The organism is Aquimonas sp., from assembly GCF_044377145.1.
Lineage (GTDB): Bacteria > Pseudomonadota > Gammaproteobacteria > Xanthomonadales > Xanthomonadaceae > Aquimonas.
The window spans coordinates 1-57,671 of record NZ_JBILJQ010000021.1; the positions used below are offsets into that span (position 1 = coordinate 1).

At 66.2% G+C, this 57,671-nt stretch carries 40 protein-coding genes and 2 pseudogenes (1 of these 42 running past the window's edge); 27 read left to right on the top strand and 15 right to left on the bottom strand.

Annotation, left to right across the window (positions count from 1 at the left end; translation table 11 throughout):
- Positions 1-367, top strand: a 367-nt coding sequence (locus ACIQ7H_RS08580) for a glutaredoxin domain-containing protein (RefSeq protein ID WP_395790397.1), incomplete at its 5' end; no start/stop codon positions are given.
- A 354-nt stretch (positions 368-721) separates the two neighbouring features.
- Here the strand turns inward: ACIQ7H_RS08580 and ACIQ7H_RS08585 are convergent.
- From ACIQ7H_RS08585 to ACIQ7H_RS08605, 5 genes are all read right to left on the bottom strand, one after another.
- The gene (locus ACIQ7H_RS08585) at positions 722-1,066 is read right to left on the bottom strand and encodes a DP-EP family protein (RefSeq protein WP_395790399.1); all 345 of its coding nucleotides are present in this window, start codon (positions 1,064-1,066) and stop codon (positions 722-724) included.
- On the bottom strand, positions 1,063-3,618 hold the full coding sequence (locus tag ACIQ7H_RS08590; protein WP_395790401.1) for a protein kinase: 2,556 nt from the start codon (positions 3,616-3,618) through the stop codon (positions 1,063-1,065). Before ACIQ7H_RS08590 ends, ACIQ7H_RS08585 begins: the two co-directional genes overlap by 4 nt.
- 90 nt (positions 3,619-3,708) lie before the next feature.
- Complete coding sequence (locus tag ACIQ7H_RS08595; protein ID WP_395790403.1) at positions 3,709-6,765, bottom strand: hypothetical protein; 3,057 nt, start codon at positions 6,763-6,765, stop codon at positions 3,709-3,711.
- Between the two features lie 106 nt (positions 6,766-6,871).
- A complete protein-coding gene (locus ACIQ7H_RS08600; protein WP_395790405.1) occupies positions 6,872-8,428 on the bottom strand; it encodes an SDR family NAD(P)-dependent oxidoreductase in 1,557 nt (518 codons plus the stop codon).
- A gap of 321 nt (positions 8,429-8,749) precedes the next feature.
- A complete protein-coding gene (locus tag ACIQ7H_RS08605; protein ID WP_395790407.1) occupies positions 8,750-9,481 on the bottom strand; it encodes an AAA family ATPase in 732 nt (243 codons plus the stop codon).
- Between the two features lie 298 nt (positions 9,482-9,779).
- Here ACIQ7H_RS08605 and ACIQ7H_RS08610 point away from each other — a divergent pair, with 298 nt between their 5' ends.
- Entirely contained in the window at positions 9,780-10,448 is a 669-nt protein-coding gene (locus ACIQ7H_RS08610; protein WP_395790409.1) for a hypothetical protein, read from the top strand.
- Between the two features lie 425 nt (positions 10,449-10,873).
- Positions 10,874-11,278 carry a heavy metal-responsive transcriptional regulator gene (locus ACIQ7H_RS08615; protein ID WP_395790411.1) on the top strand — a complete coding sequence of 135 codons (405 nt, stop codon included), beginning with the start codon at positions 10,874-10,876 and terminating at the stop codon, positions 11,276-11,278.
- On the opposite strand, the gene ACIQ7H_RS08620 is transcribed toward ACIQ7H_RS08615, so the two are convergent.
- The gene (locus tag ACIQ7H_RS08620) at positions 11,256-11,456 is read right to left on the bottom strand and encodes a hypothetical protein (protein ID WP_395790413.1); all 201 of its coding nucleotides are present in this window, start codon (positions 11,454-11,456) and stop codon (positions 11,256-11,258) included. The genes ACIQ7H_RS08615 and ACIQ7H_RS08620 overlap by 23 nt on opposite strands.
- Between ACIQ7H_RS08620 and ACIQ7H_RS08625 the strand changes: the two genes are divergently transcribed.
- A complete protein-coding gene (locus ACIQ7H_RS08625) occupies positions 11,440-13,734 on the top strand; it encodes a heavy metal translocating P-type ATPase (protein ID WP_395790415.1) in 2,295 nt (764 codons plus the stop codon). The two genes, ACIQ7H_RS08620 and ACIQ7H_RS08625, sit on opposite strands and share 17 nt — an antisense overlap.
- Positions 13,735-13,752: 18 nt before the next feature.
- On the opposite strand, the gene metH is transcribed toward ACIQ7H_RS08625, so the two are convergent.
- The 3 genes and pseudogenes from metH to ACIQ7H_RS08640 form a co-directional block, all read right to left on the bottom strand.
- A complete protein-coding gene (metH, locus tag ACIQ7H_RS08630; RefSeq protein ID WP_395790417.1) occupies positions 13,753-16,455 on the bottom strand; it encodes a methionine synthase in 2,703 nt (900 codons plus the stop codon).
- Positions 16,452-17,582 carry a homocysteine S-methyltransferase family protein gene (locus tag ACIQ7H_RS08635; protein ID WP_395790419.1) on the bottom strand — a complete coding sequence of 377 codons (1,131 nt, stop codon included), beginning with the start codon at positions 17,580-17,582 and terminating at the stop codon, positions 16,452-16,454. Before ACIQ7H_RS08635 ends, metH begins: the two co-directional genes overlap by 4 nt.
- Before the next feature lie 136 nt (positions 17,583-17,718).
- A pseudogene (locus tag ACIQ7H_RS08640) lies at positions 17,719-18,639 on the bottom strand (metalloregulator ArsR/SmtB family transcription factor); the annotation flags it as partial.
- Positions 18,640-18,943: 304 nt separating this feature from the next.
- On the opposite strand from ACIQ7H_RS08640, the gene ACIQ7H_RS08645 reads away from it, so the two are divergent.
- The 5 genes and pseudogenes from ACIQ7H_RS08645 to ACIQ7H_RS08665 all read left to right on the top strand — a co-directional run bounded on the left by ACIQ7H_RS08645 (position 18,944) and on the right by ACIQ7H_RS08665 (position 29,008).
- The gene (locus ACIQ7H_RS08645; protein WP_395790421.1) at positions 18,944-20,107 is read left to right on the top strand and encodes an acyl-CoA dehydrogenase family protein; all 1,164 of its coding nucleotides are present in this window, start codon (positions 18,944-18,946) and stop codon (positions 20,105-20,107) included.
- A 191-nt stretch (positions 20,108-20,298) separates the two neighbouring features.
- A pseudogene (locus ACIQ7H_RS08650) lies at positions 20,299-20,385 on the top strand (acyl-CoA dehydrogenase family protein); the annotation flags it as partial.
- Positions 20,386-20,606: 221 nt separating this feature from the next.
- The gene (locus ACIQ7H_RS08655; RefSeq protein ID WP_395790423.1) at positions 20,607-21,224 is read left to right on the top strand and encodes a hypothetical protein; all 618 of its coding nucleotides are present in this window, start codon (positions 20,607-20,609) and stop codon (positions 21,222-21,224) included.
- Positions 21,225-21,312: 88 nt separating this feature from the next.
- Positions 21,313-23,400, top strand: coding sequence for a hypothetical protein (locus ACIQ7H_RS08660; protein ID WP_395790425.1), 2,088 nt, complete (start codon positions 21,313-21,315; stop codon positions 23,398-23,400).
- A 400-nt stretch (positions 23,401-23,800) separates the two neighbouring features.
- The gene (locus tag ACIQ7H_RS08665; protein ID WP_395790427.1) at positions 23,801-29,008 is read left to right on the top strand and encodes a DNA repair ATPase; all 5,208 of its coding nucleotides are present in this window, start codon (positions 23,801-23,803) and stop codon (positions 29,006-29,008) included.
- 120 nt (positions 29,009-29,128) lie between these two features.
- Here ACIQ7H_RS08665 and ACIQ7H_RS08670 read toward each other — a convergent pair whose 3' ends face one another.
- Entirely contained in the window at positions 29,129-29,527 is a 399-nt protein-coding gene (locus tag ACIQ7H_RS08670; protein ID WP_395790429.1) for an acyl-CoA thioesterase, read from the bottom strand.
- Positions 29,528-29,711: 184 nt separating this feature from the next.
- Here ACIQ7H_RS08670 and ACIQ7H_RS08675 point away from each other — a divergent pair, with 184 nt between their 5' ends.
- On the top strand, positions 29,712-32,648 hold the full coding sequence (locus ACIQ7H_RS08675) for a two-component regulator propeller domain-containing protein (RefSeq protein WP_395790431.1): 2,937 nt from the start codon (positions 29,712-29,714) through the stop codon (positions 32,646-32,648).
- 128 nt (positions 32,649-32,776) lie between these two features.
- Here ACIQ7H_RS08675 and ACIQ7H_RS08680 read toward each other — a convergent pair whose 3' ends face one another.
- The gene (locus ACIQ7H_RS08680; RefSeq protein WP_395790433.1) at positions 32,777-35,137 is read right to left on the bottom strand and encodes an ATP-binding protein; all 2,361 of its coding nucleotides are present in this window, start codon (positions 35,135-35,137) and stop codon (positions 32,777-32,779) included.
- A gap of 485 nt (positions 35,138-35,622) precedes the next feature.
- On the opposite strand from ACIQ7H_RS08680, the gene ACIQ7H_RS08685 reads away from it, so the two are divergent.
- From ACIQ7H_RS08685 to ACIQ7H_RS08710, 6 genes are all read left to right on the top strand, one after another.
- Positions 35,623-37,890 (top strand): thiamine pyrophosphate-dependent enzyme, encoded by a 2,268-nt coding sequence (locus ACIQ7H_RS08685; RefSeq protein WP_395790435.1) that lies wholly within the window; start codon positions 35,623-35,625, stop codon positions 37,888-37,890.
- 131 nt (positions 37,891-38,021) lie between these two features.
- On the top strand, positions 38,022-38,888 hold the full coding sequence (gene folD, locus ACIQ7H_RS08690; protein ID WP_395790437.1) for a bifunctional methylenetetrahydrofolate dehydrogenase/methenyltetrahydrofolate cyclohydrolase FolD: 867 nt from the start codon (positions 38,022-38,024) through the stop codon (positions 38,886-38,888).
- Positions 38,889-38,959: 71 nt separating this feature from the next.
- Entirely contained in the window at positions 38,960-39,853 is an 894-nt protein-coding gene (locus ACIQ7H_RS08695; RefSeq protein WP_395790439.1) for a TRAP transporter TatT component family protein, read from the top strand.
- Between the two features lie 13 nt (positions 39,854-39,866).
- Positions 39,867-40,850, top strand: a complete 984-nt coding sequence (dctP, locus tag ACIQ7H_RS08700; RefSeq protein WP_395790441.1) for a TRAP transporter substrate-binding protein DctP — start codon at positions 39,867-39,869, stop codon at positions 40,848-40,850.
- 12 nt (positions 40,851-40,862) lie between these two features.
- A complete protein-coding gene (locus ACIQ7H_RS08705) occupies positions 40,863-41,363 on the top strand; it encodes a TRAP transporter small permease (protein WP_395790443.1) in 501 nt (166 codons plus the stop codon).
- On the top strand, positions 41,360-42,634 hold the full coding sequence (locus ACIQ7H_RS08710; protein WP_395790445.1) for a TRAP transporter large permease: 1,275 nt from the start codon (positions 41,360-41,362) through the stop codon (positions 42,632-42,634). The genes ACIQ7H_RS08705 and ACIQ7H_RS08710 overlap by 4 nt, the downstream gene beginning before the upstream one ends.
- 143 nt (positions 42,635-42,777) lie before the next feature.
- On the opposite strand, the gene ACIQ7H_RS08715 is transcribed toward ACIQ7H_RS08710, so the two are convergent.
- On the bottom strand, positions 42,778-43,254 hold the full coding sequence (locus tag ACIQ7H_RS08715) for a peroxiredoxin (RefSeq protein ID WP_395790447.1): 477 nt from the start codon (positions 43,252-43,254) through the stop codon (positions 42,778-42,780).
- Between the two features lie 116 nt (positions 43,255-43,370).
- Here ACIQ7H_RS08715 and ACIQ7H_RS08720 point away from each other — a divergent pair, with 116 nt between their 5' ends.
- The 5 genes from ACIQ7H_RS08720 to epmA all read left to right on the top strand — a co-directional run bounded on the left by ACIQ7H_RS08720 (position 43,371) and on the right by epmA (position 48,546).
- Positions 43,371-44,039, top strand: coding sequence for a glutathione S-transferase family protein (locus ACIQ7H_RS08720; RefSeq protein WP_395790449.1), 669 nt, complete (start codon positions 43,371-43,373; stop codon positions 44,037-44,039).
- Positions 44,040-44,043: 4 nt separating this feature from the next.
- Positions 44,044-44,661, top strand: coding sequence for a rhomboid family intramembrane serine protease (locus ACIQ7H_RS08725; RefSeq protein WP_395790451.1), 618 nt, complete (start codon positions 44,044-44,046; stop codon positions 44,659-44,661).
- 273 nt (positions 44,662-44,934) lie between these two features.
- Positions 44,935-46,728: a translation elongation factor 4 gene (gene lepA, locus ACIQ7H_RS08730; protein ID WP_395790453.1), complete on the top strand. Its 1,794-nt coding sequence runs from the start codon at positions 44,935-44,937 to the stop codon at positions 46,726-46,728.
- Between the two features lie 18 nt (positions 46,729-46,746).
- Complete coding sequence (gene lepB, locus ACIQ7H_RS08735) at positions 46,747-47,547, top strand: signal peptidase I (RefSeq protein WP_395790455.1); 801 nt, start codon at positions 46,747-46,749, stop codon at positions 47,545-47,547.
- A 15-nt stretch (positions 47,548-47,562) separates the two neighbouring features.
- Positions 47,563-48,546, top strand: coding sequence for an EF-P lysine aminoacylase EpmA (gene epmA / locus ACIQ7H_RS08740; RefSeq protein ID WP_395790457.1), 984 nt, complete (start codon positions 47,563-47,565; stop codon positions 48,544-48,546).
- Positions 48,547-48,636: 90 nt separating this feature from the next.
- Here the strand turns inward: epmA and ACIQ7H_RS08745 are convergent, their stop codons facing one another.
- Entirely contained in the window at positions 48,637-49,038 is a 402-nt protein-coding gene (locus tag ACIQ7H_RS08745) for an outer membrane protein assembly factor BamE (protein ID WP_395790459.1), read from the bottom strand.
- A 146-nt stretch (positions 49,039-49,184) separates the two neighbouring features.
- On the opposite strand from ACIQ7H_RS08745, the gene fur reads away from it, so the two are divergent.
- On the top strand, positions 49,185-49,586 hold the full coding sequence (gene fur / locus ACIQ7H_RS08750; protein ID WP_395790461.1) for a ferric iron uptake transcriptional regulator: 402 nt from the start codon (positions 49,185-49,187) through the stop codon (positions 49,584-49,586).
- 344 nt (positions 49,587-49,930) lie between these two features.
- On the opposite strand, the gene recN is transcribed toward fur, so the two are convergent.
- The gene (recN, locus tag ACIQ7H_RS08755; RefSeq protein WP_395790463.1) at positions 49,931-51,625 is read right to left on the bottom strand and encodes a DNA repair protein RecN; all 1,695 of its coding nucleotides are present in this window, start codon (positions 51,623-51,625) and stop codon (positions 49,931-49,933) included.
- 237 nt (positions 51,626-51,862) lie between these two features.
- Here recN and hrcA point away from each other — a divergent pair, with 237 nt between their 5' ends.
- The 5 genes from hrcA (at position 51,863) to ACIQ7H_RS08780 (ending at position 57,328) form a co-directional block, all read left to right on the top strand.
- Positions 51,863-52,909 (top strand): heat-inducible transcriptional repressor HrcA, encoded by a 1,047-nt coding sequence (gene hrcA / locus ACIQ7H_RS08760; protein ID WP_395790465.1) that lies wholly within the window; start codon positions 51,863-51,865, stop codon positions 52,907-52,909.
- A gap of 109 nt (positions 52,910-53,018) precedes the next feature.
- Complete coding sequence (gene grpE, locus ACIQ7H_RS08765) at positions 53,019-53,570, top strand: nucleotide exchange factor GrpE (RefSeq protein WP_395790467.1); 552 nt, start codon at positions 53,019-53,021, stop codon at positions 53,568-53,570.
- A 109-nt stretch (positions 53,571-53,679) separates the two neighbouring features.
- The gene (dnaK, locus tag ACIQ7H_RS08770; protein WP_395790469.1) at positions 53,680-55,590 is read left to right on the top strand and encodes a molecular chaperone DnaK; all 1,911 of its coding nucleotides are present in this window, start codon (positions 53,680-53,682) and stop codon (positions 55,588-55,590) included.
- 167 nt (positions 55,591-55,757) lie between these two features.
- The gene (dnaJ, locus tag ACIQ7H_RS08775) at positions 55,758-56,885 is read left to right on the top strand and encodes a molecular chaperone DnaJ (protein ID WP_395790471.1); all 1,128 of its coding nucleotides are present in this window, start codon (positions 55,758-55,760) and stop codon (positions 56,883-56,885) included.
- On the top strand, positions 56,885-57,328 hold the full coding sequence (locus ACIQ7H_RS08780) for a GFA family protein (protein WP_395790473.1): 444 nt from the start codon (positions 56,885-56,887) through the stop codon (positions 57,326-57,328). Before dnaJ ends, ACIQ7H_RS08780 begins: the two co-directional genes overlap by 1 nt.
- Before the next feature lie 147 nt (positions 57,329-57,475).
- Here ACIQ7H_RS08780 and ACIQ7H_RS08785 read toward each other — a convergent pair whose 3' ends face one another.
- A protein-coding gene (locus tag ACIQ7H_RS08785; protein WP_395790475.1) for a TonB-dependent receptor crosses the window boundary here: on the bottom strand, positions 57,476-57,671 show its final stretch. 1,724 nt of this gene lie beyond the right edge of the window; the window shows 196 of its 1,920 coding nt (coding positions 1,725-1,920); its start codon lies off the right edge, out of view; it ends in the stop codon at positions 57,476-57,478.

Below are 57,671 nucleotides of genomic sequence, written 5' to 3' on the forward strand. Positions count from 1 at the left end.
GTCGCGCCCCATTCTTGACGAGCAGCAGCTTCACCCCGCCATCCGCCTCAAGATCTCCAGCCAGCACGCGGATCTCATCAGTGAGGTGCAGAAGGCGGCCGCGACCCATCCGCTGCTGGTGGTTGGCATGGCCGGCAACCCCTTTGTCGGCCGGGCGCGCAAGGCGCTGACCGAGTCCGGGCTCGCCTACGAGTACATCGGCATCGGCAGCTATTTCTCGCAGTGGCGCCCGAGGTTGGCGCTGAAGATGTGGACGGGCTGGCCGACCTTTCCGATGGTGTTTGTACGCGGCCAGCTGATTGGTGGCGCTGAGGACTTGCGCCGGTTGATCGCCGCTGGCGAACTGAAATCGCTACTGGCTGAGTAACGAGAGGGCAAGGCGCAAGCCGGCGACAGGCAACGCGCTGCATTCTCCGCAGTTGCTGCTGGACGCGATTGCAAACTCGTCGCGCGAGCATGGCCGGCGTCGGTCTTCGGCTCACTTTCACGTGCGCACTGCCGAGCAGGTGCTGAGCGGCCGTTGGAACGGCATGCAGTTGCGTCGTCATTGCCAGCGCCACCCGCAGCGAGCTGAAGTCGCAGGGGTGGGCTGCCTGCCCCGATCCGGCGCAGGGCCGCTAGGTTTGAACGCAGCCGGCGGAGGAGGCCGATGTCGCACTGGCGATGACTCAGGCTGTGGAGGTGCCGACCAGTCAGATCATCGATCTCGCCGCAGTCGGGATCAGTTCTTGCCTTCGTTTCGCACCTGGGGATCGGTGCTGGTGAAGGTGTTCCCAGCCAGGTCGGCGAACAGGATCTGGAAGCAGAAGATCGATTCGATCGGATCCGCATTGATGTCGGTCAGGATCAGCTGCGCTCCGCTGGCCGGAATCGCCCAGGTCAATTCGTCGTCGGTGTCGAACGGGTTGCGCTGCAGGCTGATGCCGGTGAAGCGGAACGCGTCCGAACTCAGGGTGTAGGTGATCGTCCGTTGCTGCTTGAAGGGCACCGGTATCGGGTCGGCACTGAAGACGATCGCGTAGTTCGGAAAGGTGCCGGTTATGGTGACGGTGATCGACTGGTTCATCGTGTCTCCTCGGTGGTGGTGGGGGCAGCAGTTTGCATCGCCAGGATTCGAGCGCCGACCGCCAGCAGCTCGGGGTCGGTCGGGGTGTGCAGCGCGAGCACATCACGGCGCCTGAGCAGATAGCGCAGCGTGTTCTGGTGTGATGCCGGCGCCGCCTGCAGCAGGGTCTGCATCTGCTCGATGCGCCCGGCAAGCTGCTCGCGCTGGCGAACGGCGGATGCGGTCACCAGTTCGGCGGTGCTGTCGAGCAGGGGGAAGTCAGCCTGGAACTTCGGGATCGCCGACAGGTTGCTGTCGAGCGCAGCGCCTACGCAGGCGGGAAGCCCATCGCGGGCATGCTGCAGCTCGGCCAGGCATTGGCGAGTCTCAAGGGTCAGTTGTTCCTCGGGCGAAAGCGTGCCCAGCGCTTCCGCGCTCAAGGCAGCCAGGCCCTGTTGGAGGGCAGCCACGCCAGCGCGGTCGCCCGGCGCGTGCAGGCGTGCGAGCGAGAACGCCGTGCGCGCCAGCACCAGTCGCCGGCGCGTCTGGGTCGGATCCGTGTTGACATCTTCGACGGCCAGCGCGAGTGCGGGCTCGAGTACGGACCGGGCCTCCGCAGTGCGCCCAAGGTCGATCGCCAGCCACGCAAGCAGCAGCCGCAGGTCGATCTCGCTGCGGCGTTGGCCTGCATCCTGCGTGGTTGTCCTGCCGTAGCTCAGGATCAGCTCCAGCGCCTGCTGCAAGCTGCCGTAGGCCGCCGCGGGATTGCCCAGGGCGTCCTGCGCCTCGGCCAGCCATGAGTACGTGTCCGCCAGTTCCAGACTGTCGGGATCATCTGCGGCGATGCCCTGGCCCAGCCGGATCGCCACGGCCTCAGAGAAATAGCGCAGGGCGTCGGCCGGCCGGCCGGCGCGCATCGCCAAGGTGCCGAGATTGTTCACGGCATAGGCAATTTCCTGTTGGCCGCGCGCGTGGTCATCGGTCGCCACGTCGAACGCTCGCGCATCGTGCAGATACTGCTGCCAGTGGCGATCCGCGAGTTCGTCCTCGCGCTGTCGGAACGCGATCAGGCCGCGCCAGAACGCGACCTGGCCGGACTCGAACAGCGTCTCTGTCGGGGCATCGACCACGTCGTCGGTGGTCCAGGGCGTCAGCAGCGCGGCGGCACGCTCAAGTGTCAGCTTGGCGGCATCGAACTGCTGCCGTGTCACCTGGACTTCGCCCAAGGTGCGCAGCGCGCGTGCGCGGGCGAGCGCGCTGGCGCCGTCGCTGCGGGTTGCGGATTCACCCAGATACTCGATCGCCTCATTGCTGATGCTGTCGAGCAGGTCTAGACGACCGATTGGCCGCAGTTTGTCGGCGAAGTCGCCGAGCATGAACTGGATCAGGCGTTCGGCATCGTTGCGCCGGCTCTCGGCCAGCTGCAGGGCCTGTTCGGCCTGGCTGCGGCCGGCGCGCGCCTCGGTCAGTCCGTACAGCGCGAGCGCGGTGCCGACCAGCAGGGCCAGGGTGATCAGCGCCGCGGCGCCGCTGGCGAGTGCGTTGCGGCGGATGAAGCAGCGCAGCGTGTACCCGCGGCTATCGCCCATCGCCCGCACCGGTTTGCGGTGCAGCCAATGGTTGAGGTCGTCCGCCATCGCGGACGCCGAGTCATAGCGATGCTCGCGGTCTGCGGCCATGGCCTTGACCGCGATCGCGCGCAGTTCGGCCGGCAGCGTGTGCAGCTTGTTCAGTCCAGGCCGTTCGACGCCATCGAGGGGATCGATCACCTGGCCGAGGCTTTGCGCCAGCTGCTGGCGCAGCAGGACGCTCTCGGGGCTGGTGTTGACGAGGCCCATCCCGGCAGCGGCGTAGAGGCACTCGGCCAGCATTACGCCCATCGCATAGATGTCGCTGCGTGCGTCGATGCCGCCCGGCCCAGGCTGGCGTTGCTCCGGTGACATGTAGGCGGGGGTGCCGGCGATCTGGTCGGGCAGCATCGGCGTGGCCGTGCCATGGGCGGCGCCGAGGGCGATGCCGAAGTCGATGATCTTCGGCATCGCCACGCCGTCGACGTTCTGGACCAGCACGTTCTGCGGCTTCAGATCGCGATGGATCAATCCGCGCTGATGGGCGTGCTGAATGCCGGCGCACAGCTCGATCATCAGCCGCGCCAGTGCCTCGGTACTGAGTGGGTGTTGCCGCAGGTACTCGTTCAGCGGCAGGCCGGGCACGTACTCCATCGCGAAGAACAGCGCGCCATCAGGCAGCCGCCCGGCGTCGTGGATCTGCGCGATGGCGCGGTGCGAGAGCTGCGCCAGGGCCTGACGCTCAACCTCGAAATGGGCTTCGGCACGCGTGCTGCGTCGCCCCTGCAGCATCACCTTGATGGCGACCTCGCGCCGCAGCGGATGCAGCTGGGTCGCCAGCCAGACCAAGCCCATGCCGCCGTTGCCCAGCCGTCGCACCAGTCGAAACGGTCCGACTCGCTGGCCTTCCACCCAGTCGACGCTGCTGCCTGGCGGTGCTTCCCAACCCGCAGCGAGCGTGTCGGGTCGCGGCAGGGCCTGGGTAGCGGTGTCCGAGCTCGACATGGAGTGGCATCAGGGTAAGGCGAGCGCAACTATACGAGGCTTGTCGGCGAGTTCGCCAACACTCGTTCGTGTCGCCGCGCCGATGCGGTGCTACGGCCTTGCGACGGTGCTCGCCACTTTCAGTTTCCAGCCGGCGATGCGCGAATCCGGCCCGGCATCCAGATGGCTGGTCAGGTAGTACAGGCGGCGGATCTGATCCTGCTGCGCTGGCCCCACATTGGCGTCGTTGAAGCGCTGCTGCAGGTAGAACGGCGGGATGCTCTGGCTGTACAGCGTGGCGCTGGCCTGCTCGATGCGTTGGGCCTGTTCGGGCGGCAGGCGGAAGCGGTAGACGATTTCGTCGCTGCCGGTCAGGGCAGGGTCGGTGTAGTGCGGGTCTTCGGCTTCGGCGCCGTCCAGCACGCTGAGCATCTGGATGAAGGGCGAGGGGTTGTCGCGGAACACCTTGGGGTCGAAACCACGTGGGCGCAGCCGGTTGTCTTTTACCGGATGCACCCGGCGCATGAAGGCGGTGCTCATCTGGCCGGCGGAATCCTTGATCTGCTCCTGGTAGATCTGCACCTGGCTACCGTCGCTGATGACCTGGAAGTGCGGCTGGAACTCGGTCTGATTGACGCCTTGCTCGGTCGCCAGCGGCGTATCGCTGATGCCGTCGAGAATCACCCCCAGCGCATTGCTGCGCCCGGACGCCCACAGCAGTGCGCCGGAGTTATCGGTGACCGCGAACTCGATGAACAATCGGCGGAAACCCACGCCCGAAGGCAGGTAGTGGCCGGTCTTGTTGGTGACCTTGAGCGTGGCCTCGACCTCGCCAGTGGCGGCATCGACGCGCAGCGCGCTGATGGCGATGTCGGCGGTCTGCTGCTGCGCCATGCGCTGGATCGATTCGGCCGCGGTGATCAGCGCCGGCTGGGTCGTCGTCGCGCCCATGTAGTCGATCTGGCGCACGCCCAGCAGCAACGGGAACTGCTGGAACATCTCGTTCAAGAACAGGTTGAGGCCGTGCAGCGAGTGGCGCGCGTAGTGGTCGCGCGGGGTCAGGGTGATCTCGCTGTCGGGCAGCCGATTCGTGGTCGGCGCGAAGGCGCTGGATTCGATATTGGCGATGCGGGTGCCGGCGAGGTCGGTCGATTTGAAGTGGGTCGGCATGTGGCAGTCCTGACAGGACTGGAAGCTGTCGCCGCGGGCGAAGTCGCTGTTGGTCCACTCCAGATGCGTGGTCTGCTCGTAGGTCGCGGTCACCACGCTGCCATCGGGCGCAGTGAACTTGTGCGGTGTGCCGTCGTTGTCGAACACCGGCAGCAGGATGTTGTGGCAGCTGCCGCAGAGGTCGGAACTCTTGATCTGCTGGCCGAACTGCGGGGTGATGCCGAGGGTGTGCTGCATCGGCTTGGTGGCGACTTCCTGGTAGGGGCCGTAGAGCACATCGGCGGGGCCGGGCACCCAGTTGCCGGTGAAGCTGGCCTCGCTGCCGAGCGCGGTGTTGTCGACGTGGTGGCAGACCGCACAGGAGATGCCATCGCGGGCGAGATTGCCGTACTTCGCATAGGGCTGGTCGCTCTGATATTGGCCCACCATGTCGAGCCGGAACGGTTCGCCGAACGCGATCCCCGCCGGCGGCTCGATCGCGAACAGATTCTTGCAGCGGGCATCGCTACTTGCGGTATCGATGCCCAGCTGGCGCTGGCCCATCACGCCGTGGCAGTGCAGGCAGGTGGTCTCGATGCACTCGGCGTACATCGGCAGGTGGTTGGTTTCGCTCTGCAGCTGGGCGAAGAACACCGGGTCGCGCCCGGCCAGGCCCATCGGCGAGGCCCGCCATTCGGCATAGGGCGACACATTGACGGCAGCGCCGGTCTCGGGGTCCTTGATCAGCATGTGCGGCACGCTGCTGTTCGACACGGTGGCGTCATGGCAGCCGATGCATTGGTCGGAGGTGACGAACTGGCCCGGCCCCTGCGCGCTGGACAGGCTGTGGTCGAAGGTTTCGGCCGGCAGCCGATAGGCGAACGCATCGCCGAAGCTGGTCGGCCCGAGTGTGCCGAAGAACTCCGCGAAGCCGGCCGCGGGCTGGGCAAGCGCCTGGCTGAACTGCCAGGCCGGCGCGGATTTCGCCGCGCCCAGCGTCGCGCGTTCGCTCGCCGCCGTACTGGGAATGTGGTGGGCTGCGCCCGCCGGCCCCTGCACCTGCACTGGCGCGTGTTTGGCGGTGCTCGCTGGCGCGCTGAAGTGACGGTACTGCAGGCCGGGGCTGAGCACGTTGTCCAGCGATGAATAGGTCGAATGCGAAACCGCCGAGGCGTGGCAGTTCATGCAGTAGGCGCCGAACGAACTGTAGGGCGTGACCACGCTGGCCCACTGACCGTTGGCGCCGAACAGATCGCCGGTGGGATACCAGTTCGGATTGCGCTGCGGGTGGCTCGAGTCCTTGCCGAAAAACTCCGGATCGGTGACCGCGCTGGCGGTCAGGATGGGCGGGTTGCCATCCCCGCTGGCGGTCGGGTTGGCCCAGTACCAGCCGTCAAAACTGGCGCCGCCGGCGCGCACCATCACCGTCCACGAACTCGGTTCGATTTTCTCGGGCGAGGTGGTAATCACCATGCACTCGGCGCTCTGATCGATGCCCAGCACGGCCGCATCGATAGCGTGCATTTCCTTGATGATCATGGCGCCGTCGGGCAGGGCCACGTCGGGACGGCCGGCGCATAGCCAATCAATCACTTCCGGCGAGTACCAGACCCGCACGGCAGGGTGCACGCCATAGCTGGCGCCGCTGGCGATGTCGCCGACGATCGGGCCGGTCAGGCGCCACTGCTGATCCGGGATCCAGCCCAGCGCGCGGTAGTCGTAACCGCGCAGGAAGCGGCGCAGGACGATGTCATAGTGATTCTTGGCGTTGAGGTCGGTCACCGAGGCCGGAAGCGCGCCGAGATCCGCGGGCTTGCCGCGATCCGGATTCGCCTTGCACCAGGCCTCCACCGCGGCAGGTTCTGGCTCCGGCGGCGAATCGCTGCAGACCCATTGCGAAGGCTGGTCGGCGGGGAAGGGCGGCAGTGTGGCGGCCGAGTCAGCCGCCGTGCCCGGTGTTGTTACGCCCAGCAGCAGTGCCGCAAGCAGGGCGCGTGTGCAGCGCATCGCATTCAACATGACACTCCCCCCAGTGCAGTGTTGGCCGGGAGAGTCTACGCCAGTATGTTCAGCCGGCAAGCAGTCGTGTGCAGGTCGCAGCGACGCTGTCTGCGCGCTGCCCGGCTCACCAATCGGTCGGCCGATAGTCCTTCAGGAACTGCCCCCACACGTGCTCGCCGGTGTTCAGGCCGGAGATGATCGGGTCGACGATTCGCGCTGCGCCATCGACGATGTCCAGCGGCGGGTGGAAGCGCTGGTCGATGGTCTTGCGCGCGGCGATCTCGACCGGATCCTCATCTGTCACCCAGCCGGTGTCGACACTGTTCATGTGGATACCATCGTTGTGATAGTCCAGCGCCGAGGTGCGCGTCATCATGTTGAGCGCCGCCTTGGCCATATTGGTATGCGGGTGACGCGTGGTCTTGAAGTTGCGGTAGAACTGGCCCTCCACCGCCGACACGTTGACGATGTGTTTGTCGCGCTCGGGCGTGCGCAGCATCAGCGGCTTCAGCCGCGCATTGATAAGGAAAGGCGCGATCGCATTCACCAGCTGCACTTCCAGCAGTTCGACCGAAGGCACCTCGGCCATCTGCAGGCGCCAGGAATTGCGTCCGCGCAGATCGATCTGCTGCAGGTCCTGATCGAGCTTGCCGTCGGGGAACAGATGGCCCTGTGCCATCAGTTCCTCTGGCAGCAGGCGCACCTGCGAAAGCTCAGCCGCCGAGGGCAGTGCCTGCGCCGCATCGACCAGGCTGGCCGCAGCGGCGCCCGGCAGGCCTTGATAGCCGCGCACGCCTTCGTAGCCGCCCAGCAGCCGGCGGATGTGCTCGGGCGTCTGCTGCAACGCGCGGGTTTCGCCCTCCATCATGTGGGCGTAGAACTCCGGCGGACGGCGCACCGTCTGGCAGGCGTTGTTGATGATGAAATCGAGCCGCGAATGGCTGGCGAGCAGTTGGCTGCAGAAAGCCTCCACGCTGGGCGTGTGGCGCAGATCGAGGCCGAAGATCTCCAACCGATGGCCCCACTGCTCGAAGTCCGGCTCGGCCGCATAGCGGGCGGCGGAGTCGCGCGGAAAGCGTGTGGTCACGATCAGATGTGCGCCGGCGCGCAGCAGTTTGATGCCGGCCTGGTAACCGATCTTGACCCGCCCGCCGGTGAGCAGGGCGACGCGTCCCGTCAGGTCGGTCAACTCGCTGCGCTTGGCGAAGTTGAACTCGGCGCAGGCCGGGCAGAGTTGATCGTAGAAGTGGTGGATCAGCGAGTACTTCTGCTTGCACACATAGCAGTGCTGCGGCTCGATCGACTCGCGGCGCTCGGGCTCGTCGCCCTGCTCGTCGGCAGCCACAAAGCCCTCGGGCGGAAAGTAGTTCGGCGTGGTGAACACCGGCCGCCGCCGCAGCTCGCGAATGCCGGTCTGATGCAGCACCGCCTCGTCGTTCTTGATGGTCGCCTTGATCTTGGCCTTGGCGGCCATTTTGCGATGCTGGCGACGCGCCATCGGATCGGGGATGTAGATCTCGCCGATGTACTGATGCAGGCGAGCGCGGTCCTCCACAGTCAGCTGCTCGACCAGGGACGCGTTCGCCGCGATCTGCTGCAGCACCTCGATGGCGGAGCGCACGTGCTGTTCAAACTCCGCATCGACGCTGTCGGCGGTCAAAGGGGTAGGGGTGTCAGTCATCTGCTGCGCGCAACCTGTTCAGAACGTGGAGCCGGGCCGCGGGGCGCGCCTCGGCGGGAAAGACCAAGCCGCGCAGAGTACCTGTTCTTGGCGCGCTGATCCTGCATAGCGGCTTGCAGTGTTCAACAGTCGGAGGCCTCAGTTGAGGTTGTCCTGACCGCGGGCGCACTGGCTTTCCGCGTTCTTTGCAAGGACAGTTGCCGGCGTTTTGGCGGGTGCTGCTAAGGGCTCGGGCGTCGCGATTCCCACTGCGCCAATCCGATGTCGGCGGACTGGATCGACCAGCTGCGCCGCCCGTCGACAGTGCGTGCGCGTTTGCACTCAGGGCCGAAACGCGGCCTGCGTTGTGGCGACCTCGGCCGTGGCCTTGCTGGCCGCCGTGTTCGCGCTCGCAACGAAATCGGCGGGCCGTAGCGCCAGCCACTCCAGTAGCGGCAGCCAATCCTCACGACAGGGCGCGAGCGCAGCGCCGGGGTAGTCGAACAGGCCGCGGCCCAGCGCGCTGGCGAGCACGTAGGTCTGGCTGTCGCGCAGGCTGGTGATCAGCGGAAAAGGCGTGCCTTCGGCAAAGCCTGGCAGGTCGCGGGAGGCCAGCGTTCGGGCGCGGACGCGGTTGGCGATCAGGCCGACGCGAACGGCGTGGGAACGTACGGCGGCGGCGTGCGCGAGGTCGCTCAGAAAGGTCGCGCTCGCGCGCAGATCGATCGCCGAGGCCTGCAGCGGCACCAGCACCGTATCGACCCGGCGCAGAAACTCGGCGATCTGGTTCGGGCGCAGGCCGGCGGGGGTATCGACCAGCAGGCAGTCGGTATCGGTCGGTACCTTCAGCGCCCAGCCGCTGATCAGCGCCTGACCCGCTTCGGCGCTGCGCAGGCAGCGAATGGGCGGGGCGGCGTGTCCGCGCGCCTGGCCCCAGTCGAGGCTTGAGCCCTGCGGGTCGGCATCGAGCAGGCACACCCGCATGCCCCGATGTGCCAGCGCCACCGCGAGATTGGTGGCGATGGTGGTTTTGCCGCAGCCGCCCTTCGAGCTGGCGATCAGGATGCGTTGCATGGCGGGTGCCGGAGCCGGTTCAGTCGCCAATCTAGCGCATTCGTTGTGGGTCGCTGCGTGGGCTGCCGTGCGGACATGACATCACCGTGTGCGGACGCAAAGCGAGTCACTGCAGCTGCAGGATGACGGCCAGCGCCGGCTCGCGCGATGCAGCGGCGAGGGTGAGGCCTTGTCGACGGCGATTGAAGCCGGGTCGGACCACTTGGGGCCTCGCACTGCGGTCGTTTGCATCTGACCTGGCTGCGCCAGTCGGGACGCGCGTGAAGGCTTCGCGGAACGCTTCGCTACTATGGCTCGCATGGAACTGACTGATCCGCTCTGGCTGTTGCTGATCGCCGCTGCTGTGCCCGCGCTGATGGGGTTCGCGCTGGCGTGGTCGTGTCGGGGCCGACGCACTGCGGTGGCGAAATGGATCCGTGGTCTGCTTGCGCTGGTGCTGCTGCTGGTCGCTGCGGTGACGGCCCTGTTTGGTGTGTCGCTGTTGGGCTATGCGCGCCTTCTGCAGGATACCGAAGTGGCCACCTTGAGCGTGGCGCAGATCGAGGCTCAGCACTTCCGCGTGGAGCTGTTGGCGCCGCCGCGCGCACCGACCCGATTTGAACTGCGTGGCGACGAATGGCAGCTGGATGCGCGGGTGCTGCGCTGGAAGCTGCCGGCCGCCTTGGCCGGTGCGCCGCCGCTGTATCGGCTGGAGCGATTGTCCGGCCGCTATCGCGATGCTGCGCAGGAGCGCGAGGCCACGCGCAGTATTCACCCGCTGGCCGAACACGCCTTTCCTGACCTGTGGACGCTGCGGGGGCAGTTTCCGCAGTGGCTGGAGTTCGTCGACGCCGACTTCGGCAGCGCGGCCTACTTGCCCTTGATCGATGGCGCGCGCTATCGGGTCAGCCTCAGCCCGCGCGGTGGCCTCATTGCCCAACCCGCGGATGCGGAGACCCAGCGTCTGCTGGACGAAGGCGGCTGGTAAAGCCATGGGGCCGATGATGATCGGGCCGCCGCGAACCGCGCTGGACTTGCCGCGCTCGGATTGATCCAACGGATACGCTGGCTGACCCGGCGATCAACCTGTTCACGGCGCTGCGCGTGCACCTCAGTCGCGTCGCGTTGGCGCGCACATCGTCACCCGCTCTTCGGCAAGGGTTTCGGATCGCTATCGGCTCGATCCTTGCGTAGCAGTGATCTCGAAACTGCGTGATCACTGCCCAGGGCTGCACCGGCGGGATTGCAAATGCAGCGAGTAGGCCGCTGCTGGCGGAACCGGGGGCGTCTTTTCCAGCTGCCGCGGAACGTTGCTGAGCGGTTCGGTGGCGGGACCTGAATGAGGTCCGCAGAGGGTGTTGACTCCGGACCCGGGTCCAGAGCGCAGACTGGCCGCTCTCGCGGAGATCGCGCATGTCCAGTCTGAGCATCGGCCAACTCGCCAAACAGGCCGGAGTCGCCATCGACACGGTGCGCTACTACGAGCGCAACGCCTTGCTGGCGCCGGCCGGGCGCTTGGCGTCTGGCTACCGCCGCTATTGCGCGATCGAGCTGAAACGATTGCGCTTCATCCGCCGGGCGAAAGCCCTGGGCTTTTCGCTGGACGATGTCCGCGGCTTGCTCACCCTCAGCGACGAGCGCGATGTGGCCGAGGTCAAGCGCGCGGCCGAACGCAAACTCGGCGACATCGAACAGCGTATCGCCGAACTCGAACGCATTCGCGCCGGGCTCAATTCACTCATCACGGCTTGTCCGGGTCACGGGCGCGCCGAGGCCTGCCCGATCCTCAATGCCCTCACGCAGGAGGAACCCACATGAACGCCTCGCCACTGAATCCAAAGCCCGCATGCTGTGCGACGCCCACGCCCACGCCCACGCCCACGGCGGCCGTGCCCATGCCCGCCCTCGCCAGCGCTGCAGCTGCCAGCACCGCGCCATCCAGTAGCCACTCGTGCAGGCACTCGGCGCATTCCGATGCGATGCCGTCGGTGGCCACCGACGGTTCCGTCGTGGATCCCGTGTGCGGCATGCGTGTGGCGACGAATTCGCCGCATCAGGTCCAGCACGAAGGACAGGCCTATCACTTCTGCTCCGCCGGCTGCCGCAGCAAGTTCGTCGCCGATCCGGTTCGATACCTGAAGCCGGTCGCCCACGAAGACACGGCGCCTGTGCCCGTCGGCGCGCAGTTCACCTGTCCGATGCACCCGGAAATCGTGCGCGATGCGCCCGGCACCTGCCCGATTTGCGGCATGGCGCTGGAACCGATGATGCCCAGCCTCGACGACGGCGAAAACCCGGAGCTGATCGACTTCCGCCGACGCCTGTGGTGGACCCTGCCGCTGTCGGTCTCGGTGCTGCTGCTCGCCATGTTCGGCCACCACTTTCCGGCGCTGCCGACGAACGCACGCACCTGGGTCGAACTGCTGCTGTCGACCCCGGTGGTGCTGTGGGCGGGCTGGCCGTTCTTCCAGCGCTGGGCGCAGTCGATCGCCAACCGCAGCCCGAACATGTGGACCCTGATCGGCACCGGCGTGGGCGCGGCCTTTGGCTACAGTCTGGTCGCGACGCTGGCGCCGGATCTGTTTCCCGCTTCGTTCCGAGAACACGGCCGCGTCGGTGTGTACTACGAGGCCGCCGCGATCATTGTCTCGCTGACCCTTCTGGGCCAGGTGCTTGAACTCAAAGCACGATCGAACACCTCGGCGGCGATCCGGGCCCTGCTCGGGCTCGCGCCCAAGACCGCGCGACGACTGCGCGATGACGGCAGCGAAGAAGACATCGCGCTGACCCATGTGCATGTCGGCGACCGCCTGCGGGTGCGCCCGGGCGAAAAGGTGCCGGTTGATGGCGAGGTGATCGAGGGTCGTTCACCGGTGGACGAATCGATGCTCACCGGCGAGCCGATGCCGGTCGACAAGGCGCCGGGCGACAAGCTCATCGGCGCCACTCTCAATGGCACCGGCAGCCTGGTGATGCGCGCCGATCGCATCGGCGCGGACACGGTGCTCGCCCAGATCGTGCAGATGGTCGCGCTGGCCCAGCGTTCGCGTGCGCCAATGCAGCGCCTGGCCGACCGGGCCAGCTACTGGTTTGTGCTGGTGGTGCTCGCCATTGCCACCACGACCTTTCTGGTCTGGGGATTGTTCGGGCCTGACCCGGCCTGGACCTATGCCGTGGTCAACGCCGTCGCCGTCCTGATCATCGCCTGCCCGTGCGCGCTGGGGCTGGCGACACCGATGTCGATCATGGTGGCGACCGGGCGCGCCGCGCAGGCCGGCGTGCTGTTTCGCGACGCCGAAGCGATCGAGCGCCTGCGCAGCATCGACACCCTGATCGTCGACAAGACCGGCACGCTGACCGAAGGCAAGCCGGCCTTTCGCGAGACGGTGCGCGTCGGCGACTGGAGCGAAGCCGAAGTGTTGCGTCTGGCCGCAAGCCTCGACCAGGGCAGCGAGCATCCACTGGCCGAATCGATCGTCGCCGAAGCGCGCCGCCGCGGCCTGCAGCTGGAGGCGGCCGAAGACTTCGAGTCTGTGACCGGGATCGGCGTGCAGGGACAGCTTGGCGGCCGTGCGCTGCTGCTCGGAAACACGGCCTTGATGCAGGAGCGCGGCGTGGCCACTGAGCTCGCCCACGCCGAGGCTGAGCGCTTGCGCAGCGACGGCGCCACCGCGATGTTCTTCGCCGTTGACGGCCAGCTCGCCGGCCTGATTGCGGTTGCCGATCCGATCAAGAAGAGCACCCCGGAGGCCATCGCCGCGCTGCGCGCAGCGGGCCTGCGCGTGGTGATGGCGAGCGGCGACGGCCAGACCACGGCCGATGCCGTGGCGCGTGCGCTGGGCATCGACGAAGTGCATGGCGAAGTGCGGCCGCAGGACAAGGCGGAACTGGTCGCCAGGTTCAAGGCGGAGGGCCGCAGCGTCGCGATGGCCGGCGACGGCATCAACGACGCCCCCGCACTGGCCGCCGCCGATGTCGGCATCGCCATGGGCACCGGCACCGACGTGGCGATGTCGAGCGCGCAGATCACCCTGGTCAAGGGCGATCTGCTGGGCATCCTGCGCGCGCGGCAGATTTCGGAGGCCACCGTCCGCAACATGCATCAGAACCTGTGGTTCGCGTTCACCTACAACGCCCTCGGTGTGCCGCTTGCCGCGGGCGTGCTGTACCCGGTGTTCGGCCTGCTGCTCAGCCCGATGATCGCTGCGCTGGCGATGAGCCTGTCGTCGGTCTCGGTGGTGGCGAACGCGCTGCGGCTACGCAGCGCGCGATGAGCCTACGCGTCGCAAGCCTCACTCCGGATCGTAGTCCAGCACCGGTGCCAGCCAGCGCTCGGCTTCATGAATCGGCAGGCCGCGGCGATGGGCGTAGTCGGCGACCTGTTCCTTGCCGATCCGGCCGACCACGAAGTACTGGCTTTGCGGGTGGCTGAAGTACATGCCGCAGACCGAGGCCGCTGGCGTCATCGCCAGGCTTTCGGTCAGCGCCATGCCGCAGCGCACGGGCGCATCGAGCAGGCGGAACAGGCTGCGCTTGGTGGTGTGGTCGGGGCAGGCGGGATAGCCGGGCGCCGGGCGGATGCCGCGGTACTGCTCGCGCACCAGGGCTTCGTTGTCGAGCTGCTCATCCGGTGCATACGCCCACAGCTCCTTGCGGACCCGCTCGTGCAGATACTCGGCCATTGCCTCGGCGAAGCGGTCGGCCAGTGACTTCAGCAGAATCGCGCTGTAGTCGTCATTGGCCAACTCGAAAGCGCGTGCGCGCTCTTCGCAGCCGAGGCCTGCGGTGACCGCGAATGCGCCGAACCAGTCTTCGCGGCCGCTGTCGTGCGGGGCGATGAAATCGCTCAGGCAGAAGTCCGGACGCTCCGCTGGCTTGTCGACCTGCTGGCGTAAACCGTGGATCACCGCCAGTTCGCCGCCGTGTTCGTTGAACACCTCGATGTCATCGCCGACGCTGTGCGCGCGCCACAGGCCGACCACGCCGTTGGCGGTGATCCAGCGCTCGTCGATGATCTGTTTCAGCATCGTCTGCGCGTCGGCGAACAGCTCGCTGGCCTGGCTGCCGACCACCTCGTCAGTAAGGATCGCCGGGTAACGTCCCGCCAGTTCCCAGGCGTTGAAGAACGGCGTCCAATCGATGTAGGGCAACAGTGCCTGCAGCGAGACATCCTTGAACTCGGTGATGCCCGGCCGTGGTGGCGTCGGCGGCACGTAGTCGGCCCAACCGCCCTGGAAGCGCTGGCCGCGCGCGTGCTCCAGGCTGACCAGGCGCTTGCCATTGCCCTTCTGCGCGTGGCGGGCGCGGATGTCGGCGTAGTCGGCCTCGTTGGCGGCGACAAAGTTCGCCCGCAGCTCGGCGCTGATCAGGCTCTGCGCCACGCCGACCGCGCGCGAGGCGTCCTTCACCCACACGGTGGGCGACTTGTAGTGCGTGGCGATCTTCAGTGCGGTATGCGCGCGCGAAGTGGTGGCACCGCCGATCATCAGCGGCATCACAAAGCCCTGCCGCTGCATCTCCTTGGCGACGTGGGTCATCTCCTCCAGTGAGGGCGTGATCAGGCCGGACAAGCCGATCAGGTCCGCGCCGACTTCGCGTGCGCGGTCGAGGATGATCTGGGTCGGCACCATCACGCCGAGATCGATCACCTCGAAGTTGTTGCAGGCCAGCACCACGCCGACGATGTTCTTGCCGATGTCGTGCACATCGCCCTTCACCGTCGCCATCACGATGCGGCCATTGGTGCGGCCGACTTCGCCGCTGCGCAGCTTTTCTTCTTCGATGTAGGGCAGCAAATAGGCGACCGCCTTCTTCATCACCCGCGCCGACTTCACCACCTGCGGCAGGAACATGCGTCCGGCGCCGAACAGATCGCCGACCACGTTCATGCCCGACATCAGCGGGCCTTCAATGACCTCCAGCGGCTTGGCGAAGCCGACGCGCGCGGCTTCGGTATCGGTCTCGATGAACTCGTCGATGCCATGTACCAGCGCGTGCCGCAGGCGCTCGGCGACCGGCTGCTCGCGCCAGGCCAGCTTGGCGCTGTTGTCCTGCGATGCGGCTTCGCCCTTGCCCTTCTTGTAACGCGGGGCGATCTCAAGCAGGCGCTCGGTGGCGTCGTCGCGACGGTTCAGCACCACGTCCTCGACGCGCTCGCGCAGGTCGGTATCGAGGTCGTCATAGATCGGCATGCCGCCGGCGTTGACGATGCCCATGTCCATGCCAGCGCGGATGGCGTGGAACAGGAACACCGAGTGGATCGCCTCGCGCACCACGTTGTTGCCGCGGAAGGCGAAGCTGACGTTCGATACACCGCCGCTGACATGGCAGTGGGGGAGGGTGTTCTTGATGATGCGAGTGGCCTCGATGAAGTCCACCGCGTAGTTGTTGTGCTCGTCGATGCCGGTGGCGATCGCGAAGAGGTTGGGATCGAAGATGATGTCTTCCGGCGGGAAGTCGAGCTCCTCGCGCAGCAGTCTGTACGCGCGGGTGCAGATCTCCACCTTGCGCGCGCAGGTGTCGGCCTGGCCCTTCTCATCGAAGGCCATGATCACCGCGGCGGCGCCGTAGCGCTGCACCAGCCGCGCCTGGGCCAGAAACGCGGCCTCGCCTTCTTTCATCGAGATCGAGTTGACCACGCCCTTGCCCTGCAGGCAGCGCAGGCCAGCCTCGATCACGCTCCATTTCGAGCTGTCGACCATCACCGGAATGCGCGCGATATCGGGCTCGGCGGCGATCAGGTTGAGGAAGGTCACCATCGCCTTCTCGGCGTCGAGCATGCCCTCGTCCATGTTGACGTCGAGGATCTGCGCGCCGCTGTCGACCTGCTGGCGGGCGACATCCACAGCCTCATCGAAGCGCTGCTCCAGAATCAGTTTGCGGAACTGCGCCGAGCCGGTGACATTGGTGCGCTCACCGACGTTGACGAAGTTGGTGTCGGGAGTGATCAGCAGCGGTTCGAGGCCGGACAGGCGCGTGTAGCGTGGTGCGGTCATGCGGCCTGCTCCTGCAGCTGCGGCAGCGTGCGCGGCGCGAGCTGGTTGACGGCTTTGGCGATCGCCTGGATGTGCTCCGGCGTGGTGCCGCAGCAGCCGCCGACTATGTTCAGCAGGCCGGCGGCAGCAAACTCGCTCAGGGTGCTGGCCATTTCCTCCGGCGTTTCGTCGTAGCCGCCAAACGCGTTCGGCAGGCCGGCGTTGGGATGACAGCTGACGTGGGTCGGCGCCACCTGCGCGAGGATATCGATGTACGCGCGCAGGTCCTTGGCGCCCAGCGCGCAGTTCAGGCCGACCGCATGCGGCCGCGCATGTGCGAGTGAGTACCAGAAGGCCTCGGCGGTCTGGCCCGACAGGGTGCGGCCGCTGCGGTCGGTGATGGTGCCGGAGATCATCAGCGGCAGGCGTGCGCCGCGCTCGGCGAACACGTCGTCCACGGCGAATGCCGCCGCCTTGGCGTTCAAGGTGTCGAACACGGTCTCGATCATGATGATGTCGGCGCCGCCGTCGATCAGGCCGTGCGTGGCCTCGCGATAGGCGACCGCAAGCTCCTCGAAGCTGGTCGCGCGGAAGCCCGGATTGTTCACGTCCGGGCTGATGCTGGCGGTGCGGCTGGTGGGGCCGAGAATGCCGACCACGAAGCGCGGCTTGTCGGGCGTGGAAGCCTCGATCGCATCGCACTCGCGTCGGGCCAGCCGGGCGCCTTCGAGATTCAGTTCGCGCGCCAGGTGTTCGAGCTTGTAGTCGGCCTGCGACAGCGTGGTGCTGTTGAAGGTATTGGTCTCGATCAGATCGGCGCCGGCCTCAAGGTAGGCGCGGTGGATCTCGGCGATGATCTGCGGCTGGGTCAGGGTCAGCAGGTCGTTATTGCCCTTCAGATCGCAGCCGCAGGTCGGGCCATGGCTGTGCTGTTCATGGCCTGTCTCATGACCACAGGGCGGCTGCGACTGCAGCGCGTCCAGGCCGGCTGCAAAGCGCTCGCCGCGGTATTGCTCCTCGCTGAGCGAATGGCGCTGGATCATGGTGCCCATCGCACCGTCGATGATCAGGATGCGGCGCGCGAGCGCGGCGTCGAGCTGGGCGACGCGGTCCGGATGCAGCCAGGGCAGTGGTTGATAGTTGGGCATTGGGTCGTTCCTTGGCAGTGCCCGGAGAGGGCGGGCTTGCGAGCTTCTAGGAGGTGACGCTGGGCGCAGCGTCGAAGGTTCGGATCCGGCCACGGGCTGTCGATTTCGGCTCAGCGCCAGCCAGCGGGCGTCATGACTTGTGCGCGATCAAGGCGATCACCTCGAAATGCGGTGGTCGCCGCTCGCGGGTCACGGTGCTGGCTGCCTGCACCGATAGCCCGGCCTTCTCGGCGTAGCGCTTGAGCTCCTTGTCGCTGAAGCCGAGATTGATGTGTCCATACGGCGCCACTGCGGCCTGGTGTTCATGCTTGGCCAGGCTGGTCAGCAGCAGGCGCCCACCCGGGCGCAGCACGCGCGCGGCCTCCTGTACAGCCTTTCCCGGCTTGGTCGAGTAGGTCAGTGCATGCATCAGCACCACCAGATCGAAGCTTGAATCGGGGTAGGCAATGGCGTGCATATCGCCTTCGACGACTTCGACATTGGCATGCCGCGACAGCCGCTCGGTGGCCGCACTGACCACCCGCGCGCTGGAGTCCAGACAGACGTAGCGCTGCGCATGCGGCGCCACCAGTTCGGCCAGCACGCCGTCGCCGGAGGCGATGTCCAGCACTTCACCGGGGCGCATCAAAGGCAGGGCGGAGCGCGCCAGCGCCTCCCAGGTGCGGCCGGGCGAGTAGTGGCGCTCCATGTCGCCGGCAACGCTGTCGGCCCAGTTTTCCTCGGACGCGCGCAGGGCCAGTACTTCGGGAAAGCGTTCGACATCCTGCCGCAGCAGCGGATCGTCGGCGCCGTTGCGGAGGGTTTCCCACAGCGCGCGTTCGGCCGGCGGTATCGCCTCGTTGAAGCGGTAGTAGGCCGACACGCCCGCGCGGCGGTCGAGCACCAGGTCGGCTTCTTTCAGCTTGGCCAGATGGGTGGAAACGCGCGGCTGCGCCAGCATCGTGATCGAGGCCAGCTCGGCGACGGTCAGTTCTTCGCGCTCCAGCAGCGCCAGCAGGCGCACGCGGGTCGCATCGGCCAGCACGCGCAGACAGGCTGACCAGGCATTCAGATCCATGGGTATCGCTTCATCGGGATTCAAAGATAAAGCAGGGTAGGTAGGGCGGCGGCAAGCGTCAAGCCGCGCTGGCCTGCAGACAGGCTTTGACGACAGCGGGCAGGGCAGCTGCTCAGCTGGGCGCGGCCAGCGCTGTGGCAGCGAGCGCGACCGGTCTGCGTTCGCGCCACGGCATGGCGTCTGGTCGCGAGGGCGTTCGGCACAGATGTCAATGCGGTCTTGATCCGGCCGCTGCCTGAACCGGGTTAAACTTGAGCGGTTTTCAAGCGCCCGTTTGAAATTTTGCCCACGCTCAGGAGCCCCCATGGACTTCAACTTCACCGAAGAACAGCTGATGATCCGCGACGTTGCGCGTCGCATCGCCAGTGAGCGCATTGCGCCCACCGCCGCCGAGTTCGACCGCACCGGCGAGTTCCCGCTGGAGAACATCCGCGTGTTGGGCGAGAACGGCCTGATGGGCATCGAGGTGCCGCAGGAGTACGGCGGCTCGGGCCTCGATTCGATCGGCTACACCCTGGCGATGTTCGAGATCGCCTATGCCGACTGCGCGCACTCGACCATCGTGTCGGTCAACAACACCCTGTACTGCAACGGCCTGCTGAAGAACGGCACCGAGGCGCAGAAGCACAAGTACGTCACCCCGATCGCCAGCGGCGAGGCTATCGGCGCCTACGCGCTGACCGAGCCGCATTCGGGTTCGGACGCCTCGGCGATGCGCTGCCGGGCGACGCTCTCAGCCGACGGCACCCACTACGTCGTCAACGGCAAGAAGAGCTGGATCACATCCGGCCCGGTCGCCAAGTACATCATGCTGTTCGCGATGACCGACCCGGACAAGGGCGCCAAGGGCATCAGCGCGTTCATGGTCGACGCCGACCGCGAGGGTTTTCACCGCGGCAAGACCGAGCCCAAGCTCGGCATCCGCGCCTCGGCCACCTGCGAGATCGAGTTCAGCGACTACAAGATCCCGGTCGAAGACCGCATCGGCGAGGAAGGCAACGGTTTCAAGATCGCGATGGGCGTGCTTGACGCCGGCCGTATCGGCATCGCCGCGCAGGCGGTCGGTCTGGCCCGCGCGGCGTATGACGCAGCGGTCAGCTATGTGCAGGAACGCAAGAGCTTCGGCCAGCCGATCGGCAGCTTCCAGATGATCCAGGCCAAGATCGCCGACATGAAGTGCCGCCTCGATGCAGCCGAGCTGCTGACGCTGAAAGCCGCATTCGCCAAGCAGCAGTCGCTGAAGACCGGCGCGCGCTTCTCCACCGAAGCCTCGGTCGCCAAGCTGTTCGCCTCGGAAGCGGCGATGTACATCACCCACCAGGCCCTGCAGATCCACGGCGGTATGGGCTACTCGAAAGAGATGCCGCTGGAGCGCTACTTCCGCGACGCCAAGATCACCGAGATCTACGAAGGCACCAGCGAGATCCAGCGCCTGGTCATTGCCCGAAACGAGACCGGCCTGCGCTGAGGCATGCGCGCTCCAGCAGCACCGCCGAGGCGGTGCTCGCTGGAGCGCTCACGGCGACGCCAAGATCAACGAGATCTACTAAGGCACCAGCGAGATCCAGCGTCTGGTCATCGCGCGGAACGAGACCGGCCTGCGTTGAGGCATGCGCGCTCCAGCAGCACCGCCGAGGCGGTGCTCGCTGGAGCGCTCACCGCGACGCCAAGATCAGCGAGATCTACGAAGGCACCAGCGAGATCCAGCGCCTGGTCATCGCCCGCAACGAGACCGGCCTTCGCTGAGGTTCAACTGCCTGCAGAGAACTTCGAACGCGCCGGAGAGACCCGGCGCGTTCGTGTTTTCGGGGACTGCAGCGATTCGTTGAAGCCTCCCGCAGGGCTCCCAAAAGCGCTTCGGCCCCGTATGCTTCCTGCTCTGCCGGACCCGTCACAGCTCGCAAGCTCGTGCGTCCCGACAGCCTGATCCATCCGCGCGGGGCGATGGAGCCGAATCGGGGGTGTGCGTGGACCGCTTTCTTGAAATCGCTCTATCGTTTCCAACTCTGATCCTGAGCGTTCTGTTGATGGTCGCCGTGGGCTACTGGCTGCTCGGGCTGTTGGGCTTGCTGGAACTCGATGTGCTGGATCTGCCAGACAGCGGCGATTCCGGTATCGGTGCTGCCGGCGGTTTGAGTGCGCTGATGATGAAGTTCGGTCTGGCCGGCCTGCCGTTTGCGCTGATCTTCACGGCGCTGGTTTTTGTTGCCTGGATCTGCAGCTATTTCGTCGACTATTTTCTGCTTGGCGGGCTCGCGTCCAGCCTGTTGCGGATCGGACTCGGCCTGCTGGCGACTCCAGTCCTGCTGTTCCTGGCCTTGCCCGTTGCGGGTTTGGTGCTGCAGCCGCTGCGCGGGTTGTTTGCGCGCGCCGAAGGGCTGAACGCACACGCGCTGCTGGGCGAGACTGCCGTGGTGCGCAGCCCCACGGTCGATGCGCAGCACGGCAGCGCCGAGTACCACGACGGCGGCGCCGGACTGATTCTGCAGGTGCGTACCGATGCCGATTCCTTCCGGCGCGGCGATCGCGTGCTGATCGTTGAATACCTGGAAGCCCACAACGCATACCGGGTCACTCGGCCCTGAATGCTCCGCAGCACCGAGTGCATGACCATCCGTTTTGCCGCACTGATTCCCGACTCCTCGCTCCCGCACATCAGCCAAAGGGCTTCCCATGGATCTTGCCACCCTGATTCCCGTGTTCATTGGCATCGGCCTTGTTGTTCTGGCCCTGATCGTCATTTTCGCCTTGTTCAAATCCTTCTACATCAAGGTGCCGCAGGGCACCGCGCTGATCGTCAACGACCTGTCGTCGACGCCCAAGGTGCATTTCACCGGTGCCTTGGTCTACCCGATCATCTACAAGAAAGAGTTCATGCGGATCTCGCTGATCACGCTTGAAGTCGATCGCCGCGGCAAGGACGGGTTGATCTGTCGCGACAACATGCGCGCTGACATCACCGTGGCCTTCTATCTGCGTGTGAACGAAACCCAGCAGGACGTGCTGAAGGTCGCCAAGGCCATCGGCGTGGATCGCGCGTCCGACAAGGTGGCGGTGAACGAGCTGTTCAACGCCAAGTTCTCCGAGGCGCTGAAGACGGTCGGCAAGCAGATCGACTTCGTCAAACTGTTTGAGAATCGGCAGGATTTCCGCGACCGCATCGTCGAGGTGATCGGCAACGATCTGAACGGCTATGTGCTTGAAGACGTCGCCATCGACTACCTGGAGCAGACGCCCAAGCACTCGCTGGACCCGAGCAATATTCTCGACGCCGAAGGCATCCGCAAGATCACCGAATTGACCGCTGCGCAGAACGTGATCACCAACGAGCTGGAGCGCAACGAAGAGCTGGCGATCACCAAGAAAAATGTCGAAACCAAGGAAGCCCTGCTGGCGCTCGCGCGGCAGCAGGCCGATGCCGAGGCGCGGCAGTCGCGCGAGATCGCGACCATCCAGGCGCGCGAGCAGGCCGAGACTCTGAAGGTGCAGGAAGAGGAGCGGCTGAAGTCGGAGACCGCGCGCCTGAGCTCGCAGGAACAGATCGATATCCGCGATCAGAACCGCATGCGCGAAGTCGAAGTCGCCGAGCAGAACCGCCAGCGCGCGGTGATCATCGAGAAGGAAAAAGTCGAGCGTGCGCGGGCGCTGGAAGTGGTGTCGCGTGAGCGCGAAGTTGAACTGCAGCGGATCGAGAAGGAGAAGGCGCTGGAAGAGCAGCGCACCCTGATAGCCAACGTGATTCGCGAGCGGATCGCGGTCGAGAAGACGGTCGCGCAGGAAGAGGAGCGCATCAAGGAAGTGCGCGAGATCTCCAGCGCCGAGCGCTCCAAGCAGGTCGCGATTCTGGACGCCCAGGCGCGCGCCGAAGAAGAGCTGGTCAAGCAGGTGAAGCAGGCCGAAGCCGACGAGAGCAAGGCCAAGCACAAGGCCATCGAGATCACCACGCTCGCGCAGGCCGAGCTGGAAGCGGCCGGCAAGCAGTCCGAAGGCAAGCGCAAGATGGCCGAGGGCATCGAGGCCGAGCGCGCAGCACCGGGCCTCGCCGATGCGCGGGTGCGTGAGGTCAATGCTGCAGCGATGGAGAAGGAAGGCCTGGCCGAGGCGCGCGTGGTGGCCGAGAAGCTCGGTGCCGAGGCGCGCGGCGAGCAGGAGAAGGGCTTGGCGCAGGCGCGAGTTGTCGAGGCGCATGCGGAGGCCAAACAGAAGGAAGGCCTGGCCGAGGCCAAGGTGCTGGAAGAGAAACTCGGCGCGCAGGCGCGCGGTGAAGAGCAGCTGGGCGGCGCCAAGGCGGTAGCCACGCGCGAGATCGGCCTGTCCGAAGCCGAGGTGCTGCTGCGTCGCTACGAGTCCGAAGCCGAGGGCCTGGTGAAGAAGTTCGATGCGCTCGCCGGCCTGTCGGATTCGGCACGTGCGCACGAAGAGTTCCGCATGCAGCTGGAGAAGAATTTCGAGCAGGCGATGGCGGCGATCGAGGCCAACAAGTCGATCGCTCGCGAGCAGGCCGACGTGCTGGCGGCGGCGCTTTCGAAAGCGAAGGTCGATATCGTCGGCGGCGGCGGCGAGTTCTTCGAGACCTTCGCCAAGGCCTTGTCAGTCGGCAAGGCGATCGAGGGCGCGGTCGGCAAGAGCCCGGTGGTGCAGGAGGTGTTGTCGAAGTTTCTGGGTGTGGGAGCACCGGTAGCGAAGGTGGGGGCGCTGAAGGCTGCGGAAGCGGGCGCGGCGGGCGGCGATTCGGATGCAGAGAACACTGCGTCAGCGTGATTGAGATCTGCAGGCGCTGGCGAGCAGAACCTGTGTCCTGCCGGCAGCCCTGCAAACGTCCAACGCCTCAGGCAGAGCCCCTCTCCCCGTGGGAAGCGGTTCGGGGTCGCCAATCGGCTGCCGGTGGCAGCCGATGACCACGAGAGCCCGAGCGAAGCGAAGGTAAGGTTGGGGAGAGGGTCCGGTGTTCGCGCGGCGTTTCGCTTTCCAGCTGCATTCCTTGCTCCGGCAGCGGCAGCCAGGCCGTTACGATGCGTAGGCATCGGCATCGCCGAACCCTCTCCCCCGACCCCTCTCCCACGGGGAGAGGGGAGAACAGCGAGCCTCGCTGGATGCAGGCTCGCCATCGCCATCTCTCCCGCCGCGTACTTGCCGATGCGGCGCATCCCCAGGCCATCTCATGACCACACCCGAATCCCTGGTAGATCAAGCCGTCGCCGAAGGCGGCGCTTACGAAGTTCTGCGTGCCCGCTTGCTAGAACAGGGCGGGCGGCTGCGCGGTCTGGCCGAGGGTCTGAATCAGCAGCGGCTGGCCGAGTTCGGCAGCAGCCAGATGAGCGTGGTCGGGCGGCTGCGCGTGCGCACCGAGCACAACGCGGTGGCGCGCGACATCGTTCGGGTCGGCGAGCATCTGCTGTTCGGCTACAACGTCTTCCTCGGCCTGAAGCGCGACACCCAGATCGGCGATGTGTTCTCGCTGTATCGGCTGATCGAAGGCGAGGCCGGCTATGACGTCGAGCCAGTCGACATCGCCGCGAGTTTTCTCGGCGCCGGCAGCTTCGCGCAGGATTTCCGCGAGCTCTACGCCTACTACAAGAACACCCGCCTGCTGCAGCTGGTCAGTCGCGATGGGCTGCTGCTGGCCAGCTTCCAGATCGGCGAGCGTCTGAGCGATGTGCGCGTGTTCCGCTGGAGCGTGTCGCCCCAGGGCGAAGTGCGCTACATCGACAACCGCGGCGAGCGCGACATCGCGCTGCCGCCTGCGTTTGATTTCGAGTGGACACGCGCCGGCCGCGAGCACGCCGTCGAGGGGCGTTTCCCGCATCTGAATATCCTCGACACCGTGTTCGTCGAAACCATCGGCGGCGACCTGACCGTCAAGATCGAGAACAATACCGAGGACGGGCTCGGCATCTACCGCGAGCCCGTCGATGACGCGACCCAGTCGCTGGACGATGCCAAGGTCGACTTCGCCCGGCTCGGCGACATCATCCTGCTGCGGATCCAGCCCTACCGCGAAGAGACCGTGCGCTATCTCGCCTACAGCGTGATTGCGCGCAAGGTGCTGCGCATCGACGCGCTCGGACAAAGCTGCGTGCAGCTGTCGGAAGACCACGGCATCGTCTATCCCGGCGGCTATCTGCTGCAGAACGGCGAGCACCGCGCGTTCGAACGCAGCATGGCCGGGATGCGCTTCAAGCGCATGATCCGCTCGCCCAACGGCGAGGATGTGCTCTACGTTTTCTACCATCCCGAGGCCGGCAGCATCGGCCTGTTCAACTACAACTTGATCGAACGCAAGCTGCAGACGCCGCTGTTCGGCCACGGCTATGCGCGGCTGGAAGACGGCCGGGTGGTGGTGTTCTCAAGCGACAGCCCCGAGCCGACCCGCGTGCACCCGATGCAGGTCTGGCAGACGCCGTTCTTCAGCGATGAGTTCGCGGCGGCCAAACCGCCGGCGGCGAGCTTCATGGGCCGGATCGGCAATGCCGAACTGGTACGCGGCATCTCCGATCTGTTCTCGCTGGTGCGCGAGATCGACAGCGAGGAAGTGTCGACCGCGCGCTACAGCCTGCTCAGCCAATCGACGCGGCGCTTGTTCGATCTGCACCACTGGCTGGACACGCCGGAATGCGCCGAGGTCGCGCCGCTGCTGCGTGAGGTCGCAGCGACCAGCGAATCGGTGCTGGACGAGTTCGAGAAGGTCGAGAGCATTCGCGCCACCAGCGAGCGCAGCCTGCGCGAGGCGCGCAGCGCGCAAACCGAGCTGCTGGCGCGGGCGCGGCCGGATCGCTGCGAGTCAGTGAATGATTTCGTGCTGGGGCTGTCTGGCCTGACCGCACAGCGCGGTCGCCTGCTCAGCCTGCGCGAAGCCCGCTACATGGACGTGGCAGCGGTCGATGCGCTCGAAGCCGCGGTGGTCAGCGCGCATGCGGCGCTGGCCAGTGCGACCGGCGCGTTTCTGGCCACGCCGGTGGCGCTGAAGCCGCTGGATGAGCGACTGAAGAAACTCGACGACGAGGCCAGCAAGGCGCAGGGCGTGGCTGCGCTGAAGGCGCCGCTGGAGGGATTGGCCCAGCTGTCGCTGGACCTCGATCTGCTGTCGAACCTGCTATCGGGCCTGCCGATCGATGATGCCGCGCAGCGCACCCAGGTCGTCGAGACGATCTCGGAGCTGTATGCGCGACTGAACCAGTCGCGTGCGCGTGCCGATCAGCGCCGCCGCGGCCTCGCCTCCAGCGAAGCTGTCGCGCAGTTCGGCGCGCAGTTCACCCTGTTCGGTCAGAGCCTGACCAGCGCGCTGGGCCTCGCCACGGATCCCGAGCGCTGCGACGAGCAGCTGGCGCGGGTGCTGCTGCAGCTGGAGGAACTTGAATCGCGCTTCGGCGAGCACGAGCAGTTTCTGCAGGACATTCTGGCCAAGCGCGAGGAAGTGCTCGAAGCCTTCGAGAGCCATCGCCAGGCCCTGCTCGATGCACGCCAGCGCCGCGCCCAGGGCGTGCACGAAGCGGCCCTGCGCATTCTCGAAGGCCTGCACCGGCGCACCGACCGGCTCGGCAGCCCGGATGAACTGCAGGCGTTCTTCGCGGGCGATGCGCTGATCCTCAAACTGCGCGAGCTTGTCGGGCATTTGCGCGAGCTGCGCGACAGCGTCAAGGCCGACGACATCGAGGCGCGCCTGAAGGCCGCGCGCGATCAGGCCCTGCGCGGGCAGCGTGACCGCAATGAACTGTTCGAGGATGGCGGCAACACGATCAAGCTGGGCCCGCGCCACCGTTTCAGCGTCAACACGCAGGAGCTCGACCTGACCCTGCTGCCGCGCGACGGGCGGCTGAATCTGCATCTCACCGGCACCGAGTATTTCGAGCCGGTCGACGATGCCGAGCTCGATGCGCTGCGCGGCTTCGCCGAGTACGCGTTGGAGTCCGAGTCTGCGGCGCTATACCGCGGCGAATACCTGGCGGCCAGCGTGCTGGCGGCGGCCGAGGCCGGTAGCGATGGCTTCCAGCTCGACGCACTGCAGTTGGCCACCCAGGATATCGACGCGCTGACCCGGCAGATTCGCGATTACGCGGGGCCGCGCTATCGCGACGGCTACGAGAAGGGCATCCACGACAGCGATGCGGCGCGGATTCTGGCCGCGTGGTTGCCCAAGCGGCTGGCCGCCGGGCAACTGATCCATGCGCCGGCACCGCGCGCGCTGGCTGCTCTGGCCTGGGCGGCTCAGGTCGATTCGGAAGCCGGCAAGCTGTGGCCGCTGCGCGCCCGGCAGGCGCGGCAGCTGCGTGAGGTGTTGGGGCAGGGCACGGCGATGGCCTTGCTCGCCTCTGAAGTCGAAGCCGAAGTCGAGCGCTTTCGCGGCAAGGCCGGGATCGATTTGCCGGCGGAGATGAGCGCTGCGGCCGCGCGCTATCTGGTGGAAGTGCTGGGCGAGGAGCACCCGCAGTTCGTGTTCAGCGCGGCCGCGCGGTTGTTGAGCCAAGCGCTGAAGTCGCGGTTGGCCAGCGGCCATCGCTGGGAGGACCTGCAGCTGGCGGCGACTGAACTCTCGGCCCGCCCCGGCGTGGCGCTGGCCCTGTATCGGCAGTGGTTCGATGCGCTGTGCCTTGTGCCTGAGTTCGCGTCGCTGGCCGAGCACGCGATCGAGGCCGCTTGCCTGCAGCTGAGCGAATCGCGGCTGTCGCATCGGATCAGCGAGGCTGAACTTGGCGCGACGGTGACTGGGCTGCTCGGTCAGCACGCGCGGGTTCGCGAGGGCAGCCTGAGCTTCCGCGTCGATGAGTTCGAGCAGCGCCTGCGCCAGCATCAGCACGGACATCTGCCGGGTTTGCGTCAGTACCAGGCGCGTCGGCATGCCTTGATCGAAAGCGGCCGCGCGCGCCTGCGGCTGCAGGAGTTCAAGCCCAAGCCGCTATCGGCCTTTGTGCGCAACAAGCTCATCAGCGAAGTCTATCTGCCGATCATCGGCGACAACCTGGCCAAGCAGATGGGCACGGTCGGCGAGAGCAAGCGCTCGGACCTGATGGGCCTGCTGATGCTGATCAGCCCGCCCGGCTACGGCAAGACCACGCTGATGGAATACGTGGCGCATGCGCTGGGTCTGATTTTCATGAAGATCAACGGGCCCTCTCTTGGGCACGAAGTGCGCTCGCTCGATCCGACCCAGGCACCGGATGCCGGCGCGCGGCAGGAGCTGGAGAAGCTCAACTTGGCGCTGGAAATGGGCAACAACGTGATGCTGTATGTCGATGACATCCAGCACACCCATCCGGAGTTTCTGCAGAAGTTCATCTCGCTGTGCGACGCCACCCGCCGCATCGAGGGCGTCTGGCAGGGCCGCTCGCGCACCTACGACATGCGCGGCAAGAAGTTCTGCGTGGTGATGGCGGGCAACCCGTACACCGAGAGCGGTGAGGTGTTCAAGATCCCCGACATGCTGGCCAACCGCGCCGATGTCTACAACCTGGGCGAGGTGCTGGGCGGAAAGGAAGACGCCTTCCTGCTCAGCTATATCGAGAACTGCCTGACGGCTCAGCCCGTACTCGCGCCGCTGGCGACTCGCGATCTCAATGACCTGTACAAGCTGGTCGAGCGCGCGCAAGGGCGCGAGTTCTCGGCGAATGCGCTGTCGCATGCCTATTCAGCGGCCGAGCTGACCGAATTGACCGGCGTGCTGAAGAACCTGCTGGCGGTGCGCGACATCGTGTATCGGGTCAACCAGGCCTACATCGCCAGCGCCGCTCAGGCCGAGGCCTATCGCACTGAGCCACCGTTCAAACTGCAGGGCAGCTACCGCAATATGAACAAGCTGGCCGCGAAGCTGTCGGTGGCGATGAACGCGCAGGAGCTGCAGAAACTCATCGACGACCACTACCTCGGTGAGTCGCAGCTGCTCACCGGCGGCGCCGAGGAGAATCTGCTGAAGCTGGCAGAACTCCGTGGCACGCTCGATGCCACCCGCGCCGAGCGCTGGCAGGCGATCAAGCAGGGTTTCCAGCGCAACAAGTCGCTGGGCGGCGCCGACAGCGACACCGGCACGCGGATGATTGCCCAGCTGCATGATCTGGTCGCAAGCGTGCGCGCGCTGGGTGCCCAAGCCGGCGACAGTAAGGCTGCCGTGGCGGCGCCCGAACTGATCCAGCTGCTGCAGCGCATCCTCGACGAACAGGTGCTGAACCGCACCTTCTCGCGCGACACCGCTTCAGACGCAGCGATGTGGCTGGGCGGTCTGCGCAATGCGCTGGACGTCGGCTTCAAGCCCCTGGTCGAGGCCGTGCAGGCGCGTCAGCAGGCCGGCGAGGCCGATCGCACCCAGCTCGCGGCAGTCGCTCGACAGCTCGAAGCCGTGAGCCGCAGCCTGGCAACACGCACGCCTGCGTCGAAGTGAGCGCCGGCCGCCGCTCGCTGTGCGGTGGCGGCGGCGGGTGGAGCCAAGACGAAAACCTCTTTCGTCACTGACTGAACACCTCGCAGAGCTGCAGAAGCTTGGCCCTGAGCTTCTGCGCGTCTACTCAGTGGCGGATGCGGACAGCGTGGACAGCGGCGGCACCGCCGTCGGCTGGCCGTCCTCGTCCAGCGCGATCATTACGAAGCGCCCACTGGTGCACAGCTGACGGCTGCCGTCGCGCAGGCTCTCGGTGTGCAGTTCGACGTTCACTTGCATCGAGGTGCGGCCGACTTCAACCACCCAGGACAGCACTTCCACCAGCTGCCCCTGTCGCACCGGCACGCGGAAGTCGACCTGCTCGGAGCGCGCGGTGACGACGGTGCGGCGGGCGTGGCGCGAGGCGGCGATGAAGGCGGCTTTGTCCATCCAGGCCAAAGCCTGGCCGCCGAACAGGGTGCCGAGGTGATTGGTGTGGTCGGGGAAGACGATCTCCAGCAGTCGGGTGCAGTTCGAGCTCATTTGGTGGGGCGTTGATCCAAGAAGGGGCGGGCAGTGTGCCTGCACACAGCGTTCGCGCGCGGAACACTGCTTGCATGCCAATGTCCGCCGCGGCGCTTGCCGTGAATGGAAACAGGCGTACGTGCACAGCTGCATCGACAGGGGAAGCCAGACCCGCGGCGCGGTGCCTCTTTGCGCGGCCGTCATGACGCTGTTGGTGACGCTTTCGTTCGCGCTTGCTGCCCGCGCGGCAGCCCCGCCACCGCTGGCCGACTACTTTGCCGAACGCTGGTCCAGCCGCGATGGTCTGCCGCACAACATGGTGTCGAGCATTGTGCAGAGCCCGGACGGCTACCTGTGGATGTCGACGCTGGAAGGTGCGGTCCGCTACAACGGTCGCGAGTTCAAGGTCTACGACAGCGGTCTGATTCCCGATCTGCGCGGCAATGCGATGCGCGGCGTCGCGGTATCGGAACAGGGCGTTGTTCTTGTCGCCACCACACGCGATGGCATTGCCAGGCTGCGCGAGGGGCGCTGGGATTTTCTGCGGCCGCCGGGTGCCGGCAGTGCCGATGTGATGATTACCGTGGCCGCAGGGCGTGACGGTCGGATCTGGGCAGGCGGCGAGAACGGCGGCGTCTATCGCTTTGACTCCGACGGCAGCAGTCGCCGCTTTTCGGTTGAAGATGGCCTGCCCAGTGTCTATGTCAACGCGTTGCTGAAGGGCCGCGATGGCCGTCTGTGGGTCGGCACCACCCGTGGGCTTGCCTGGATTGATGATGAGACCGTGCAGGCGATTGCGCCTTCGACAGGGTTGCCGACCGGCACCGTGTTGTCGCTCGCACTGCTGTCGGACCAGCGCCTATTGGTCGGCACCGACCGGGGCCTGTTCGTGCAGGCCGGCGAGGGCTTCCGCCTGTTCTCAGCGGGCGTGCCGCAGGACACCATCACCCGCTTGATGCTGGACTCCGAGGGCCATCTCTGGGTTGGTACCACAAGTTTCGGGGTGTTCCGGGTGGCCGATGCTGCCGGGGCCGCTGGTGCGGTTGAGCGCTTGGACGTTGAAGACGGGCTGCCCAATAGCCGGGTTTCTGCGCTGGCTCAGGACCGCGAAGGGAGCGTCTGGATTGGCACCAATGCCGGGCTGTTCCGGCTGCGTCTGCCGCCGGTGCGCATGTTCAGTCGCCGACAGGGCCTGCAGACACCCTATGTGCGCGCCGTGGCCGAAGCCGCCGACGGCAGCCTGTGGGTGGGCACCAGCGGAGGCCTGTATCGGCTGGGCTCGGACGCCCTGCAGATGTTCCAGCAGGCGCAGGGCTTGCCGGCGGATTCAATCCTGAGCCTGCACTCCGCGCGCGACGGCACGCTGTGGGTCGGTACGGCTTCGGCAGGCCTCGCGCGTCGCCGCGATGGTGTGTTGGAGACCTTTGCCAACCGCGCTTCGGGCCTCGCCGGTGACCAGGTGCGGGCGTTGCAGGAAGGCCGCGACGGCACGCTCTGGGTCGGCACCACGCTCGGCCTGTCGCGAATCCGCGAGGGCATCATCACCAACTTCACCACGGCGCAGGGCCTGCCGCGCGATTTCGTGATCAGCCTGCACGAATCGGCCGATGGGCGAATCTGGGTGGGCACCTCGAACGGTGCGGGCTATGTCGACGGAGATCGGGTGGTTCCGATCCGCCTCGGCAACGATCCGATCAAGGACATCTTCGACTTCCATGAAGACATCGACGGCAGCCTGTGGCTGTCGACCGACCTGGGCCTGCTGCGTTATCACGACGGCCCGACCGGGCGGGTGACGCGGGCCTCGGGCCTGCCGGTGGATGCCGTGTTCGGGATCATCGCCGATGCCAGCGGCGGCTGGTGGCTGAGCAGCAACCGCGGCATCGTGCATGTCGATGCAGCCGCAGCGCGCGGGGTGGCCGATGGCCGCAGCCAGTCACTCGCCGCGACCCTGTTCAACGAGGCGGACGGAATGGAGAGCGCGCAGTGCAACGGTGCCGCCGGTCCGGCCGCACTCGCGCGCGCCGACGGCAGCCTCTGGTTCGGTACTGCCAGCGGCCTCGCCGTGCTGGACCCGGTCGCGGTGCTGTCGGCGCGGCCACCGCCGGTGCCGGTCACGATCGAGCGACTGCGGGTGGACGACATCGAGCTGCCGCCCGAAGGCGGCCACCGCCTGGCAGCCGGCAGTCGACGGATCGAATTCCGACTGGCGGGGCTCAGCCTGTTGATGCCCGAGCGCATCCGCTTCCGCTACAGGCTGGAAGGATTCGAGGAACGCTGGATCGAACTCGGTGATCGCCGCGAGGTGCAGTTCACCTCCTTGCCGCCGGGCGAGTACCGCTTTCTGGCCCAGGCTGCGAATCCGGGTGGCGCCTTCAGTGCGGCGGCCACCGCGCTGACCTTCGAAGTCCTGCCGTTCTGGTGGCAGCGGCCGACGGCCTGGTTTCTGGGCGCGTTCGGCGTGTTGAGCCTGGTCGGGTTGGCGACCCAGCTGCGCCTGGGTCAGCTGCAGCGCGCCAAACGTCGGCTGCAGAAACTCGTCGACGAGAAAACCGCCGCGCTGGAGCGCAAGGCCGCATCGCTGGAGCAGATCGCCCGCGAGAAGAGCCTGCTGGCGGAGCGACTGCGCGCGCAAGCCGAAGCCTTCGAGCGCCAGGCCAATGAGGACTATTTGACCGGACTGCTCAATCGCCGCGCCTTCGACGCGCAGCTGGCGCAGGCCTTCGCTGACGCCAATCGCCGCGGAGATCCGCTGTGTCTGGCGCTGATCGATATCGATTTCTTCAAGCGCATCAACGACCAGTGTTCACACGCGGCCGGAGACACCGCGTTGCGCGAGCTCGCGATGCTCATTCGCGAGCACTGTCCGGGAGTTGACGTCGCCTCGCGCTGGGGCGGCGAGGAGTTCGCGGTGCTGTTTCCTGGGCAGGGGCCGACCGCTGCCGTCGTGGTCTGCGAGCGCCTGCGCGCTGCGGTGGCCGCCCGCGTCTTCGATCATCTACAGCCCGGCTTGCGGGTGACGGTGAGCATCGGTGTGGCCAGCCACGACGGGCTGCCGCACCCGGATCGCCTGTTCAGTCGCGCCGACGCCGCGCTTTACCGTGCGAAGGCCGAGGGCCGCGACCGCGTCTGCAGCTGAGGGCTTGCAGCGGTGCCCTGCCGCGGTTGTCGCGGTGACGATGACGCAGTGGTCAGCGTCAGCGGATCCGCAGCTTGCGCGTGATCGTGCCTGCAATCCCAAGCCGATAGCGACGCCCGCTCAGCCGGTCAGTGTTTGGCAAGCGTGACAGCGGCGCGCAGTGCATCCGCGCGCGCCAGCAGCACCCGCCAGCGCGCCAGCGACACCGGCTTCTGCAGCCACTCGTCAACGCCATCCGGCAAGGTGTCGGGCACGGGATGGGCGGACACCACCAGCACCTGCACGCCCAATGCGCGCTCGCGCAGCAGGCCGGCACGCACGGCGGGCGGGCCTTCGCCGCTGCGCAGTTCGTAGTCGACCAGAATCAACTCGGCCGAGCCCAGCGCACCGGCGTTGATGCATTGCTCCACCGAACTGAAGCACTGCACGCTGGCGCCAAGGCTGGCCAGCGCGGTTGATTGCAGGGTCTGCAGCAAGGGGTCGTCATCGATCAGCGAAATCCGCAGCGGCGGGCGCGGGTTCAGGTCGCCGGCGTCTTCCTGCCAGCGGCGCAGCTCGGCGGGATCGATCGGCGTCGCTTCCCCGGTGTCGCCCACCTTGCGCAGCGGAATCTCGAACTCGAACCGCGCGCCGCTGTCGGCACTCGAGCTGGCCTGCAGTTTGCCGCCCATCAGTTCGACCAGATCGCTGGCGATGGCCAGGCCCAGGCCGGCGCCGTCGCGATGGCGATGTCCGGCCTTGCCCTTGCCGAAGGGCACAAACAGCTGGGCGAGATCTTCCGGCGACAGACCGGGGCCGCTGTCTTCGATGGCGAACTGCATGCGAGACGCGCCGGCCGGGCCGGTCTTGAACTGGGCCAGCAGGCGGATCCGCCCCTGCTCGGTGAACTTCAGCGCATTGCCGAGCAGGTTGCCGAGCACCTGGCGCAGACGGGTCGGGTCGATCAGCACCTGGCCCGGATCGGGGCCCTTCAGTACCAGGTCGAAACCCAGCCCGCGCCGGTTCGCGAGTGGTTCGTGCTGGCGACCGATCTCCTGCAGCAGGGGCAGCAGGTCGATCGGGGTTGGCCGCAGAACCAGCTTGCCGGCCTCAAGCCGACCGCGGTCGAGCAGATCCTGCGAGAGCTCCAGCAGATGCTCGGCGCCGCTGCGCAGGGCATCCAGTTGCTGCCGCTCCGGCGGCTGCAGGCTGGCCTTCTCTAGCAGACCGGCGATCCCGAGGATGCCGGCCAAGGGGTTGCGCAGCTCGTGGCTGGTCTGCACCAGGGCGCGGTGACGCAGCTCGTTCTCGGCTCTCAGACGCGCATTCCAGCGCCGAAGCTGCAGGGCGAAGGCGATCATCGCGATCAGCAGCAGGGCGCCCATGAACGCGAGCGCTCCGCCCAGACGTACGCCCCAGGCCAAGCGCTCGGCGCGCTCTTTCTCACGGGCCGATTCGGCTTCCAGCCGGACCAGGGCCAGTTCCTGCTCGGCAAGGCCGAGTCGATCCTTGAATTCTTCAGCGACCAGCGCGCTGCTGGAGCGGTCGAGGCGTTCAGTGAGATTGATGTGTCTCAGCAGCCAGACCTTCATTTCGCCGTTGACTTCAGCGACTCGCAGGTAGTGGGCCACCGCCTGCGCCTCGTCGCGCAGCAGGCCGAGCTCGGCGAATGTGTCTGCCGCGATGGCGAAGTGGCGCGCTGCGGATTCGGAGCGGCCGTCCTGCAGATCGGCCAGGCCGTGGGTCTGCTGGCCCACCGCGAACAGCTGCCGGTTGTCGAGCTGCTGCGCGATTGCGAGGATTTCATCGGCCTTGCGGCGCTGGGTGTCGCCATCGCCCTGGGCATGCGCGATCACCGCTGCCTCCAGCGCGATCTCGGCATGCAGCTTGGGGTCGTCGACCCGCGCCACCCAGATTTCAGCGCTGCGCATGATGGCATGCGCCTCCGCCCAACGCTGCAGACGCCCGAGCGCCTTGGCCTGATTGCGCAGCAGTCGCAGGCGCATGCCGGCATCGCCGTTTTCGTCAAGCGCCGCCAGGCCGCGCTCGGCGTAGTCGGCTGAAAGCGCATGGCGGCCGATCCGGAAGCTGAAGGACGAGTAGCCCAGATATACGTCGGCGAGCAGATCGGCGACCGGTGTGCGCAGCAGCAGCGCCTCGGCCCGGCTCAGCGCGCGTTCGCCAGTGTGGAACTCACCCATCGAAATGTTTGCGCGCGCCAGCGCAATCAGGCCGCGCGCCTGCAGGACATCGTTGTCGAGCTCGGCGCCGAGGCTGCGGGCCGCTTCACCGGCAGCGCGCTGACATTTCCAGTCGGCGATGATCCGGCAGGCATTCGCCTTGGCCAGCTGCAGCAAGGCGAGTTTCTGGGTGTCGCCAGCGCGGGTTGCGGCGTCGATCTCCGTCGGCAGCCGTTGCAGCACGCCGCGGGCGTCGGTGAGCGCCTCCAGCTCCAGCGGGTGCCGCGGTATCGGGCCGCTTTCGGCCCAGGCCCACGAGCTGCAGATCAATGCGATCACCAACAGCAGGCAGCGCGGCCAGCGGCAAGGGACAGTGGCTGGGTTGACGCTCAAGATCGTCCTGGCCTTGGCAACTGAGGGGATCTGCGTTCGAATTTCGGCTGCCAGCGCCTGAACGTCGGGGGCGGCCCGTGGATGTGCAGGTCGGGGGCGGCAGCCGCCACCTGCGGCCGTGCGCCACGCAGGCGGGCACATATGTTCGCGAGCGTACGCTTCTGCCCAAGGACTGAAAAGGCCCCGAGGCCGCGCCGAGGTGAACAATGCGCAGGCTGTGCGCTGCCACGCCCTCGATTGCAGGCGTCGTTCGGCCCGTGTGTGCTGCAGCCTTTACAACCTTCGCCGGCGCCTGCCGCGCGGGGACTGCGTCCTGATGGAGGGGCGGCCTGCCCATGTACGATCTCCGAGGTCGCCTGCGCCCAGCTATCATGCGCGCCTTCCGCGCCTCCCCCGCTGGCGCAGCCGAGCCCCGAACGACCATGAGCACCCCGATTCCCGCCCGCATGCGTGGTCTCAACCGCGCCGAGATCTGCGACCAGAATTTCATCGAATTCGTGCGCGACTGGCGCGGCGAGGTACATGCCGCGGGGCCGGACCAGCCGATCGTGCCGGGCAGTGCCTTGAGCACCACGGACTTCGACGAGCTGCTCAAGTCGCAGTTCATCAGCCGTCATCTGGATCTGATGGCGCGGGTGCTGCGGGTGCAGAACAAGGTCTTTTACACCATCGGTTCCAGCGGCCACGAGGGCAATGCGATGGTGGCGCGGGCCACCCGCCATACCGATCCGGCCTTCCTGCACTACCGCAGCGGCGGCTTTATGGCCGAGCGCTTCCGCAAGCTGCCGGATATGGACCCGGTCATGGATTCGGCGCTGTCGTTTGCCGCAAGCAAGGATGATCCCGCCTCCGGCGGACGCCACAAGGTCTGGGGCTCGAAGCCCTTGTGGGTGCTGCCCCAGACCTCGACCATCGCCAGCCATCTGCCCAAAGCCTTGGGCACTGCGGTGGCGATCGAGCAGGCCAAGCGAATCGGTCATGTCCTGCCGATTCCCGCCGACAGCATCGCGATCTGCTCCTTTGGCGACGCCTCCAGCAACCATGCCACCGCGCAGACCGCCTTCAACACCGCGGCCTGGACCGCCTATCAGCAGCTGCCCGCGCCAGTGCTGTTCGTCTGCGAGGACAACGGCATCGGTATTTCGGTGAAGACGCCGCGCGACTGGGTGCGGGCGAACTTCGAAGGCCGCCGCGATCTCGACTACTTCGCGGCCGATGGGTTGGATCTCGCCACCGGCTATGCCGATGTGCAGCGCGCGGTCGAACACTGCCGCAGCACCCGGCGACCGACTTTCCTGCATCTGCGTACCACCCGCATCATGGGGCATGCCGGCACCGACTTCGAGATCGAATGGCGATCGATCGAGGAGCTGGTCGCGGTCGAAGCCACCGACCCGCTGCTGAAGACGGCCGATATCGCGTTGCGTGCGGGCCTGTACACGCCCGGATCGCTGCTGGCCCTGTACGAAGACACCCGGCGGCGCTGCTTCGCGGCGGCCGAAGACGCTGACCGCCGACCGCGTTTGACCGACCTCGCCGAGGTGATGGCGCCGCTGGCACCCTACAGCCCGGCGGAGGTGCAGGCCGAGGCCGCGCGCACCGACTACGCCGAAGCGCGGCTGAAGGTGTTTGGCGGTGCGGACAAGCTACCCGAGCTGCAGGCGCCCAGGCATCTGGCGATCCAGATCAATCAGGCCCTGCACGACCTGATGGCCAAGTACCCCGAGTCCCTGCTGTTCGGTGAAGACGTCGCCCAGAAGGGTGGCGTGTATACGGTCACCAAGGGCCTGTTCAAGGCGTTTTCCGGCAAGCGCGTGTTCAACACTTTGCTCGATGAGACCATGATCCTCGGCCTCGCCCAGGGCTTCGCCAACATGGGCATGTTGCCGCTGCCGGAAATCCAGTACCTGGCCTATTTCCACAACGCCTGCGACCAGATCCGCGGCGAAGCGGCCAGCCTGCAGTTCTTCTCCAACGACCAGTACCGCAACCCGATGGTGATGCGGATCGCCTCGCTCGGCTACCAGCGCGGGTTCGGCGGCCATTTCCACAATGACAACTCGATTACAGCCCTGCGCGATATCCCGGGCCTGGTGGTGGCCTGCCCGTCGCGTGGCGACGATGCCGCCCTGATGCTGCGCACCCTGATGGCGCTCGCCAAGGTCGACGGCCGGGTCTGTGCATTCCTGGAGCCGATCGCGCTGTACATGAACAAGGACCTCTACGCGCCCGGCGACGGCGGCTGGTTGACCAGCTACCCCGCGCCCGGTCAGACGATCGCGCTGGGCGAGGGCAGGGTGTACGCGCCGGAAGACGGCGGCGCCGGTGACGACCTGGTGGTGTTCACCTTCGGCAACGCCGTGCCGATGTGCCTGCGCGCCCAGCGTGCGTGGGCGGCCAGCCATGGCTGGAGCACGCGGGTGATCGATCTGCGCTGGCTGCAGCCTTTGAACGAAGCGTTCATCGCCGAACAATGCCGCGGCGCCAAACGCATCCTGGTGGTGGACGAAGGCCGTCGCTCAGCCGGCGTCGGCGAGGGCATCATCACCGCGATCGTAGAAGCCGGCTTCGGTGCCACCCCGCTGAAGCGCGTGGTCGGCGCGGATACGTTCACCCCGCTGGCAGGCGCGGCCTTGCTGGTGCTGCCCGGGGATGCTGAGATCATCGCTGCAGGCAACTCCCTGGCGTGAATGGGTCTGCTGCGGGGGCGAGCAGGGAGGAAGGCGTGCGCCTCGCAGCACGGCAGCCACGTCTGTGGCCTATTGCTCGCCGCTGCGCTGGGCGATAATCGCCGACCCATTCTGTGAGGCACCCGGTACCCATGACGGCACGTCTGATTGATGGCAAGCGCATCGCCGATGAGCTGCTGGGGCAACTCGCGCAGCGGGTGCAGCAGCGCGTTGCCGGCGGGCATGCGCCCCCGGGGCTTGCAGTGGTGCTGGTCGGTGCGGATCCCGCCTCGTCGGTGTATGTGCGCAACAAACGTCGCGCCTGTGAGCGGGTGGGCTACGCCTCGTTCGATTTCGACCTGCCGGCTGACACACCGGAACAGGACCTGCGCGAGCTGATCGACCGGCTCAACGCCGACCCGGCGGTGGACGGCATACTGGTGCAGCTGCCGCTGCCGCCGCACGTCGATGCGCAGGCCCTGCTCAACCGCATTGACCCGCGCAAGGATGTGGATGGCTTCCACCCCGAGAATGTCGGCCGGCTCGCCTTGCGCCAATTGGGTCTGCGTCCATGCACGCCCAAGGGCATCGTGCATCTGCTGGCGCAGACAGACCGCCCGGTGCGCGGACAGCAGGCGGTGATCGTCGGCGTGTCCAACCACGTCGGTCGCCCGATGGCGCTGGAGCTGCTGATCGCCGGCTGCACCACCGTCTGCTGTCATCGCTTCACTCCGCGCGCCACCTTGCAGCAGCATGTCGAGGCGGCCGACATCGTGATCGTCGCAGTCGGCAAGCCGGGCCTGGTGCCGGGTGAGTGGATCAAGCCCGGCGCGGTGGTGATCGATGTCGGCATCAACCGGTTGCCCGACGGCTCCTTGACCGGCGATGTGGGTTTCGAGGCAGCGCGCCAGCGCGCGTCGTGGATCACCCCGGTGCCGGGCGGCGTCGGCCCGATGACGGTCGCCACCCTGATGCAGAACACCTGGGAAGCCAGCGTGCTGCGCGAGCAGGGCCGCTGATGGCGTGTGGGCGATGTCACACCGTCGTCGCGTCCGCCGTAGACACTGATGCCCACCACGGAATCCTGCCTGTGCCCAAATTCGAAACTCATCGCTGGCTGTCGTCGCGTTCGCGCGCGCTGGCCGTCGGCCTGGCCGCGCTGATGCTGACCGCCAGCGGTTGCGCCTCGATCGTCAACCGCGCCAGCGAACGCTTCGCCGACAATCTCGGCCGCGGCATTCTCAATCAGGACGACCCGGCCACGGTCGCTGAGGGCTTGCCGGCTTACCTGCTGTTGCTGGATGGACTGCTCGAAGGCGACCCCCGCAACGCCGGCACCCTGCGTGCGGCAGCGCGGCTGTATGGCGCCTACGCCGGCAATTTTGTCAGCGAGCCGGAACGCGCGGCGCGGCTGTCCAAGCGCGCCTTCGAGTACGCCCAGCGCGCCAGCTGTATCGATCAGGTCGCGCTGTGCGCAGCGCTCAAAGGTCCGTTCGACGAACTGGAAGCCGCGGTCGCAGCCGAGCAGGGTGATGCCGCCGCGGCTCGGCTGTATGCGCTCGGCGCGGCCTGGTCCGGCTATATCCAGACGCACAGCGAGGACTACGCCGCGATTGCCGCGATCCCGCGGGTAAGCCTGTTGCTGGAGCATGCGGTCGCCTTGGACCCCACGCTCGACAGCGGCATGCCCTATGTCTACCTCGGCGTGTTGAACTCGCTGCGCCCGGCTGCAGTCGGTGGGCGTCCCGAGCAGGGACGGGCAGCGTTCGAACGCGCGATCGAACTCAGCCAGGGCCGTAACCTGATGGCAAAGACCTTGCTTGCCAGGCACTACGCCCGGCTGGTGTTCGATCAGGGCTTGCACGACGCGCAGCTCAACGAGGTCATCAGCGCCAACCCGCGTGCGCCCGGCCTGACCCTGATGAACACGCTGGCGCAGGCGCAGGCGCGCGTGTTGCTCGCCGATGGCGTCAACTACTTCTGATCTGGAGCTTTGCATGCGTACCCTGTTCGCCGCGCTGATCCTGCTGCTGTCTTCGCCGCTGTTCGCCCAGAGTTTCAAGATCGCCACGCTGGCGCCCGAGGGTTCCAGCTGGTTGCGCGAAATGCGCACGGCCGCCGATGAGGTAAAGCTGCGCACCGAGGGCCGCGTCGAGTTCCGCTACTACCCGGGCGGGGTAATGGGCGATGACGCCACGGTGATGCGCAAGATCAAGCTCGGCCAACTGCAGGGGGGGGCGCTGACCGGCAGCGAGCTGTCGATCGTGTATCCCGACGCGGTGGTCTACGGGCTGCCCTTCCTGTTCGAGAACCAGGCCCAGGTCGACGCCGTGCGGGCTGAGATCGACCCGCTGCTTAAAGCGGGCATCGCCGAGAAAGGCTTCCAGGTGCTGACCATCTCCGGGGTCGGCTTCGCCTACGTCATGAGCACCGAGCCGCTGCAGAGCATTGAGCACCTGCGCGCCGGCAAGGTGTGGGTGCCGAACAACGATGTGATCTCCTCGCGCACCTTTTCCAGCGGCGGCGTCAGCCCGATCCCGCTGCCGCTGGCTGACGTGTTTACCAGCCTGCAAACCGGCCTGATCAACATTGTTGGCAACACCCCCGCGGGCTCGATCGCCCTGCAGTGGCATACCCGCATCAAGCACCTGTTCGATGCACCGCTGACCTATGTGGTCGGCTTCGTGGTGCTCGACAACCGTGCTTTCGGCCGCATCGCCGAAGCCGATCAGGCGATCGTGCTGGATGCTTTCGACAAAGCCGCCAAACGCCTGGATGTCGAGAGCCAACGTGCTGACATCAGCGCCCTGGCGGCGCTGGAAGGCGAGGGTGTGGTTCGCTTCACGCCGGATGCGGCCGAGCTGGCGCGCTGGCGTGAAGTCGGCATGGCCGTGCGCCAGCAGATGATCGATGCCGGCGAACTCAGCGCGGCGATGGTCGAAGCGGTGGTGGCCAAGGTGCCACCCGCCGCTGCACCGTAGGCCGCGGGCGCGATGTCCAAGCTTCTGCGTGGCCTGCACCGGCTTGAAGACACCCTGCTGGCCGGCCTGCTGCTGACCCTGCTGCTGCTCGCCGCCGGGCAGATCGGCCTGCGTTGGATCGCCGATAGCGGCTGGGTCGAGGGTGAAGTCGCGCAGCGCACCCTGGTGCTGTGGATCGCTTTGCTCGGCGCACTCGGCGCCGCGCGCGATCGCCGGCATCTTTCGCTTGATCTGCTGCCACGTCTGCTGCCTGAGACGGGTCGACGCGTGATCTGGGCCTTGGGCCAAGTGATTGCTGCGGGTGTCTGTGCGGCCATGGCCTGGTACGGCTGGAGCCTGGTCGAGCTGGAACGCGAAGCGCCCGCACCGCTGTTTGCCGGGCTGCCCAGCTGGGCCGGCATGCTGATCATTCCGTTCGGATTCGCGGTGCTGAGCCTGCGCTTCGCGCTGGCCAGCGCGCTGGGTCCGCCGGCGGATGCCGATCCGTCGTCCGCTGCGAGTGCCGAGCCGTGACCTTGGCCTGGCTGCTGTTGGCCTTGGCCGCACTGCTCGGCGCGCCGCTGTTCGTGCTGATTCTCGGCGCGGCCTTCATCGGTTTCCACTCCGCCGGCTACGATCTGACCGTGGTCGCGGTGGAGTTCCATCGCTTGGCCGGCATGCCCGGTCTGACCGCGATTCCGCTGTTCACCTTGGCCGGGTATCTGCTGGCCGAGAGCCGCGCGCCGCAGCGCCTGCTCAAACTCTCCGACGCGCTGCTGGGCTGGCTGCCGGGCGGCATCGCCATCGTTGGCCTGGTCGCCTGCGCGCTGTTCACCGCGTTCACCGGGGCCTCGGGCGTCACCATCGTCGCGATGGGAGCGCTGCTGTATCCGGCGCTGAAGGCGGCGGGCTTCGACGAGCGCTTCAATCTCGGCCTGGTTACCAGCGCTGGCAGCCTTGGCCTGCTGTTTGCGCCGTCGCTGCCGCTGATTCTGTACGGCTTCGTCGCCGGCCAGCTCGGCACCACGCCTTCGGTCAGCATCGAAGATCTGTTCATCGCCGGCCTGCTGCCGGGCCTGCTGATGATCGTGCTGCTGGGTATGTATGCGGGCTGGCACGGGCGTGCGCTGCAGGCGCAGTCACAGCCGTTCGCGTGGTCGCGAGTGCGTGAGGCCGCGCGTGAGGCGGGCTGGGAGATCCCCTTGCCACTGCTGGTGCTGGGCGCGATCTACTCCGGCGCTCTGGCCGCATCGGAAGCCGCAGCACTCACCGCGCTGTACGTGCTGCTGGTCACTGTGGTGATCCGTCGCGAGATCAGCCTGCGTCAGCTGCCCGCGGTAATGGCGGAATCGATGCGCATGGTTGGCGCCATACTGATCATCCTCGGCGCCGCGCTGGCGATGTCGAACTGGCTGGTCGATGCCGAAGTGCCGACCCGCTTGTTCGAGTGGATTCGCGGCGCGATCGACAGCCCGATCACCTTCCTGCTCGCCTTGAACGTGTTCCTGCTGATGGTCGGCATGCTGCTCGATGTGTTCGCCGCCATTGTCATCCTGGTGCCGCTGCTGGTGCCGATCGCGATCGGCTACGGCATCCACCCGGCTCATCTCGGCGTGCTGATGCTGGCCAACCTGCAGTTGGGCTACTTCACCCCGCCGGTCGGCATGAATCTGTTCATCGCCAGCTACCGCTTCAAGGTGCCGATCGGCCGTCTGGTCCGCGCTTGCGTACCGTTTTTCTTGATCCTGCTACTGGCACTGGCGCTGATCACCTACGTGCCCTGGCTGTCGATGGCGATGCTTTGACCCAGCGGCTTCGCGCAGCAGCGCCGGGGGCGATATCCGCTCGGGGCAGGCGGAACAGACGCAGCCTGCACGATCCGCTGATCGTGCAGGCTGATGCAATCTGCGTCCGTTTGAGGCTTCGTCAGTCTGAGGGGCGCGTGCGCCTACAGGGCCGCCAGCACGGCTTCCGCTGACGACACCTTGAACTCACCCGGCGCTTCAACATGCAGGGCCTTGACCACGCCATCGTCGGCATACAGCGCGTAGCGCTTGCCGCGAATGCCCATGCCGAACGCGGTGGCGTCCATTTCCAGACCCAATGCCTGGGTGAAGGCGCCGTTGCCGTCAGCCAGCATCAGCAGGCCCTCGGGTGCACTCTGGCTCTTGCCCCAGGCGCCCATCACGAAGGCGTCGTTGACCGCGATACAGGCGACTTCGATGCCGCGACGCTGGAACTCTTCGAAGTGTTCGATGTAGCCCGGCAGGTGTTTGGCCGAGCAGGTCGGGGTGAAGGCGCCGGGGACTGAGAACAGCACCACGCGCTTGCCCTTGAAGATCTCCGAGGTGGTGATCGCCTGCACGCCGTCACGCAGCAGGTTCAGGGTGGCCTCGGGAATTGTGTCGCCGATCTGAATCGTCATGTCAGGCTCTCAGTGCGCGGTGGAAGGAGTGCGAATGGTAGCCGGATTGCTGTCGGCCAAGGGCGCAGGCCGCGTGGAGTCGGCTAACCTGTGGGCCCTGAGCTGGAGCTTGATCAATGATCACCGTGCATCACCTGGAGAAGTCGCGCTCGCAGCGCGTGCTTTGGCTGCTTGAAGAGCTCGGCCTTGACTACGAGATCAAGACCTACCTGCGCGACCCCAAGACCATCCTGGCACCCAAGGATCTGCAGGCGGTGCATCCCCTGGGCAAGTCGCCGGTGATCACGGATGGCGACATCACCGTTGCCGAATCCGGCGCGATTATCGAGTACCTGATCGAGCGCTACGACACCGAGGGCAAGCTGCGCCCGGCTGCAGGCAGCCCGGAGTCACTGGCCTATCGCTATTGGCTGCACTACGCCGAAGGCTCGCTGATGACCCCGCTGGTGCTGGCCCTGGTGTTCTCGCGTCTGCCGAAGCAGCCAATGCCGTTCTTCGTCAAACCGGTGGTCAAGGGGCTGTGCTCCAAGGTGTTCGCGAGCTACATCCAGCCGCAGTTGCGCACCCACTTCCGTTTCGTCGAGAGCCGTCTGGCGGAGTCGAAATGGTTTGCCGGCAAGCAATTCTCGGCCGCCGATATCCAGATGAGCTATCCCCTGCAGGCGGCGATGGCCAGAGGCGGCATGGAGCTGCCGAAGGTGCAGGATTTCGTCACCCGCTGCGAGGCCCGCCCGGCCTACAAGCGCGCCGAAAAGCGCGGCGGCCCTTTCGCGCTGCCAGGCTGAGCCCATGGACTTCGATTCGCCCTTCACCTTCCTGTTTCTGGGCCTGACCGTGCTGATCTCCTGGCAGGCCATCGAGCGTCCGCAGCTGCTGGCGCGTCTGTTGCTGTGGCCGCCGGCAGTGCAGCGCCAGGGCCAATACGATCGATTGTTCACCTACGGCCTGGTCCATGCCGACTGGGGCCACCTGCTGTTCAACATGATCACGCTGTACTTCTTCGGTCGGCTGATCGAGAGCTTCCTGAGCCAGCAGTTCGGGCTGTGGGCGTTTCCGCTGTTCTACGTTTCGGCTCTGCTGGTATCGGTGTTGCCGGGCTACTTCAAGCATTCCAACGACCCCAACTACCGCACCCTGGGGGCGTCTGGCGCGGTATCCGCGGTGCTGTTCGCCTACATCCTGCTGCAGCCCTGGAACCTGATTTTCGTGTTTTTCATCCCGGTGCCGGCGATCGTCTATGGCGTGCTGTTCCTCGGCTACAGCATCTACATGGATCGCCGCGGCAGTGACTCGATCAACCACAGTGCCCATCTGTGGGGCGCGGTCTATGGCGTGGTGTTCCTGATCATCGCCGAGCCGCGGGTGCTGTCGTTTTTTCTGCAGAGCTTGCTCAACCCGTTGGGCTGAGTGGTAGTGGGGCTTTGGGGTGGGGATGCAACCACAGCCGCTGCGGCAAGTTTGCACGCGCGCTTCGTGCTGATCCTGGTCCTTGCAAGCCCGCTTGCACCGTCACTCGCGGCCCGACCTCCCTTGTTGGGGATGAAGCGCGACCCGCGGGCTCGAACCGCGAGTGTTCACGCAACCCCCACTCCCGATCCCCGATCCCGCCGGCCGCACGGCCGGCCCATGGCATAATGCGCGGTCATCTGGAACCACGAGGCGGGCGTCACAGCCCCATCCATGCAGCACATCCGCAATTTTTCCATCATCGCTCACGTTGACCACGGCAAATCCACCCTGGCCGACCGCATCATCCAGATCTGCGGCGGGCTTGCCGATCGCGAGATGGAGGCCCAGGTACTCGACTCCAATCCGATCGAGCGTGAGCGCGGCATCACCATCAAGGCGCAGTCGGTGTCCTTGCCGTACACCGCGCTGAATGGTCAGACCTACCAGCTCAACTTCATCGACACTCCCGGCCATGTCGATTTCAGCTATGAAGTAAGCCGCTCGCTGTCCGCCTGCGAGGGCGCACTGCTGGTGGTCGATGCCGCGCAGGGCGTGGAGGCGCAGTCGGTCGCCAACTGCTACACCGCGGTGGAGCAGGGCCTGGAAGTGATTCCTGTGCTGAACAAGATCGATCTGCCGACTGCCGACTGCGAGAAGGTCAAGGGCGAGATCGAGGCCGTCATCGGTATCGATGCCACCGACGCGCTGCAGATCAGCGCGAAGACGGGGCTGAACGTGCGCGATGTGCTCGAAGCCATCGTGCTCAAGATTCCGCCGCCGAAGGTCGGCAACACCGATCGCCTGCAGGCACTGATCATCGATTCCTGGTTCGACAACTATCTGGGTGTGGTCTCGCTGGTTAGGGTGATGCAGGGAGACCTGATCCCCGGCGAGAAGATCCTGGTGATGACCACCGGCCGCGTGCATTCGGTCGATCAAGTCGGCGTCTTCACGCCCAAGCGCCTGGTCAAGAACAAGCTCGGGCCCGGTGAGGTTGGCTGGATGTGTGCGTCGATCAAGGACGTGCACGGCGCGCCGGTCGGCGACACCATCACCTTGGCATCCAAGCCTGCAGCCGAGCCTTTGCCGGGCTTCCAGCAGATGCAGCCGCGCGTGTTCGCCGGCTTGTTCCCGGTCGATGCCGAGGACTTCCCGAACCTTCGCGAGGCGCTGGAGAAGCTGCGTCTGAACGATGCGGCGCTGCGCTTCGAGCCGGAAAGCTCCGAGGCCATGGGCTTCGGATTCCGCTGCGGTTTCCTGGGCATGCTGCACATGGAAATCGTGCAGGAGCGGCTGGAGCGCGAGTACGACCTCAATCTGATTTCCACCGCGCCGACGGTGATCTACGAGGTGCTGACCACCGACGGCGAGATCGTGTCGCTGGACAATCCCGCCAAACTGCCGCCGGTCAACAAGATCGAGGAAGTGCGCGAGCCGATCATCCTTGCCACCGTGCTGACGCCGCCGGATTACGTCGGCAACGTCATCAAGCTGTGCGAAGAGAAGCGCGGCTCGCAGAAGGGCATCCACTACCTCGGCAGCCAGGTTCAGATCAGCTACGAGTTGCCGATGGCCGAAGTGGTGCTGGATTTCTTCGACCGCTTGAAGTCGGTCAGCCGCGGCTATGCCTCGCTGGATTACCACTTCGTGCGATTCGAGCCTGGCCCGTTCGTGCGCTTGGACGTGCTGATCAACGGCGATCGCGTCGACGCGCTGTCAATGATCTGCCACCGCATGTACGCCGACCGCCGCGGCCGCGATATCTGTGAGCGGATGCGGGAACTGATTCCGCGGCAGATGTTCGATGTGGCGATCCAGGCGGCGATCGGCGCGCAGGTGATCTCGCGCTCCACGGTCAAGGCCATGCGCAAGAACGTGCTGGCGAAGTGCTATGGCGGCGACGTCAGCCGCAAGCGCAAGCTGCTGGAGAAACAGAAGGAAGGCAAAAAGCGCATGAAGCAGGTCGGCAGTGTGGAGATTCCACAGGAAGCCTTCCTCGCCGTGCTCCAGGTCGACAACAAGTAAAGCCACAGGAACCGCCGCGTGAACTTTGATTTCGCCGCATTGCTGGTGGGGCTCGCTGCCTTCACCGGTCTGGTCTGGGGCATCGATGCCCTGTTCTTCGCCAAGGCCCGCGCTGCGCGCGCCGGCGGTATCGCTCCCGCCGGCGGCGAAATGGTCCGCGAGCCGGTCATCGTCGAATACGCACGCTCGTTCTTTCCAGTGATCCTGATCGTGCTGCTGGTGCGTTCATTCCTGGCCGAGCCCTTCCGGATTCCGTCCAGCTCGATGATGCCGAACCTGCTCAACGGCGATTTCATTCTGGTCAACAAATTCACCTACGGTCTGCGTCTGCCGGTGCTGAACACCAAGTTCATCGAGGTCGGCGAGCCGGCGCGCGGTGACGTGGTGGTGTTCCGTTATCCGGAGAACCCGAGCCAGGACTACATCAAGCGGGTGGTCGGCCTGCCCGGTGACGAGATCGTCTACCGGAACAAGATCCTGTACATCAACGGCGAGGCGCAGCCGCAGGAGCGCGTCGGTCGCTATATCGGCGTTGGCAATGGCCGCGAAATGGATGGCGCCGAGCATTTGCGAGAGCGCTTTGGCGACAAGACCCACGAGATCCTGGTGCGTCAGCTCGCGCTGGGGCGGATGAGTCAAGACCGTTGGGTGGTGCCCGAGGGGCACTATTTCGCGATGGGCGATAACCGCGACAACAGTCTGGATAGCCGTGCCTGGGGCTTCGTGCCCGAAGGCAATCTGGTCGGGCGCGCGTTCCTGATCTGGATGAGCTGGGACAGCGGAATCTCCTTCAGCCGCATCGGCAAGAGCATCGACTAGGACACAACTGCAGCCATGAGTGCCGACAGGCCCTGGCGACCGAGTGCAGCGACCGAAGCCCTGCGTCTGCGGGCGCGTCTCTATCGCGTGTTGCGTGAGTTCTTTTTCGAACGCAGCGTGCTGGAAGTTGAAACCCCGATATTGTCGGCGGCTTCCAACACCGATCCGAACATCCGCAGTTTCAGTCTTGAGTACAGCGGGCCGCTGGCCGGCGCCAGCCGAGAGCGGTTCCTGCGTACCTCGCCCGAATTCCCGTTGAAGCGGCTGCTGGCCTCCGGCTTAGGCGATTGCTACGAACTCGGCCGAGTGTTTCGCGACGGTGAGGCGGGTGGGCGCCACAATCCCGAATTCACCATGCTTGAGTGGTATCGGCTCGGTTTCGACCATCATCGATTGATGGACGAAGTCGCCGAGCTTCTGCACTCCGCGTTCGCCTTGGTGGGCCGGTCACTGGCAACGCGCCGGCTGAGCTATCGCGCCTTGTTTGTCGAAAACCTCGCGCTGGACCCCGTCGTTGCCTCGATCGCCGAGCTGCAGTCGCCCCTGCAGGCGTTTGGAGTCGAGGCGCGCGATCTGCAGCGCGACGACTGGCTCGATCTGCTGCTGAGCCTGTGCATCGAGCCCAAGCTCGATCCCGCAACGCTTTATCTGGTGCACGATTTCCCGCCCACCCAATGTGCGCTGGCCCGTCTGGCGGGCGAGGGCGAGGATGCGCATGCCTGCCGTTTCGAGGCCTATGTCGGCGGCGTCGAGCTGGCCAACGGCTACTGGGAGTTGGCGGACAGTGCCGAGCAGCATCGTCGTTTCGGCGCCGACAACGCGCGACGCGCAGTGCGCGGCGAACGTGAGCTGCCGATGGATCAGTTGCTGCTGGATGCGATCGAGGCCGGACTGCCGGACTGCGCCGGCGTAGCAATGGGTTTGGATCGACTTTTGATGGTGCTCTTGCAGGCCGCGAGCATTGACGAGGTGCTGGCCTTTCCCACGGCCCGGGCCTGAAAGTTCAGTCCATGAATCAGATCCCGCGCAGGGCCTCGGCCAGCTCGATGTGCGGAGGCTCGATCCCGGATGGGGTGATCTCTGCGGGTGTTATCGGCCAGCGCGGCTCTGGCGCGCTTTTTCGCGCTCTTCGCGCGGCAGATTGCCGTAGCGCGACAGGCGGATGCGCAGTTCGTTGTCCTGCTTCGGGAAGTAATCACCGTCGAAGCTGGCGAGGCTGTCGCCGTCGAAGTTGAGCACCAGATTCTTCACTTCGGGCTCGGAGCCACGCTGCGAGATGGTCGCCAGGTAATCCCAGCGATTCGCATGGAAGGGGTCGCTGACCGAAGGGCTGCCAAGCAGGGACAGCACCTGGCGCTTGCTCATGCCTTCTTTCAGCTGGGCGACATTGCGTTCGTCCAGCAGGTTGCCCTGGTAGATGTCCACTTTGTAGAGAACGCCGCAGCCAGCGGTTCCAAGAGCAATCAACAGGGACAGAGCAATCGAGCGCATGCGGTGCGGGCTTCCGGGGCGAACAGGCGCCCGATGATACACTGCGACGCCCTGCTGGTCGTCGCTGCGCAAGGCGCAGCGGGCCTGCATTCAGGCCTGGTTGCGCGCGCTCACCGCGATCGGCCGCTTGTTCAAGGAGACCCCCGATGGAATCGCAGGATCTGCGCCGCGCCGGCCTCAAGGTGACCCATCCGCGCATGTGCATTCTGGAGGTGCTGGAAGGCGCCAGCCCGCGTCACATGACCGCCGAAGACATCTACAAGAAGCTGTTGGAGCGCGACGAGGACATCGGACTTGCGACGGTGTATCGGGTGCTGACCCAGTTCGAGGCTGCCGGCCTGGTGATGAAGCACAACTTCGAGGGCGGCCAGTCTGTGTTCGAGATCGACCGCGGGCACCATCACGACCACATGGTCGACGTCGACTCCGGCAAGGTGATCGAGTTTGTCAGCGAAGAGATCGAACGCCTGCAGCACGAAATCGCTGCAAAGCACGGTTACGACATTGAGGATCACAGCCTCGTGCTGTATGTGCGCAAGAAGCGGTGATTGGGGATTCGGGAATGGCCGGGTAGGGTGTCTGCGCTCTGGAACTCGACCACGCTTCGGCCGGCGGTCTGAAGCGGGATCCGAATCGCGGGCTGGACTTGCCTAGTTTGCGAGTGACGCGAAACACATTGCGCAGCATGGCCGTCTAGCAGCCTGTCGGGCTTTGGGGGTCGAGGTGAGAATCTGACTGCGCGAGGACACTTTTTCGACGATTCGCGGGCCGAGTGGGCTCTCTTGGTCAAGAATCGGCGGCTAGTGGACCGTGCAGGCGGATTTGCAGCCCGGCCAACCAAAATCCGACAGGCTGCTAGGCTCGCCCCGCCAGCGCGTCCCTCGGCGAATCCCTAATCCCCACTCCCCAATCCCGCGCGCGCAGCGCACGCAAGCATCTGCGTCGCGTGCGCCCGCGTGGTTTCAGTGATCTCGACGCCGCCGAGCATGCGGGCGATTTCTTCCACGCGGTCCTCGGGGCTCAGGCGCTTGGGCGCACTGACGGTGACACCGTCACGCTCGCCCTTGCGCACGCTGTAGTGGTGATGGCCCTGCGCGGCGACCTGGGGCAGATGGGTCACGCACATCACCTGACGCTCGCGGCCGAGTGCGCGCAGCTTCTGGCCGACGATTTCAGCCACGGCGCCACCGATGCCGGTATCGACCTCGTCGAACACCATGGTGGGGGTCGGGTCTATGCCGAGGGTCGCCACTTCAATCGCCAGGCTGATGCGCGAAAGCTCGCCGCCTGAGGCGGTGCGCCGCAGCGGTTTCGGCGGCTGGCCTGCATTGGCGGCCACCAGAAACTCCACCCGCTCGGCGCCCAGCGGGGACGGCTCGGGGTCGGGCAGGGCATCAAGCTGGATCTGCAACTGGCCGCCGGCCATGCCGAGCTCGGCCATCAGTAGCGATACCTCGCGGCTCAGGGTCTGTGCAAACTCTCGACGCCGCTTCGAGAGTTTGGCCGCGGTCTTGGCCCAGTCGCTGGCGATGGCCTGCATGCGGGTATCGATCTTGGCGATCGCGCTGCCGGCTTCTTCGAGCTCCTCGATCTCGGCGCTCAGCGCATCGGCGCAGTCCTTCAGCGCAGACGGATCAACTCGATGGCGACGACCCAGGTCATGCAGGCGGCCGAGCCGGGTTTCGATCTCGTGTAGGCGGCCGGGATCGAGATCCAGGTTGTCCTGGACCTGGTTGATCAGAGCGCCGGCCTCGGTCGCCTGGAGTGAGGCGGAGTCCAGCAGTTCGGAGGCTTCTCGCAGGCGCGGCTCGTGCTCGCTGAAGCGGGCCAGATCCGTCGCGGTCTGACGCAGGCTGCGGATCAGATCAAAGCCATCTTCGCCCTCGATGCGCGCCACCGCGCGGGCACAGGCTTCGATCAGGCTGCTGGCATTGGCCAGGCGGCGATGGGTCTGGATCAGTTCGGCGTAGGCCTCCGCCGACAGCGCCTCGGCGCTCAATTCGCCCAGCTGATGACGCAGCAGCTCCAGCCGTGGCCCGGGGTCGGTCGCGGCGCCTGCCAGCTGCTCGCGGCGCCGTTTCAGCTGCTGCCATTCGACGGCGGCGGCGCGCACCGGCTGCAGCGCCTCGGCATTGCGCGCAAAGCCGTCCAGCAGGCCGAGTTGCTGGGTGCGGTCGAGCAGGGCCTGGTGTTCGTGCTGGCCATGGATCTCGACCAGAAAGCCGGCGAGCTCACCGAGTTGGCTGACAGTCGCCGGGCGACCGTTGATCCAGGTCTTGGAGCCGCCGTCGGCGCGCACGATCCGACGCAGAGCGCACTCGCCGTCCTCATCCAACTCCTGCTCTCGCAGCCAGGCCAGAGCCGGGCTGTCATCGGGCAGACGGAAGGTCGCCGACAGCTCGGCTCGTTCGGCGCCGTGGCGCACGGCGCTGGCGTCGGCACGGGCGCCGGTCAGCAGCAGCAGGGCATCGACCAGCAGCGACTTGCCCGCGCCGGTCTCGCCGGAAATCACGGTCAGGCCCCGATCGAGCTGGAGCTCGACCTCGCTGACGATGGCGAAGTCCTTGACGAACAGGGAACTCAACATGAAATGGTCCGTAGACGACGCATTGAACCGCCTTGCACAAGGGCGCGAACGCTAGCATGCGGGGACAGGGGCGCCAATACGGCGGCCGCGTTCCGGGCCGCGCTCGACGGAATGGCTGCCGCGTTGCGGACTGCGGCCCAAAGCACCGCGACCAAGGGCTGTAGCGGTATCCGTTTGCTGCGCGCCGCCCGTGTTGACACTTGCCAGCGACCCGCCAAGGCCTTATGTATCAACTCAATGAATCGCCCCGCTTTCCAGCTTGATAGTCGTGCCCGCAGCCTGCTGCGCGCCCTGATCGCCCAGTACATCCGCGACGGCGAGCCGGTGGGCTCGCGTACCTTGGCCAAGCACTCGGGCATGGATCTCAGCCCGGCCACCATCCGCAACGTGATGGCGGATCTCGAAGACTTCGGCCTGGTTGCCACCCCGCACACCTCGGCCGGGCGAGTGCCCACCTCGCAGGGCTATCGGCTGTTTGTCGACAGCCTGCTGCAGGTCAAGCCGTTGGAGGCCCCCGAGATCGACCTGCTGCGGCAGGGCCTTTCGCCTTCGCTCGGCACCCAGGGCCTGCTCAACAATGTCTCCGAGCTGCTGTCGGCGGCAACCCACTTCGTCGGCATGGTGACGGTGCCGCGACGCGAGCAGTTCGCGTTTCGCCACATCGATTTCGTGCCGCTGGATGCGCAGCGCGTGCTGGTGATCCTTGTGTTCACCGACAACGAGGTGCAGAACCGCATCCTGAGCACGCGCAGGCCCTACACCGCCTCCGAGCTGGAGCAGACTTCCAACTATCTGAACTCGAACTTCGCGGGGCGTCCGCTGGGTGAAGTGCGGACCCAGCTGGTGCGCGAGCTGAAGGACACCCGCAGCGAGATGGACGTGATCCTGTCGGCTGCAGTGGAAGTGGCGGAGGGCGCGTTCGGTGTCCCTGATGATGTGCTGGTCACTGGTCACACCCGCCTGATGGGTGTGCAGGACCTGTCCGACCTCGACCGCCTGCGCGATCTGTTCGATGCCTTCACCCGCAAGCGCGAGCTGCTGCAGCTGCTGGAAGGCTGCGCTTCGGCCGAGGGCGTGCGCCTGTTCATCGGTGAAGAATCCGGCCTCGCCCCGTTCGGCGGCTGCAGCCTGGTCACCGCTCCCTATTGCGCTGACGGCAAGGTGCTCGGCGTGCTTGGCGTGATCGGGCCGACCCGCATGGCCTATGAGCGGGTGATTCCGATGGTGCAAGCGACCGCCAATGTGTTGGGTGTGGCCTTGAATCGAGCGCAGCAGGCCCAATAAAGCCCCCGTCGCGGGGCCTCTGCTCAAGTTGCGGAGCCCCGTCACGGGGGAACTCTACCGCCTCGGGCTCAACCGCCCGGATCTGCCGGCTACGTTGCTGGCTTCCCGTATGCGTCCAAATCACCCAGAACCCGCAGGAGACTCCATGAGCCAGGAACCCCAGTCCGTCGACAGCGCTGCGCAGGAAGCTTCAGAACCGCGCAGCGAGGTCGAACTGCTGTCGGCGCGGATCGACGAGCTGCAGCTCGCCCTGATCGGCGCGCGCGAAGAGCAGCTGCGCGAGCGCGCCGACCTGGAGAACCAGCGCAAGCGCCTGCTGCGCGACGTCGAACACGCGCGCAAGTTCGCCAATGAGCGCCTGCTCGGCGACCTGCTGCCGGTGCTGGACGCGCTGGAGCGCGGCATCGACGCCGCCGGCGTCGGTTCGGCGGTCAGCGAAGGTCTGGCCCTGACCCAGCGCGAGCTGATCAAGGTCGCCGAAACCAATGGCCTGAGCACGCTCGACCCGGTCGGCAAGCCGTTCAACCCCGAGCACCATCAGGCCATCAGCATGCAGCCGAGTGCGGAGCATCCGTCCGGCACCGTGCTGCAGGTGTTCCAGAAGGGCTACCTGCTCAATGAACGGCTGCTGCGCCCGGCGATGGTCGTGGTCAGCCAATAAGCCTTCCCGGCGGTGGCTGCGCTTGAAACGCTAAAACCATCGCCCCATGTAGCGAACCAGTGAAGGCCCGGTCCCGGGCCACGCAAGCAAAATCAAAAGGAGCACACCCATGGGCAAGATCATCGGTATCGACCTCGGCACCACCAACTCCTGCGTGGCCGTGATGGAAGGCGGCCAGGCCAAGGTCATCGAAAACTCGGAAGGCGACCGCACCACGCCCTCCATCGTCGCCTTCACCAAGGACGGCGAGACTCTCGTCGGCGCCTCGGCCAAGCGCCAGGGCGTTACCAACCCGAAGAACACCTTCTACGCGGTGAAGCGCTTGATCGGCCGCAAGTTCACTGACGCCGAAGTGAAGAAGGACCTTGACCTGGTGCCCTACGGCATCGTCGCCCACGACAACGGCGACGCCTGGGTGTCAACTCTGGACGGCCGTCGCATGGCGCCGCCGCAGATCAGCGCCGAAGTGCTGGCGAAGATGAAGAAAACCGCTGAGGACTACCTCGGCGAAAAGGTCACCGAAGCCGTTATCACGGTACCGGCCTACTTCAACGACAGTCAGCGCCAAGCCACCAAGGACGCCGGCAAGATCGCCGGGCTCGACGTCAAGCGCATCATCAACGAGCCCACCGCTGCGGCGCTGGCCTATGGTCTCGACAAGAAGGGCGGCGACCGCAAGATCGTCGTGTATGACCTGGGCGGCGGCACCTTCGATGTGTCGATCATCGAGATCGCCGAAGTCGACGGTGAGAAGCAGTTCGAAGTGCTGGCGACCAATGGCGACACCTTCCTGGGTGGCGAAGACTTCGACATGCGCGTCATCGACTATCTCGTCGAGGAATTCCAGAAGGACCAGGGCATCGACCTGCGTAAGGATCCGCTGGCTCTGCAGCGCCTGAAGGACGCTGCCGAGCGCGCCAAGATCGAGCTCTCCACCAGCCAACAGACCGAAGTCAACCTGCCGTACATCACCGCAGACGCAGCCGGCCCGAAGCACCTCAGCATCAAGCTGACCCGCGCCAAGCTCGAAGCCCTGGTAGAGGAACTCGTCAAGCGCACCATTGAACCCTGCAAGATCGCTGTGAAAGACGCCGGCCTGCGCATGAGCGACATCAGCGAGGTGATCCTGGTCGGTGGCCAGACCCGCATGCCGCGCGTGCAGGCGGCGGTCACCGAGTTCTTCGGCAAGGAGCCGCGCAAGGACGTCAACCCCGATGAGGCCGTGGCGATCGGTGCGGCGGTGCAGGGCGGTGTGCTGTCCGGTGCGGTCAAGGACGTGCTGCTGCTCGACGTGACCCCGCTGTCGCTGGGCATCGAGACCTTGGGCGGGGTGTTCACCAAGCTGATCGAGAAGAACACCACGGTGCCGACCAAGGCCTCGCAGACCTTTTCGACCGCCGAAGACAACCAGACCGCAGTCACCGTGCACGTGCTGCAGGGCGAGCGCGAGCAGGCCAAGTTCAACAAGTCGCTGGCCAAGTTCGACCTGACCGGCATCGAGTCCGCCCCGCGCGGCAACCCGCAGGTCGAAGTGAGCTTCGACATCGATGCCAACGGCATCCTGCATGTGTCGGCCAAGGACAAAAAGACCGGCAAGGAGCAGCGCGTCGAGATCAAGGCCGGTTCGGGCCTGTCCGAGGACGAGATCGCACGCATGGTCAACGATGCCGAAGCCAACCGCGAGGAAGACAAGCGCTTCCACGAGCTGGTCGGCGCACGCAACCAGGCCGATGCGCTGATCCACAGCACCCGCGCGGCGATCAAGGAACACGGCGGCAAGGTCGGCGGCGAAGCGATCGCCAAGATTGAAGCGGCCCTGTCGGATCTGGAAACCGCGATGAAGGGCGACGACAAGGCGCAGATCGAAGCCAAGACCAAGGCGCTGGAAGCCGTGGCACAGCCGCTGGCGGCTGCCGCATCCGGTGGTGGTGGCAGCGGCGATGCCGGCCCGCAGGCCAGCGCGGCCCAGGACGACGTGGTCGATGCCGAGTTCACCGAGGTCAAGGACGACAAGAAGTGATTTGAAGCCGGGAATCGGCAATGGGGAGTCGGGAATCGTGAAGGCGACCCGGCTCCCCGTTTCCATTTCTGGCTGCTGCAACCGGTCGAGCTGGATCGGTGAGCGCTGCGTGTCGGCTGATTTCTCGGCTCCGACGATTCCCCATTCCCGATTTCCGATTCCCAGCCATGTCCAAACGCGACTACTACGAAATCCTCGGCGTCGAACGCTCGGCCTCCGACGAAGACCTGAAGAAGGCCTATCGCCGCCTGGCGATGAAGCTGCATCCCGATCGCAATCCGGATGACGCCAGCGCCGAGGCCAAGTTCAAGGAGGCCAAGCAGGCTTACGAAGTACTGGCCGATGCGCAGAAGCGGCGTTTGTACGACCAGCATGGCCACGCCGCGTTTGAAGGCGGTACGGGCGGTGGGCGGGGCGGTGCCGGTGTCGATATGGGCGACATCTTCGGCGATGTGTTCGGCGACATCTTCGGCGGCGGTCGAGGGCGTCAGCAGGGCCCGCGGCGCGGCGCCGATCTGCGCTACGTGATCGACCTTGATCTTGAAGAAGCCGTCGCCGGAATCGAGAAGGAAATCGAGATTCCGACTGTGGTGGCCTGTCGCGTCTGTGACGGCAGCGGCTCGGCCGACGGTGAAGTCGAAACCTGCCGCACCTGTGCCGGCCACGGCCGCGTGCGCATGCAGCAGGGCATCTTCAGCATCCAGCAAACCTGCCCGCACTGCGCTGGCAGCGGCAAGACCATCAAGAACCCCTGCAAGACCTGCCACGGCGCCGGCCGTATCGAGTCCGAGAAAACCCTGGCGGTGAAGATCCCCGCCGGCGTCGATACCGGCGATCGCATCCGTCTGGCCGGTGAAGGCGAGGCCGGCCCTGCCGGCGCGGCATCGGGTGATCTGTACGTCGAGGTGCGCGTGCGCGAGCATGCGATCTTCCAGCGCGACGGCGATGACCTCTACTGCGAAGTGCCGATCCGCTTCAGCCAAGCCGCCTTGGGTGCCGAACTGCCGGTGCCGACGCTTGAAGGCGAAGCGGTGGTCAAGATCCCCGCCGAAACGCAGACCGGCAAGGTGTTCCGCCTGCGCGGCAAGGGCGTCAAGTCTGTTCGCAGCCATAGCAAAGGCGATCTGATGTGCCGGGTGGTGGTTGAAACCCCGGTCAAGCTGACCAAGCGGCAGAAAGAGCTGCTCACCGAGTTCGAACAGACCTTCGAAGGCGCCGATGCCCACGCCCATTCACCGCGTGCGACTTCGTGGCTGGATGGGGTCAAGAGCTTCTTCGAGAAGATGACCGGCTGATGCCGGAGTCGATCTACACCGGCAGCTGCCAGTGCGGCGCCGTGCGGGTCGAAGTGCGGGGCGGGATCGACTCGATCATCCACTGCCACTGCTCGCGCTGCCGCAAGGCCAGCGGCAGCGCCTATGCCACCAATGGCTTCGTGCGGGCGGAGGGCTTCCGGATCGTGCAGGGCGCTGAACAGTTGCGCAGCTACGCGTCCGCGACTGATCGTCTGCGCTACTTCTGCGGAGTGTGCGGTTCGCCGATCTACAGCAGCAACACTGTTGACCCCACTCGCTACCGTCTGCGCCTTGGCCTGCTCGACAGCCCGATCAGCGAACGACCAATCGCGCACACCTTTGTCAGTTCAAGGGCTGAGTGGGATGATCTCGACGCAGCGCTGCCTTGCTACGACGGCTATGAGCCCTCGCGCATCCAGCCTCATCAGGCTGGAGCAAGTTGAGAGCGCTGGCGTAGCGCAGGGGGCGAGAGCACCGCTCAGGAGCGGGTTGCGCCGACCCGATGTCGGCCGCGCAGATGGATGCTGCCCGCGGGCACGAAGTGCATTCCCAGCCGATGATCCGCTTCCAGAGGGCAGGCCTGCTGGGGCTCAGTACGTGGACCAGCGCAGGTTGACGCCGATGCTGCGCTCCGGCGCCAGCGCGGACAACTCGTCGGCGGTGGCGACGTAGTCGGCATTGAGGGCGTTGCGGGCGTAGAGCTGCAGGCTCCACCGTTCGCCGAAGGGGATGCGGAGGTCGAGGTCGACGAGGTCGACCGCGGGGCGTTCGACTTCCTCGAAGCCT

Coding starts and splice junctions, on each gene's coding strand:
- ACIQ7H_RS08645 (WP_395790421.1), top strand. CDS start 18,944: ATGGACTTCAACTTCACCGAAGAACAGCTGATGATCCGCGACGTTGCG.
- ACIQ7H_RS08745 (WP_395790459.1), bottom strand. CDS start 49,038: ATGCGCTCGATTGCTCTGTCCCTGTTGATTGCTCTTGGAACCGCTGGC.
- dnaK (WP_395790469.1), top strand. CDS start 53,680: ATGGGCAAGATCATCGGTATCGACCTCGGCACCACCAACTCCTGCGTG.
- hrcA (WP_395790465.1), top strand. CDS start 51,863: ATGAATCGCCCCGCTTTCCAGCTTGATAGTCGTGCCCGCAGCCTGCTG.
- ACIQ7H_RS08595 (WP_395790403.1), bottom strand. CDS start 6,765: ATGTTGAATGCGATGCGCTGCACACGCGCCCTGCTTGCGGCACTGCTG.
- ACIQ7H_RS08625 (WP_395790415.1), top strand. CDS start 11,440: ATGCCGTCGGTGGCCACCGACGGTTCCGTCGTGGATCCCGTGTGCGGC.
- dctP (WP_395790441.1), top strand. CDS start 39,867: ATGCGTACCCTGTTCGCCGCGCTGATCCTGCTGCTGTCTTCGCCGCTG.
- epmA (WP_395790457.1), top strand. CDS start 47,563: ATGAGTGCCGACAGGCCCTGGCGACCGAGTGCAGCGACCGAAGCCCTG.
- dnaJ (WP_395790471.1), top strand. CDS start 55,758: ATGTCCAAACGCGACTACTACGAAATCCTCGGCGTCGAACGCTCGGCC.
- ACIQ7H_RS08600 (WP_395790405.1), bottom strand. CDS start 8,428: ATGACTGACACCCCTACCCCTTTGACCGCCGACAGCGTCGATGCGGAG.
- ACIQ7H_RS08705 (WP_395790443.1), top strand. CDS start 40,863: ATGTCCAAGCTTCTGCGTGGCCTGCACCGGCTTGAAGACACCCTGCTG.
- lepA (WP_395790453.1), top strand. CDS start 44,935: ATGCAGCACATCCGCAATTTTTCCATCATCGCTCACGTTGACCACGGC.
- ACIQ7H_RS08615 (WP_395790411.1), top strand. CDS start 10,874: ATGTCCAGTCTGAGCATCGGCCAACTCGCCAAACAGGCCGGAGTCGCC.
- fur (WP_395790461.1), top strand. CDS start 49,185: ATGGAATCGCAGGATCTGCGCCGCGCCGGCCTCAAGGTGACCCATCCG.
- ACIQ7H_RS08610 (WP_395790409.1), top strand. CDS start 9,780: ATGGAACTGACTGATCCGCTCTGGCTGTTGCTGATCGCCGCTGCTGTG.
- ACIQ7H_RS08725 (WP_395790451.1), top strand. CDS start 44,044: ATGGACTTCGATTCGCCCTTCACCTTCCTGTTTCTGGGCCTGACCGTG.
- ACIQ7H_RS08660 (WP_395790425.1), top strand. CDS start 21,313: ATGGATCTTGCCACCCTGATTCCCGTGTTCATTGGCATCGGCCTTGTT.
- ACIQ7H_RS08685 (WP_395790435.1), top strand. CDS start 35,623: ATGAGCACCCCGATTCCCGCCCGCATGCGTGGTCTCAACCGCGCCGAG.
- ACIQ7H_RS08665 (WP_395790427.1), top strand. CDS start 23,801: ATGACCACACCCGAATCCCTGGTAGATCAAGCCGTCGCCGAAGGCGGC.
- recN (WP_395790463.1), bottom strand. CDS start 51,625: ATGTTGAGTTCCCTGTTCGTCAAGGACTTCGCCATCGTCAGCGAGGTC.
- folD (WP_395790437.1), top strand. CDS start 38,022: ATGACGGCACGTCTGATTGATGGCAAGCGCATCGCCGATGAGCTGCTG.
- ACIQ7H_RS08715 (WP_395790447.1), bottom strand. CDS start 43,254: ATGACGATTCAGATCGGCGACACAATTCCCGAGGCCACCCTGAACCTG.
- grpE (WP_395790467.1), top strand. CDS start 53,019: ATGCGTCCAAATCACCCAGAACCCGCAGGAGACTCCATGAGCCAGGAA.
- ACIQ7H_RS08720 (WP_395790449.1), top strand. CDS start 43,371: ATGATCACCGTGCATCACCTGGAGAAGTCGCGCTCGCAGCGCGTGCTT.
- ACIQ7H_RS08670 (WP_395790429.1), bottom strand. CDS start 29,527: ATGAGCTCGAACTGCACCCGACTGCTGGAGATCGTCTTCCCCGACCAC.
- ACIQ7H_RS08635 (WP_395790419.1), bottom strand. CDS start 17,582: ATGCCCAACTATCAACCACTGCCCTGGCTGCATCCGGACCGCGTCGCC.
- ACIQ7H_RS08585 (WP_395790399.1), bottom strand. CDS start 1,066: ATGAACCAGTCGATCACCGTCACCATAACCGGCACCTTTCCGAACTAC.
- ACIQ7H_RS08780 (WP_395790473.1), top strand. CDS start 56,885: ATGCCGGAGTCGATCTACACCGGCAGCTGCCAGTGCGGCGCCGTGCGG.
- metH (WP_395790417.1), bottom strand. CDS start 16,455: ATGACCGCACCACGCTACACGCGCCTGTCCGGCCTCGAACCGCTGCTG.
- ACIQ7H_RS08590 (WP_395790401.1), bottom strand. CDS start 3,618: ATGTCGAGCTCGGACACCGCTACCCAGGCCCTGCCGCGACCCGACACG.
- ACIQ7H_RS08605 (WP_395790407.1), bottom strand. CDS start 9,481: ATGCAACGCATCCTGATCGCCAGCTCGAAGGGCGGCTGCGGCAAAACC.
- ACIQ7H_RS08675 (WP_395790431.1), top strand. CDS start 29,712: ATGACGCTGTTGGTGACGCTTTCGTTCGCGCTTGCTGCCCGCGCGGCA.